Source organism: Desulfatitalea tepidiphila, assembly GCF_001293685.1.
Lineage (GTDB): Bacteria > Desulfobacterota > Desulfobacteria > Desulfobacterales > Desulfosarcinaceae > Desulfatitalea > Desulfatitalea tepidiphila.
In genome coordinates this window covers 115,344-173,014 of the sequence record NZ_BCAG01000001.1, presented here as the reverse complement: position 1 = coordinate 173,014, position 57,671 = coordinate 115,344, and the positions used below count along the sequence as shown (strand labels likewise).

Genomic DNA, 57,671 nt, shown 5'->3' with positions numbered 1-57,671 from the left:
GTCAGGGCGCCCGGCCGCCAGATGGAGAGCACATCGAGCACCGGTTCGGGTATGTCGATCCAACGCTCGGTGCTGACCTCCTGCTCGATGAGATTCATGGGGAACACCGGTGCCAGGGCGTCGGGCTGAATGGGTTTGCCATCCGGTCCCAGAGGTGGATTCATCTTGATGTCGGCGAGGATATTGTACCATTGGCGGGGAATCTCGTTTGCGGGCAGGATGACGCTTTTCGCTTTCATTAAACAGCCTCCTTGGTCGTCGGTAAGGGCGTTATTTCGGGCCGATGATGTTCATGGCGATTTTTTTCGCGCAACCCTAAAAACAATGAAAAGCAGCCGGGTGTCAAGGTAAATTTGGATCGTCCGAAGCCGTTTCCAGAGGGGTCTCTCGTCTCATGGATCCTCCTTCAACTTTGCAAGATCCATGTTCTCCACGTGCATCATAAAACGCAGCATATCGTGGCAATCGTGCTTGGCCATCTTGTAAATGCAATCCTCCATGGCCTTGAGCGGATCCGCACCGACGTTCTGAAGCTTGACCAGGACGCTGTATAAAGCCTCCGGTTCACCTGGTCGCAAATCGAATCGCGCCTCCACATAGCGCAGGAAGTCCGCATAGGATTCGAAGGCTTCGAGCTTTTCCAAGGGTTGCATCTTCTCTTTAGAACTCATGATTCGTATCCTTTTATGGTTTACCGGAGCCCGACGCCAAAGCGCCGGCCCCCCTTGCGATCACTTTTTAGACACCTATAATATAAAATTAAATTAAATCAAACTACCAGGGCTCCATGACCGGAGGGTACGTGTGAACCAACACGCGTCGCATATTCCAAATGACCTGATACGGCATGGGCGAAAGGAGTGTGCCATGAGCTATACATGCAAACGTTGCGGCGCCGTCGCCAAGGTGCCCGGACATTTGTGCAACCCCTGCAACGACAGGCAGCGGTGCCGTTTTTGCGGCGCACCGGATACTGATCCGATCCATGTGTGCAAATCCAAATTATCCGCTATGAAATATGTGTGCGACGGTTGCGGAAGAATCGCCACCGATGCAGAGTTGCTCTGCAGACCGGCGGCCATCGGCTAGCCAGAAAAGGCAGGTCAATTCGAATGCATCCCGACAGACAAGCGCAGGTCGCCCAAGCATCCGATCTGGTGTGGAATGGTTATGGGAAGTACACACGTGCATTTTCGTATATCTCCCAACGCGCCGCGGTCCGTTTCGAGCGGCGCGACTGGCTCGGCATGCGCCAGGATACGGCTCGGCGACTCGATTTGTACACCAAGGTGGTGGTAGACACGTCTCGAAAACTCATCGATTTGTCAGGCCCGCAGGTCCAGAATCCTGCCGTATGGCGGAAGATAAAGCAATACTTCCAGGAACGGGCGCATCATCGTCATGACGCCGAACTGGCCTGCACCTTCTACAACTCGGTCAACCGCCGGATCCTGCAAACGGTCGGCATCGATCCGGATCTTGAATTCATTGCCCCTCAACCCTCGCCCGACACCCCGCCCGATCATGCCCCCCTGATGTTCTCTCTGGAGGTTTCCAAGGTGACCGATGAGACCATCAAGGGCCTGATCGACCGTTTCAGACTGTGCACGCCTTTTGCGGATGTTGCGACCGATGCCCGCCTGTGCGCCGAACGCATCAATCTTCGCCTCAAGTCCATTGGCGGAGGTCATTGGCGAACGACCCTGCGCATCGACATGGTTGCCTCCCCGTTTTACCGGGAGATGGGGGCCTACCTGATCGGCCGCATGCGTATGGCGAATGTTCAGATGCCGCTGGTTTTCGCGTTAGGCAACGGTCCCGACGGGCTTTACGTGGATGCCCTGTTGCTCAGAACCGAAGAAGTTCGGGTCCTGTTCAGCTTCAGTCACACCTATTTTCATGTTCAAACCGCATGTCCCGGCGAGTTGGTGCGCTTTTTAAAAGAACTGATGCCCACCAAGCGCATCGCCGAACTCTATATCGGACTGGGATACAACAAGCACGGCAAGACCGAACTGTACCGGGACCTGATCGCCCACCGGGAGGTCTGCGGCCTGGATCGCTTCCAATTTTCCCCCGGACAGCGGGGCATGGTCATGATCGCCTTCAACATGCCCCAGGACAACCTGATCTACAAACTGATCCGAGACCGCTTCGCCTCTCCCAAGCACGCCACCCCGCAGCAGGTGATGGAAAAGTACGACTATGTTTTCAGGCACGACCGGGCCGGACGCCTGATCGATGTGCAGACCTTCGAAAACCTGGAAATCGAGGATTGCTGCTTTACCCCGGATTTGTTGAATGAAATTGAAACCGGTGCCCGGCGCACCGCCACCGTCGACGGCAACCGGGTCGTCCTGCACCATGTCTACGTGGAAAGACGTCTCATTCCCCTGGACGTCTATCTCAAACAAGCCGATGCCGCCGATGCCAAGGCGGCCGTCATCGATTATGGCCGGGCGATCAAGGACCTGGCGCACATCAATGTGTTTCCAGGGGATATGCTGCTTAAAAATTTCGGGGTCACCCAGTTGGGACGGGTCATTTTTTACGACTACGACGAATTGTGCCCGCTGACCGACTGCCATTTCCGTTGGCTGCCCCAGGCCCGGGCGTACGAAGACGAAATGGCTGCCGAACCGTGGTACATGGTGGCGGAAAACGACGTGTTTCCCGAGGAATTCGCCCGTTTCCTGGCCATGCCCGCGGATCTGCGGGACATCTTCATGAAACACCACGCCGATCTATTGACCCCCGAATTCTGGATCGAGAGCCAGGAGCAGATCCGCTCCGGTGCGCTGACCCCGATCCTGCCCTACAATCAAGCGCAACGGTTGCGGCCCGGCCACCTGTCCCAACCGGACCGGATCCCATAAGGAGCATTCAGTTAGGATCCCCGGGTGAAAAACAGCCTGGTTGACATCCAGAAGCCATCGCTTATTATAGTTCCATCGCCGGGTTGGTAACTATCTGAATGCCACTGCAATCCGTGGGGCTTTTCCGCCCACCGCATGCCCACCGCATGCCAATCGACTGACCTTCACGGCGATCGTTAGCCATCGTTCCGCCTTTGAATGCACCATCTGGACTCAGGCCGCCACCCGGCGGCCTTAACCCGACAGGACCTTCCGGAGGCCTACCATGACCGTACCCAGCTCATTTGACGGCATCGAAATAGCGGGGCCCATGCAGCCCCAATTCGACGACATATTGACCCAAGATGCCTTGCGCTTCGTCGCCGACCTGCACCGCCGTTTCAACGGCCGGCGCATCGAGCTGCTGGCCGAACGCCAGGAGCGCCAACGCAGGATCGACGTCGGACAACTGCCCGACTTTCTGCACGAGACCAGGAAAATTCGGGAGAGCGACTGGAAAATCGGTTCAGTACCCGCCGATCTCCAGGACCGCAGGGTGGAAATCACCGGGCCGGTCGACCGCAAAATGATCATCAACGCCCTCAATTCAGGCGCATCGGCCTACATGGCCGACTTCGAAGATTCCCATGCGCCTACCTGGCAGGGCACCATAGAGGGGCAGATCAATCTGCGCGATGCGGTGGAAGGCACCATTTCACTGACCAGCCCCGAAGGAAAGCACTACGCGCTGAATCCCAAAACCGCCGTATTGCTGGTGCGGCCCAGGGGATGGCACCTGGAAGAAAAACATGTGCGCGTGGACGGCCAGGCCATTTCCGGTTCGATATTCGACTTCGGACTCTACTTCTACCACAACGCAAAAAAACTCCTGGCTCGCGGCACAGGCCCCTATTTCTACCTGCCCAAACTCGAAAGCCACCTGGAAGCCCGCCTGTGGAACGATATTTTTGTACAGGCCCAGCAGGTGCTGGGGATCGCACCGGGCACCATCAAAGTCACGGTGCTCATCGAGACCATCCTGGCCGCCTTCGAGACCGAAGAAATTCTCTACGAACTGCGCGACCACATCGTGGCGCTCAATTGCGGCCGCTGGGACTATATCTTCAGCTTCATCAAACGGTTTCGCAATGTCCCGGGTTACATCTTCCCGGACCGGTCGCTCATCACCATGACCCGTCACTGTATGCGCTCGTACGCCCTGCGGGTGATCCAGACCTGCCACCGCCGCGGCGCCCACGCCATGGGCGGCATGGCGGCCCAGATCCCCATCAAGGACGATCCCGAGGCCAACGCGATCGCATTGGCCAAGGTGCGCGAAGACAAGGTGCGCGAAGCCAGCGATGGCCATGACGGCACCTGGGTGGCCCATCCCGGCCTGGTGGCCATCGCCAGAGAAGAGTTCGACAAAGCCATGCCCACGGCCAATCAGGTCGATCGGCTACGCGATGATGTCACCGTTACTGCTCAGGATCTGCTCAAGGTGCCCAAAGGCCAGATCACGGAAAACGGTTTACGAAACAACATCTCGGTGGGGATTCAGTATATGGCCCACTGGCTCCACGGCAATGGCTGCGTGCCGCTGTACAACCTCATGGAAGATGCCGCCACCGCCGAGATCGCACGCGCCCAGGTATGGCAATGGATTCATCACCCCGAGGGTATTCTGGACGATGGCCGCAAGGTGACCCTGGCCCTGGTGCGCCAACTCATGCAAGAAGAACTCGCCAACATCCGCAAAGAGGTCGGCGAACGCCAATTCAAGGAGATCCCCTATGAACAGGCAAGGGGCCTGTTTGAAGAGATTATCGCAAACCCGTCCTTTGAAGAGTTTTTAACCTTGAAAGCCTATGAACGTCTCGAATAGAGGAAAGGAGTTCGTTTATGCAAACCATCGCTGAAAAAGCCCAGGCCCTTTGCGATCGGCTCTCTTGCCATGAAATATTTCCCGACGAGATTTCCGCACTGGAATATGTATGGGAAAACGATCCCCGTTGGACGGGCATCGTCCGGCCCTATAGCGCCGAAGACGTATTGAAATTGCGCGGCACCCTGAAGATCGAAAACACCCTGGCCGACGCCGGTGCTCAGCGACTCTGGCAACTGCTGCACACGGAAAAGTATATCCCGGCCCTGGGCGCCCTGACCGGGAACCAGGCGGTTCAGCAGGTCGAGGCCGGTTTGAAGGCCATCTACCTGAGCGGTTGGCAGGTGGCGGCCGACAACAATCTGGCCGGCCAGATGTATCCCGACCAAAGCCTCTACCCGGCCAACAGCGTGCCGTCCGTGGTGCGCAAAATCAACAACGCCCTTCGGCGCGCCGATCAGATCCAGGTGCTCGACGGCCGCAAAAACGGTCCCTATTGGTACGCCCCCATCGTGGCCGATGCGGAGGCCGGCTTCGGCGGGCCGCTCAATGCGTTCGAACTGATGCGTGACATGATCGAGGCCGGCGCCGCCGGAGTTCACTTCGAAGATCAACTGGCTTCGGCCAAAAAATGCGGTCACATGGGCGGCAAGGTACTTGTGCCGGCCCAGGAGTTCATCACCAAGCTGATCGCCGCTCGTCTGGCAGCGGACATCTGCGGCGTGCCCACCGTGCTCATCGCCCGCACCGACGCCGAGGCCGCCCGTCTGCTGACCAGCGACATCGACGAACGGGACAAGCCGTTTCTGCTCGATCAACCGCGATCCTCCGAGGGGTTTTACTATATCAACGCCGGCATCGACCTGGCCATTGCCCGCGGTCTGGCCTACGCCCCCTATGCCGACATCATCTGGTGCGAGACCCAGAAACCCGACATCATTGAGGCCCGGCGCTTCGCCGAAGGCATTCATGCCAAATTTCCCGGCAAGCTCCTGGCCTACAACTGCTCGCCCTCTTTCAACTGGAAGGCGCACCTGGACGACAAGGTTATCGCCAATTTTCAAAATGAATTGGCCGAAATGGGCTACAAATTCCAGTTCGTGACCCTGGCCGGCTTCCATACCCTGAACCTGGGCATGTTCGACCTGGCCCACAGCTACAAAACCGAAGGCATGGCCGCATACGCCCGTTTTCAGCAGGCGGAGTTCGCCCATGGCAAAGAGGACGGCTACATGGCCACCACCCACCAGAAATTCGTGGGCACCGGCTATTTCGACCGTGTGCTCAACAGCATCACCGAAGGCCTATCTTCGGTTTCGGCCCTGAAAGGATCCACCGAAGAGGCCCAGTTCTAGCTTCTCGGCGCGCCCACCATGGGCGTAAAGATCCTCGGTGTTGTTCTGTGCACCGCCTTTCTCGCCTGCGCCGTGCGGTTCTCCGCCGGCCAGGCGAACATCGATATCGCAATGAAAAAGGCCAAAACCCGCATCATCCGGTTCCTCGAAACCGAAATCTGGCGTCTGGACAAGAGCGATCTCCCCACGGTCAGGGCCCTCTTGCTCAAACCCATGCGGGTCCTGCTGTTGACCGTTCAAGGCTACGTACGCGACGACTGCGCCTTGCGGGCGTCGGCCCTGACGTTCTACAGCCTGCTGGCCGTCGTTCCGGTGGCCGCCATGGCCTTTGGCATCGCCAAGGGGTTTGGCCTGGAACAACGCCTGGAAAAGATGTTTTATCAGCATTTGGCCGGCCAGGAAGTGGTCGTGGACAAAATTATCACGTTTGCCCGCTCGCTGTTGGCCAATACACAGGGCGGATTGATCGCCGGTATCGGGGTGGTGGTGCTGTTCTGGTCGGCCGTCAAGGTCCTCAACCACATCGAGGACACGCTCAACGACATCTGGAAGGTCCAATCCCGCTCGTTCGTCCGCAAATTTACCGACTATCTGGCCATCCTGGTCATCGGCCCGCTGCTGGTCATCCTTTCGAGCAGCATCAACCTCTTCATCATGGCCCAGGTCGAGGCCATCACCGGCCGGTTGGCCCTGCTCAAAATGGCCAGCCCGGTGATCTTTCTGATGCTCAGATGGCTGCCCTTCGCATTGACCTGGCTCCTGTTCATTCTCATTTATATCGTTCTGCCCAACACGCGCGTTCGGTTTTCCTCGGCCCTGCTGGCCGGTATCTTCGCCGGTACGCTGTTTCAAATCACCCAATGGGCCTATATCCACCTCCAGGTGTTTCTGTCCAACTATAACGCCATTTACGGCAGCTTCGCCGCGCTGCCCTTTTTCCTCATCTGGATGTATTTCAGTTGGATGATCGTGCTCATGGGTGCGCAATTCGCCTATGCCCATCAGCATGTGGATGCGTATGCCATGCAGGTCGATTTCCAGGAAATGAATTTACGCACGCGAAAATCGCATACCCTGACGGTACTGCGGTTGATCGTTTCCAATTTTGAAAACGGCGGCCCGCCTCTTCCCATCCGGGAAATTGCGGAGCGTCTCGCGTGGCCCTCCGGACTGGTCGCGCTATTGATCGATCAATTGGTCCAAAGCAACATCGTTTCCGCGGTCGAAATGGAAACGGCGGAAGAGATCGGCTATCAACCGGCCCGGGATATTCATGGCATAACGGTGGCCGATGTCCTGTTGCCCATGGGCGACGCAGCCCCGGAGGAGCGGAGGGCGCCAGTCGGGCATGGGGTTGAACGCATGATGGACGTGTTGGACAAACTGGAACATGACATCCGGAAGGCACCGGCCAATCGCCTGGTCAAGGATCTCTGAGGGGTTTGCGGGCTAAAAGATGTATTTGATCCCGACAAAACCGAGGACCAGCAACACCACGAAGGTGACCGCCATGAGGTCGAAATAGCGATCGATCACCCTCTGGATGCCGGGACCGAATTTGTAAATCAAGCCGGCGACCAGAAAAAAACGCGCCGAACGGGAAACCAGCGAGGCCAGCACAAAAACGGCGAAGTCGATCCGGAACATCCCGGCCGCGATGGTAAACACTTTGTAGGGAATCGGTGTGAACCCGGCAATGCCCACGGCCCACGCGTTGTAACGCCGGTATAGATCACCGATATAGTCGACCTTGTCGGCAAAGCCGTAAAGCTCCACGATGCGCTGGCCGATGCCGGTCATGAAGCCATAGCCGATGGCGTATCCGATACAGCCGCCAATGAGCGATCCCAACGCGCACACCCATGCATAGCGGAATGCCTTGGCGGGCTTGGCCACGGCCAGAGCGATAAGAAGCACATCCGGGGGGATTGGGAAAAACGAGGCCTCGGCCAGGGAGAGAAAAAAAAGGGCCCATGTGCTGTAAGGTGTCTCGGCCCAATGAAGCACCCAGTCGTACAGCCGTCGCAACATCTATGGCTCTCTCCAGCCGTGCTCCCCAATCAACTTGACAAAACGGCAGCCGCCGAGATTGACTTGGTGGATTCCTCTCTCATCGCGAACCAGCCGGACCAGATCCTGGCTGTACTGGTTGCCCACGGGAATCACCATTCGGCCGCCAACCGCCAACTGGTTGACCAGGACGGCGGGGATTTCAGGCGCCCCGGCCGTCACGATGATCGCATCGAAAGGACTCTCGTCCCGCCATCCCGATGTACCGTCGGAATAACGGGTGACAATGTTATGGTATCCGAGTTGGTCGAAAAGCTTGCGCGCCTTGACATAGAGGCTGTGAATGCGTTCGATGGTGTAGACCCGAAAGGCGATCTGGGCCAGAATCGCCGCCTGGTATCCCGATCCGGTGCCGATCTCAAGAACGCGATCGTCCTTGGTCAGCTGGAGGGCCTGGGTCATTTCGGCCACGATGTAGGGCTGGGAGATGGTCTGCTGCTCGCCGATGGGCAGGGGAAAATCGCTATAGGCCTGATCCATCAGGGCTTCACTGACGAAGAGATGTCGCGGCACTTTGCGCATGGCCGCCAACACGTTGGGGTCCGTGATACCCCGGGCCTCGATCTGCTTCTCGACCATGTCGTTGCGTAAACGATCAAACTTCATCGGCGTTTCCACTCCCGGCCACCGTCTATCAGAGCATCGGCACACGGTCAAGCGCATATTGAGGCCCCAGGACCCCGCAACTGTTCAATCTCCTTGGTTTTTACCCGAATAGATCCTCCCGGTTAGATCTTGTAAATTACCCGATCTTCGGTAATGACGATATCCACATGCTTATCGTGGCTTTCCAGAGGAACCGACGAGACAATCTGCAGTTCATAGACCAACCCCACCTTGCGGGTGGTAATGGGCAGGTCCGGAATCAACCGGTCGTAATAGCCATTGCCCTGTCCGACGCGACCTCCCTTTTCGTCCATGGCCACGCCGGGAATGATGGCGATATCCAGGCAATCGATGGGCACCGACTTGCATCTTTTGGGGTTGGGCTCCAGATTGCCCCGTGTGCCTTGAGCCAGGTCCCGGTTCAAATCGTCGACCTTGAACAGGCGCATGCTGCGCGAATTGGGATCGAATGCGGGCAACACGATGATCTTGCCGTACAGGTAGCTTCTTCGAATGATTTCCAGCGTATCTACTTCGTTCGGGGCAGGGGTGTACAACAGAACGATACGGGACTCTAAAAAATTAGCGAATTCAAACAACCGGTTCTCTATTGCGCGGGTGCGCTGGGTCACCTCATCGGCAGACAAAGCGGAGATCTTGCGTGCCACTTCGTTGCGGATGTCCTGCTTCTTCTCTCGAATTTCCTCCATTGCGTTCTCCGGTAAACTGGGTGTGAAAAAAAGACCGTTTGCGGCAACCTCGGACAAGGTCAACTCATAATGATCATTGACTAAATCATATGCCTACAGTATATTCTGAGCCATTGTTCACGTTTGGCCTCGTCTTCCTCGTTGGCTGGCAAGACCGAGGCCATCTTTTTCCGCATAAGATCCGGTTATCAGCAAAAAAATTTCGCCTAATATAGGGGCTCCCATGTTAGAAATCAAGTTCGTGCGACAAAATTTGCCAACTGTTCAAAAAGCGGTCGAAAATCGAGGCGGTACCGCTGATTGGGAGGCATTCAACCGCGCCGATGCGCAACGATCCGCCGTGTTGAACGAGATCGAGCAGTTGCGTCACCAGCGAAATGTGGCCTCCGAGCAGATCGCCCGATTGAAAAAAAACGGCCAGGCGGCCGATGCGCAGATGGCTGACATGCGATCGGTGGGAGACCGCATCAAACAGCTGGAAACAGAACTCACCGCCCAAGAGCAGATCCTTGGCGACATTCTACTCGGCATCCCCAATATCCCCGACCCATCGGTCCCGGTGGGTCGTGACGAAAAGGACAATCCGGTCATCAAAACCGTGGGTAGACCGCCCGAGTTCGACTTCCAGGCCAAGGGGCACTGGGACATCGGCGAACAGATGGGGATCCTGGATTTCGCCCGTGCCGCCAGAATCGCCGGGGCGCGATTCCCCCTCTATCTGGGTGCCGGGGCTCACCTGGAACGCGCCCTGATCAACTTCATGCTGGATATCCACACCAATGAACACGGTTATACCGAAGTGCTGCCGCCGTTCATCGTCAACCGCCAGTCCATGACCCACACCGGCCAATTGCCCAAGTTCGAACAAGACCTGTTCAAACTGGAAAACTGGGACTACTTCCTCATTCCCACCGCCGAAGTGCCGGTGACCAATATTCACCAGGGTGAGATCCTGACCGAGGAACAGCTGCCCGTCTATTACACGGCCTACACCCCCTGCTTCCGTTCCGAAGCGGGTTCGTATGGCAAGGATACACGCGGACTGATCCGGCAGCACCAATTCAACAAGGTGGAGCTCGTCAAATTCGTCGAACCGGAGCACTCCTATGAGGAGCTGGAGCGCCTGCTGCAGAACGCCGAAACGATCCTGCAACGCCTGGGCCTGCCCTACCGGGTGGTGACGCTGTGCACTGGGGACCTGGGCTTCTCTGCGGCCAAAACCTATGATATAGAGGTGTGGATGCCGGCTCAGAACATGTACCGCGAGATCTCTTCTTGCAGCAATTTCGAGGCGTTTCAGGCACGGCGGGCCAATATCCGTTTCAAACGTAAAGGCCAGAAAGGGACCCAGCTGGTTCACACCCTCAACGGGTCCGGCCTGGCCGTGGGACGCACGGTGGCCGCCGTTCTCGAAAACTATCAGCAGGCTGATGGATCGGTGGTGATTCCCGAAGCCCTGCGGCCCTACATGGGGGGAAAGGAGAAGATCGCGCCATGATGCCGGAACAGTTTCCCGAGCAGATCCGCGACCTCCTGATTCCCAAGCCGTCGGGACGTTTGATTTATCGCTGTCTGGGGTGCAATAGCGAATTCGGAATCGACCAGCTGCTCTATACCTGCCCCGAATGCGGGCGCGTCCTGCTGCTCTACGACGACCAGTTCCATCGTCTCAAGACCATACCACCGGAGCGATGGCGTCAGCTGTTCGACTACCGCGCCATGCTCACCCTGCCGGCCCTCAAAGGAATTTACCGCTACCACGAATTCATCGGACCGGTGATCCCTTTGGACGCGGTCGTCTACCTCGGTGAAGGGCATACGCCCGTGGTAGAGGCCAACGCTCACCTCCAGGCGTGCGTGGGGATGCGCTTCTTCTATAAAAACGACGGCCAGAACCCCAGCGGCTCCTTCAAGGATCGCGGCATGGCCAGCGCCCTGAGCTACATCAACTTTCTGATTCAAAGCGGCCAGGCAACGGATATCCTGGCGGTATGCGCCTCTACCGGCGACACCTCGGCGGCGGCGGCACTGTATGCCGCCTATTTGCGCCCCCATATCAAATCTGCGGTGTTGCTGCCGCACAAAAAGGTGACCCCCCAGCAGCTCTCCCAGCCCCTGGGCAGCGGCGCACGGGTCTACGAAATTCCGGGGGTGTTCGACGACTGCATGAAGGTGGTCGAAGCCCTGTCCGAACAGTACGAAGTGGCCCTGCTCAACTCGAAAAATGCCTGGCGGATACTCGGCCAGGAATCTTACTCTTACGAAATCGCCCAGGCCTTCGAATACGACATGGCCGACAAGGTCGTCGTGGTACCCATCGGCAACGCCGGCAACATCACCGCCGTGATGAGCGGTTTCATCAAATTCTATCAGATCGGCCTGATTTCCGACCTGCCCCTGATCGTCGGTGTGCAGTCGGCCCACGCCGACCCGGTCTATCAATACTACCGGGAACCCGACGTCGATAAGCGGTGTTTCAAGGCCCAGACCGTTCGGCCATCGGTCGCCCAGGCGGCCATGATCGGCAACCCGGTCTCCATGCCGCGCGTCATCCGACTGGTCGACAGCTACAACGAGATGGCCGGTCGCCAACGCATTCATTTCATCCAGGTCAGTGAGCAGGAGATCATGGATTGGCACCTGCGGGCCAACAAAAACGGCCACATCGCCTGTACCCACGGTGGTGAAAGTCTGGCCGGGCTCAAACAGGCCGTGGATCGCGGTCTGGTGGACCGTTCCACGGTGGCCGTGGTCGATTCCACGGCACATGCCCTGAAATTCAGCGGCTTTCAGGATATGTACTTCGAAAATGCCATGCCCCCGGAATTCGAGGTGACCCCCGATCCCAGGCTGATCAATGCACCGGTCTACCTTCACCCCGACCACCTGGATCAATTCCCTGCCCCGGGCAAACCGCTCGCCGGGCCGGCATTCGACCTTTTCGTCAAAGCAGTGACAGAGGCCATCGCCGATGATTTAAACCTGAGCCCCAAACATGCGCGCAAAGGATGATGACGCTTAAAACCAAATCCACTACGGATATCGCTCTCGGAGATCACCGGCTGGTTCGGCGGCTGTTGCCGCTGGTTTTGTTGTTGCCACTGGCCTTGTTGTTGCCGCTGAGCGGGGCAGGCCGCCCGGCCGACGCCAGCAGCATGATCTACAAAAACTACATCGTGCGCTACGACCGCGGATGGGATATCCTCTGTGAACCGTACGTGGTCCAGAAAAACGACTGGATTCTCAAAATCTTCCGTCAAAAAGGAGAGATCGCCCACGCAGATTTTCGGGATTTTTTAGGCATTTTTCAGCGTCTCAACCCCCATGTCACCGACATCAATCTTCTCCGGCCGGGCCAGGCCGTCGATATCCCGTTGCGCAAACTCGAGCACGGCACCTTGTCCGGCCAGGCCAGCGGCGTGGTCACCATCCCTTTCGTCACCCTGGCCAAGGTGACCGAGGCCGTGCTGCAAAACGCCATGCCTTACACCGTGCAGCGTGGTGACACGGTTTCCCAGTTGATTGCCAAATACTACGGCCGCTTTGGCAGCCGCGCCTACCAGGAGGGCGTCAAGCTGTTCCAGGCCGCCAATCCACAAATCGAAAACCTCGATAGGATTTATGCGGGGCAGAATGTCTACATGCCCGACCCGGCCATCCGCGAAAAAGAGTGGTACGCCGCCATGTACGACGCGGAAGGCAACCTGCGCGAGACCATCGACATGGGCACTGCCGGGGCCGCAGGAGCAGCGGGCCGGCCATTGCCCACCAGCGGGTTGCCGACGTCCGATCCCGAAGCGCCACCCGGCGCCCTGGCCCAAGCGGCCGCCACGGTCGGCGGTCAACTCAACGAGAAGGGCACTTATTTCATCCCACGGCCTACTGGCGACGACTTTGAAGTCGACCTTTCCCAACACCCCATGCTGACGCTTCCCGAGCAAAAGATGCTCTTCACGCGAGACGGCCGCATTATGGGCATCGACCCGGAAACCCTCAAACCCAACTGGCCGGAAGGCAAAGTGGTCACCTACGATGAGCAGGCGTCGGTGGAAGAGATTGTCGCCGCCATCTTCGACGCCATTGGCGGGGCAGAGGATCAGACCCGGAGCGAGGTTGGCTTCACCGCCGCGGGGGTGCAGGTGACGGTTCACGCCAAGTGGGTCAAAACGCTGGCCGATCAGCGATGGCTCTGCATCACGCCCATCGCCGGACCGGAAGAGCAGACCCCGGAATCCATTCGCCGCTACCTCGCCCAGAACGGCATCGAACTCAAAGAGGTGTTCCCCGGTGGCCAGGCTGTCACGGCCGACCCGGCTGCCGTTGGTCAACGGCACCTCGTGAAAAACATTCTCGCCATCGCCCCGACCGGCCAGAAGGATTTTGCCCAGCGTCTCTGCCGGGCGCTCGGATTTACCTACGCGCCCGATGTGGCCGTCACCTTCCCCTATGCCGGCATCCAGATCCAGGCCTATGCCAATCTGGTTACGGCACCCGGCGGAAAAGAGATCCTGGTGGATTTCGGCGATCTTTACGGGGACGCGGTCAAAGCCATCGGCGCATCGGGCATGCAGGTGGTTCAAATCAGCGCCGACGACACCTTCACGGCCATGGTCCGCAAGATATTGGATGGTCTGGGGTTTTCCTACACTGAAAACCCGACCCTGCCGGCCGCTCGGCGCTCGTCCGAGTACAACACCTTGGTCACGGTTCAGGGTATTCTATATACGGACGCCCAGGCCAACCGCGCCCTGCTCTCGGCCGCGGACCTGCATTCAGCCGTGACCGACCTGATCAGCGCCGAGGGCATCGCAGTGATCACATGGTAGCCCAAGCCGTTTCGCAATCTTCGACACGCCATACGGAGTCATCATGATAAACATCGACAGAATACCTTCACTTTCATACGTTCATACGTTCATACGTTCCACTTCTCGCAAAACTCGGCAGCCCTTTAAACCCAGCAGGCCGACAATGAAGCAATTTAGCCTGATCCTATCGACCTTGTTGCTCACCGGCCTGTTATGGTCCTGTGGCGGACAGCAAACCCAACACGATGAAGCCCTGGCCTCCGCCACACGAGAGATCGGCGAAGCCTATATGCGACAGGGCGATTACACATCGGCTCTGCGCGAACTCACCAAGGCCGAATCGCTGAACCCCGAAGACCCTTTCGTGCACAACAGCATGGGATTGTGCTACATGGCCAAAAAGCGCATGCCAGATGCCATCAGCCACTTTCAGAAGGCCGTGGCCCTGAAGCCGAGTTACACCCCGGCCCGTAACAACCTGGGGGTTGCTTACCTGACTGTTGAGGAGTGGGACCGGGCCATCGAAACCTTCAAGGAAATCACCAAAGACGCCCTCTACGCCACGCCCCAGTTTCCGCTCTCCAATTTGGGACTGGCCTACTACCGGAAAGGCGACTACCCGACATCGTTACAGTACTACAAGGAAGCGCTCAAGCTGCAACCCGACCTGGTCAACGCCCTATTTGGCACCGGCCGTACCTACCTGGCCATGAACCAGGGGCGCCTGGCCCTGCGTTACCTGGAACAGGCCGTCCAGCTGGCACCCAATGTCCCAGAGATTCATTTTCATCTGGGGGAAGCTTATCTTCTGACCGGTCAGATCGAGCAGGCTCGTGCCTCGTATGAGACGGTGATTTCTTTATCATCGCCAGAAAGTGAATTGACTCTGAAGGCAAAACAACGGTTGGGAATCGGGCGATAATTGTCCCTAACAGGGTTTAGGGCACAATCAAAAATGAAATAAGCTCTGTATAGAATCCAAGGCAGGGACAAAAAACGTTCCCATGCTGATAGCGTGGAAACGTTTTTTGTCCCTGCAATTTTCTGAGGAATACACCAACAATTATAAATGGTGGCGTATCTCCCTCTTCATTTCGGGCCTTGTAGGCCTATTCTTTTCAGCACTCTCTCAGCCTATCGATTCAGAGTGCTTATACTTTAACAGCCTTCCTTACGGATTCAACGCCGTCGCTTGCTCCAACGTTACGATCCTCGGGGTCATGAAAATTAACAGTTCGTTACTTTGTGTACTCCGGGTTGTATTCTTGAAAAGCCATCCCAGCAAGGGGATTCTACCCAAGCCTGGGAAACTGTTTTGCCCCTTGTTTTCCGAAGACTTTATGATTCCACCGATCACAATGGTATCACCGTCATTGACCAGTAGCTCGGTCTCGGCTTCGTTGGTGGAAACCGAGGGGACACCCGCGGTGATGCCAGCCACATCGTTTTTGGTGATATAGATGCTCATCGAAATGCGATTGTCAGGAGTGACATGCGGCGTCACTTCGAGCAGCAAGTCGATATTCTTGAATTTTACAGAGGACCCACCGGAAGAGTCGCGTTCCAGGTAGGGATACTCGACGCCCTGTTTGATCTTGGCCTTCTTGTTATCCAGAGTCAGGATTTTAGGTGACGAGAGAATTCGTCCTTCTCCCATGGTTTCAAGGGCATTGAGACGCGCATTGATGACAAACGGCACGCCGGTCAGGCGAGAGAAACTGATGCCGATATCATTATTACCCTCGGATGGGAAATTCATGCTTGCATCGGTACCGAATTCCCAACTCCCAAGGCTGTCCGGACCAAATGCGAGATCCCAGGTAATGCCCAGCTCCCTCGAAAAGGTATCGCTCACTTCGACCACACGCGCTTCGATCACCACCTGGGCGGTCACCTTGTCGATGCGGCGCACAATCTCCTGGGCCTGCCGCACGATTTCCGCCGTATCGGTGATGATGATCTGGTTGTTTTTCGCGTCCACGCTGACGCTGCCGCGATCCTTAGTCAAAATATTCTTGATATGCGGTTGAATCTCGCCGGCGGCATTCGAATAGCTAACCGGGATGTACTTGGTGATCAGCGGCTCCAGCGCCTTGACCTCCTCGCGCGCCTTACGGTAGGCTTCTAACTTGGCTTTTCGCAGGTCTTCCTCGGCCTTGAGCGTTTCCAGGGTAGCAATACGAACGATGTCTCCCTCCTTGGCCATGCCCAACTGGTTCATGCGGAGCACCAGGTCGAGCACCTGATCCCAGGGCACCGGTTTGTCCAGGGTCATGGTCACCTTACCCGTGACATCCTTGTCGATGGCAAAGTTCTTGCCGCTCACCTCCCGCAGGATGCGGAAGACATTTTTGATATCGGTTTCGTAAAAGTCCAGGGCGATTTTTTCCCCGGTGAACACCTTGCGTTGATAGCCGAGCATGGATTGAAGCTCGGCGTCATCGGCTTGCGCCTTGTCTGCCACGCTCATCATTTCAGGTGTTGCATCTGGCATGGCGGCACGGTTTGGGGCGCCGGCGGTGACTGGCGCCGGTATGGGGGCCAGTGCGCCCTCGCTGCTGGGCAACGGCTGGGTTTCAGCATCGCTGAGCACACGCTTCCAATCCGGCAGATTGGCCTGTTCGAGCGGCTTGGGCGGCACGCTGGACGATTCGAAATGGACCATCAACAGGTTGTCGGCCTGCTCTGCCACGTAGGGTACCGCTTCGCGCAGCTCGATGGAGACGATGGATTCGTTTTTCGCTTGGGACGATTGTGTGGGCATAATCCGGTCCACGGCGCTGGTAAAACGGGTGGTGATCAGGGGCCGCTGCCGATAGGAGGGAATGCGCGTGTTGAGCAGCCGGATCTGGAGCTGCCGCGGGCCGACCTTTTCGAGGCGGTAGTCCACGGCATGAGTGGTGCCGACCACCAGGGTGGACTTTCCCTCGGCCTCGCTGAGAAAATCGATCTTGTTGACCCAGGCCCCGGAAGCAGGCGCTTTACTGCTGCTCTTGACGATCGGTTGGGCGGACGATGTGCGGGCTGCCGTCTCTTGGGAGAGGGGCTCTGCCGAAGCAGCGGCGGTCGCCACAGCCGGTGCAGCATCGGCCTTGGCTCCGGCGGCTTCGGCCGACCGGGCAAAGCGCACCTGAACCGTATTGCCTTCCTGGACCGCTGTGTAACTGGCGTCTCCGGCCAGCTGGATTTCGACCCGCGCCGTACGCTGACCATTGCCCTGGCGCGCCGAAATCAATGGGATCATATCGATCGAATTGGGCCGGTTGATCTGGGCCTGCCCGGCGGTGGTCTCGGGAAAATAGAGCACCACGGCCAAGGGATCGGGTTGCTTCAGGGAAGAAAAGGTCAGGGGCCGGTCGGCCGTAATGGTCACCTGGACGCCCTCATCTGTCTCAACGGCTGCAATCGATGATATGGCCGTCAAAGGCGCCGATGCCTCGGGTGCCGCAGCCGCCTCGGGGCCAGGCTGGGACGCGCATCCGAAGAACATGACCGCCATGCCGAGGGTGAATACAATCAGGGCCGCGATTCTTGCAATTTTCGTTGTCATATTAAAACTCTCCAGCAGGTTTCTGAAGTTTCAACTCCGAATTTTCGATCCTTAGCTCTCCCATCACGTTCTCGACCTCTTCCTCGATCACGATGCGGTCCTTGTCGATATCGACCACCTGCCCCGCATTCAATCCGACATAGGTGCCCTTTTTGACCACATAGCCCTTGCCGGTGGCGTCTTCCACCAGGGCACGGTTTCCGCTGGGTGATCGGATGATGGCCGTCACCTTGAGCTGGCTGAGTGCCACGCGCTCCAGAGGCGTTTGGGGTGTACGCTTTTCTCGCTTGCCCGTCGCCTTGGGTGTTTCCTGAAGATCGGGCTGTTCCTTGAAAAGCGGTTCGAAAGGATCGAAACGCCCATCGGGATTGTAACTGCCTGCGATTTGCATAGCCGCCTGGATCAACTCGGAAGTTTCGGCAGAGGGGGCCGCAACCGGCGCGACATCGGGAGCCGAAGGTTGCGCCTGGGGAGACACGTCGGTCTGCGGACCGGATGAGACCGGGGCCGGAACCGGTGTCGGCTTCACCGAAATCTTCTTGCTCGTGGCTTTGGGCTGGGGGGCTGGAGGCGCCTTCTCGCCGCATCCGAGCAGGCTGATCAGCATCAAGATCGCTCCCCACCTGAACAGCAGTACCATCAGTTGCCTCTTCATATTCGCCGTCACCTATCTCTTTTTCTTCTTGGTTCCGCCCTTTTTGGGTTGCACAGGGGCTTGTTCGACAAATTTGTATGTCACGGCCTGGCAGACCGTGGTCAAGGTGTTGCCCCCGTCTTTTTTAGATTGGGGTGCCATCTTGATATTCCGGACATTGACAATGCGCGGCAGGTTGGCGACCTTATCCATGAATACCACCATTTGGTGATAGGTACCGGTCACGCTGATATCCACGGGAATCTCGGCATAAAAATCCTTGCGGCTCTCCGGTTTGGGTTGAAAGAGCAGAAATTCCAATCCGGCATCCTTACCTGCCTGGGAAATACCGGTGATAAGCGAGGGAATCTCCTCGTTTTCCGGCAGGGCCCGCATCACCTGTTTGTACTGGGCCTCTTTATGCTTCATCTTGTTGCGCCAGTCGTTGAGCTCGGCCGCATTCTTTTTGGCCTTGGCCAGCTCCTGTTGAACCGAAGCGAGCTGTTTTTCCAAGGTGCCGATTTTGTCGTACTTGGGATAGAGAAGCAGCCAGATCGACAACCCGATGATCACCACCAGGACACCCGCATAAATGCCGATGCGCTGGGGTTTGCTCAACCCTTCAATCTTTTCAAACAGGGACGTCAGTGCGCTGCTTGACGTGTTGCCTTTTTTCATTTCTGTTTAACCTCACCGGTCGCTTGTTCGGGTGGCTTTACCTGAAAGTTGACATCGAACTGCTTGAGGCTCAGCTCTTTTCCGGCCTTGATCGTCTGATGCTTGATCGCCGCCAGACGCACCGCCTGAAATCGCTCCGACTTTTCGACGCGCGTCATGTAGTCGGCCACGGTCTGGTTGTCCACGGCGATGCCGCTCACCTTGAAGCCACCGCCTTGCTCCTCGACCTGGGTGTACCACATGCGTTTCTCCACCACGACCTGATAGAGCGCATCCAGGTTTTCAACGGGCGCCTTGCGGTCCCTTTCCAGCGATTCGATCACCTGGATCTTCTTGTCCAGGACGGCCAGATTCTTCTTGATCTCTTCGATCTCTTTGTTGATCTGCTGATATTTGGCCACCTGTTCGCGGGTGCTGGCGATCTCGCTATTGAGGTCATCCACCTTTCCGTTGAGATAGGAGTTGGCCCAAAAGATCAGCAGGCCCACAAAAACCACCGACATAAGGAACACATTCACCTGGTAGCGAATGTTCTCTTTTTTCCGGGCTGCACGATATGGAAGTAAATTGATGCGTATCATTTGTCATCCATTTTGCGGGTGGCCAGCCCCATGCAAATGGATGCCTGGGGGGCGATTTTTTCAAGATACTCGGTATCGAATTTTTCACTGTCGACATAAAAATGCTGGAACGGGTTGATGGTACTCACCTCGGCCGACGTCTCCACCGCCAGCAGTTGACGCAGTTCCTGGATATTGCCGCCGCCGCCGCTGAGAACGATTTTCTTGATATGATCGTCGGGGTAGGTGGAGTAGAAAAAGTCCAGGGCCCGTCTGATCTCCGTGCACCAATCTGTGACCACCGACGAGATGATATCCGAAAGGTCCTCGGCCGAAATTTTGTCGCTGCCTTCACCGAATTTGATCGCCTCGGACTCTTCGCTGGAGCAATCGATCAAGTTGGCGATTTTCTGATTGATCTGCCCGCAACCAAGGGACACATCGCGCATGAAGACCGAAATGCCCCCCTTGAGAATGTTCAGAGAAGTTTTGCTGGCCCCGATGTCGATCAAGGCGATATTCTCATCGGACTGGGGCTCGTAGTTGATTTCAAAGACATTCTGCAAGGCGAAAGCGTCCACATCGATGACGCGCGGCTCCAGTCCGGCCAGTTCGGCCAGATGGACATAGTCGTTGACCATCTCTTTCTTGGCGGCCACCAGAAGCACATTCATCTGGTTGGGATTGTTTTCGCTTTCGCCCAGAATTTGGAAGTCGAGATTGACGTCGTTGATATCGAAGGGAATATATTGCTCGGCCTCGAAGTGGATGGTGTCCTGAAGCTGCTCCTCGCTGGCGGTTTGCACGCTGATCTTCTTAACGATCACCGAATAGCCGCCAATGGAGATGGCCACGCTATGGTTTTTGATGCCATAGGATTTGAAAAGGTTACGCAACACTTCCGCCACCGCCTCCGGGTCCTTGATGGCGCCGTCTTCGATCAAACCCGGTGCGATGTCGATCATCCCGAATTTGGACAGGGTGTAGCCTTTTTTGCCTTCGATTATCTCGGCAGCCTTAATGGCCTTGGAGCCGATATCGAGTCCCACCAATCGATTCTTGGTACCAAACATAGTCTACTCTCACTCGCCAAAGATTTTTTTCGCGTCCGACAAACCGTATCCAAGGGCCAGTAATATCTTACGCTTGGTTTCCATCCGACAAGGTTTTCCCTGCTCGATTCGCGTAATGGTGATCGGTGACACATTTGCTTCTCTGGCTAATTCGGATTTGCTCATCAAAAGAGATTCGCGAATTTTTTTTAATGAATTCTTAGCCATGTTCAATTTTTTGCCTATCCGTATTTTAGAATTTGCGTATTGGCCATCGACCAAAACCATCTCCTTTAACGATACTCTGATGTTAGCTTTATCCTCATTGAAGCAAATTTGGGTGTCAAGTGAAATTATGCATAATTTATATATAATTTTGTTTATTTAGGCCATATTGTGTGACACTTTTTGACACAACAATATATTGTGCCATTGGATATGATGCGCTAAGATTTGTTTTTATGGCCATTGGCTTTTCCGGTGCTGGGGTCACGCGCGCTTCGTTTCGGTTCGATTCATTTCGCGGCAGCGCATATCCAAGTCATCGACCACGAATTTGCAAACTTTAGGCCATTTTGAAGAAAAGCATGAATAACGTGAACAAATCGCATGTGATGCCCCAAAGATCCCTAAGTTATATATAAATAGATGTCACAGGCGTATAGAATCGTATAACAATACCGTGTCGCCATGAAGGTCAACAATTGGACGGTCACGTGGGCCGAGCGTCAACAAAGGGGACGCGTCGTCCATCGCTATCGCGACCGGCACCGTCCTGCTCGCAAGACCGTGTGCCAGCCATAGAGGTATATGCGACCCTTTTTAAATGAACTGAAGCTGCCGGCGGCATCACCGCCCCCCTCGTCCGAACGCGCCAAGCCTTTTCGACTGGTGAAATATTTTTCGCTTTCGAGCCTGGTCCTGATTTTCTTCGGCACAATCATTCTTTCCATCCTCAACACGCATTGGATTCGCACCATGCAATTCTCCAAGAGCGAAGCCTATGCCCTTTTACTCATTGAAAATCTCAACCACCAGGTCTTCATGCAATTCATTCTGCCGGTGGGCATCAAGTTCGGGAAGATCGAATTGCGACACAAGGACCAGTACGAGCGCATGGACAGCGTGGTGCGCAGCACCCTGCACAGTTTCAAGGTGGATATGGTCAACATCTACGGCGTCCGCGATGTCATCGCTTACAGCTTTTCCAAGGAGTTGATCGGACTCGAAAATCTCGGCGGCACGAGCCACCAGAACGCCCTGGAAGGGCGGCCGACCTCCAGGCTGATTCAAAAAGGCAGCTTCTGGGAGCTGTTTTTCGGGCTGCCCGAAGAGATTAAAATCATCACTTTCGCCGCCTTGCGCATGGAAAAACCCCTCAGCCCGGTGGCGGGCGAGGTGCTGGGGGTGGTGGAGATCGTCCAGGATCTTTCCAACGATTATAAAGAGATATTTCGCTACCAGATCATGACCATGATCACCATCAGCGTTGTGATGATCATCCTCTTTCTGGTCATGATCTTCGTGGTCAAACGCGGCGAGGGGATCATCCAGAAAAGAGCCCAGGAGCAACTCAAGCTCAAAGAACAGCTCAGCCGCGCCAAGCATCTCTCGTCGCTGGGTGAAATGGTGGCCGGGGTGTCCCACGAGATCCGCAATCCGCTCGGAATCATCAGTAGTTCTGCGGAATTGCTGCGAAAAAAAATACCCGCCACCGATCCGATGATCCAGATCCCCAACATCATCATCGAAGAATCGACGCGCCTGAACCATATCATCACCGACTTTTTGAACTTTGCCAAACCCAAAAACCCCAATCGCTTTGCCTGCCGCATCGAAGATGTGATTGATAAAAATATTCGCCTTCTGGAAACCCAGGCACAAGCCGACGGCTTCCATATCCATGCCAATTTCGAAGGTGAACTGCCGATCATCATGGCCGATGCGGACATGCTCCATCAGGCCTTTTTAAATGTTTTCATCAATGCCATGCAGTCCATGCCCGACGGCGGCGACATCACGGTGAAAGCCAAATCGGCGAACAACAGCCTCTGGATCGCCGTCGAAGACCAGGGCGCAGGGATCTCGGATACGGACATGGAAAAAATCTGGGACCCCTTTTTCACCACCAAGGATAAGGGAACCGGACTGGGATTGGGCATCGTCAAAAACATCATCGAGGCCCACCAGGGGGCGGTGCGCATCGAAAACCGTCCGGAGGGCGGCGCGCGTGTGACGATCCGGCTGCCTATAGAAGAGGGATAGCGATATGGACACGATTCTCATCGTCGATGATGAAAAAAACTATCCGCTGGTACTCAGCGCGGTATTGCAGGAGGAGGGTTTTGAAACGCTGACGGCCAATAGCGGCCACGAGGCCCTGGCGGTTCTGGAACACTCCGATGTGGACCTCGTCCTTACCGACATGAAAATGCCCAAGATGGACGGCATCGAGCTGCTCCAGAAGATTAAAACCATCGATGCGGAGCTGCCGGTCATCATGATGACCGCTTACGGAACCGTCGAAAAAGCGGTGGAAGCCATGCAGAAAGGGGCCTACAGCTACATCCTCAAGCCTTTTGACAACGAACAGCTGATTCTCTATGTCAACAAAGCCATTGCCATGTATCGGGTGGTCAAGGAAAATCGGCAGTTGCGCAGCGCCGTGGAGAACCTTTACAGCTTCGGCAACCTGATCGGCAAGAGCAAGGCCATGCAGGATATCTTCGAAACCATTCGCAAGGTGGCGCCGGCCACGGCCACGGTACTCATCGAAGGGCCAAGCGGCACCGGCAAGGAGTTGGTGGCCAAATCGATCCACTTCAACAGCCCGCGCCGCAATCAGCCCTTTGTGGCGGTCAACTGCTCGGCGCTGGCCGAGAGTCTGCTGGAAAGCGAGCTCTTCGGCCATGAAAAGGGGGCCTTCACCGGCGCGGTCTCCATGAAAAAGGGACGTTTCGAGCTGGCCGACCAGGGCACCCTGTTCTTGGATGAAATCGGGGAACTTTCTTCTTCGCTGCAGGTCAAGTTACTGCGCGTGCTACAGGAGAAGGTCTTTGAGAGGGTGGGCGGCATTCGTCCCATTTCGGTCAATATCCGGCTCATTGCCGCGACCAACAAATCCCTGAGAGACGAAATCGCCAAGGGACGTTTCCGGGAGGACCTTTTTTACCGCCTCAATGTCGTCCATATCGTCCTGCCGCCCCTGCGCGACCGGCTGGAGGACATCCGCCCGCTGACGGCCCATTTTATAGCCAAATATGCGGAAGAACGACCAGATGAAAAACCGGTCACACGGCTGGAAAAGGAGGTCGAACGCCTCTTTTACCAATATGGCTGGCCGGGCAATGTGCGGGAACTCGAAAATGTCATCGAGCGCGCCATGGTCATGTGCGCCGGGGAGACGATCACCGTCGATGACTTGCCCCTGGACTTCAGGAATAATGTAACCCAGAACAACAAACTCAATCTTGAGGGCCTCTCCCCCAAAGCCACCCTTTACGAAACGCTGGCCCATGTGGAAAAGCAGATGATCCTGCAGGCGCTTCAACAGGCCGGATATGTCCAGTCCCATGCGGCGTCTCTTCTGGGCATCGGCAAAAGCGGTCTGAATCAGAAGCTGAAGAAATACGGGATCGATGTGGCGGAGTTCATCCAGCCCGAAGAGTGATGGCCATGCAAAAAGTCATCGCCGGACGACGCCGTAAAAAACGGCTTATCCCGCAATTTTTTCAGTTGCTGCGGCGGTTTCACGGGCGATATCGACATAAATGGAATTCGGAAAATCGGCCGCCAGCCGTTCGAAGGTTTGCCTGCTTTTCGCCCCGTCCCCGCTGGTCCGATACAACTGTCCCAACTGGAAGAGGGCGTTGTCTTTGAGTACGGTGCTGCCGCTGGCCAGGACCTTTTCAAAGGCCTCGATCGCAGCGGACGCGTCTCCCTTTTGCAGGTAAGCCATGGCCAACCCGTTAAGGATCGTGTTGCCCAGACTCGAATGTCCCTCGAGCCGATCGAGAGCCTCGCTGTAAAGCGCGATGGCTTGATCCGGCATGTTTGCAGACAAACTGATGTGGGCCAAAAAAACACCTGCCAGGCGACCGGCGTCATAACGGCCGTAACCATCCACCAGCCGCTGCAATTCAGGCTCGGCCGCGGCAAGGGCCTCGGCCGGTGAATTGCCCGCCTTGACGGCCTCCGCATAGGCGGTCATGCCCCGGCTCAGCAGGGCCGCAGCGGCTCGCTCTCGGTTTTCGGAATACAATCGATATCCGGCCACGAGGATGAGAAAAACGAAAAAGGCGCCGATGCCGTAAGCCAGGGGCTTGGCATTGGCCCTGGCCCACTGCACGACCTTGCCGGTCAGCGTCAAAAATTCATCGGGTTTTTTGACAAGTTCCTTGCGCGTGATCTTTTTCCCGGCCATTAGCCCTCCATCTGTTTTCGGATCGCCGTCCAGCGCGTTTCCGGAATATTTGCCCCTACGACCTGGCACACCTCATAGCCACAAAGCGATGCCAACCGTCCACAGCGATCGAGCGGCATCCGGTTCACCAGACCGTACAGAAAACCGGATGCCCACAAATCACCGGCACCCGTCGTATCCTGGGCTTCGCCGTTTCCCAAAGCGCTGACAGCCAGAACATCGCCGTTCGTGCCGATCAGGCTCCCCCGGGCGCCGAGTTTCAATACGGCCAGCGGTACTTGGGACGCCAGGATGGATATCGCCTTCGATTCGTCCCGGGTTCCGGTGTAGGCATGGGACTCATCCTCATTGGCCAGTAAGATGTCCACATACTCCGCGATCAACTCAGGCAGAATATCCCTGGCCTCTTCGACCACGTTGAAGCTGGCCAGATCGAGAGAAATCAGCGCTCCGGCATCGCGGGCCGCTTTCAACGCGGCCCGGATCAAGTCCCGATTGAAGAGCAGATAGCCTTCGATATGCACGATGGCCGCCTCCTCGAAACAGGCCGGGGTCATCTCCTCGGGCCGCGCTTCGGCGGAAGCCCCCAGATAGGTAAACATGGACCTTTGAGCATCCGGTGAGACGATGGAAAGCACCCGGCCGGTGGGGGAATCGGAATTCAACAAAAAAGAGTGGACGCCTTGTCTGGTCAAATCGTCACGGAACAACCGGCCCATGGGGCCGTTGCCGCACTTTCCCACGAATTGAGCGTGCCCGCCCAGGCGGCCGATACCCACCACCGTATTGCACGCCGATCCCCCGGGAACGATTTGCGGCGGATTGCTCGCCTGCTGGACGGTCCGATCGATAAACTCCCTGTCCACATAGGTCATGCCGCCCTTGATGGCGCCCACCCGCTGTAGAAAGGCATCATCTTCGCGGGCCAAAATGTCCACCAGGGCCGAACCCACACCGGTCACCTTCCGTCTTTCCGGATTCAAGCGGTCGTAAATCCGGGTCATGTTCACCATACCAGCGTCTCCAGTACCCATCCTTTGTCTCCATCCGCGTGTTGGATTTCCAACCAGCGGTCCTTCTTTTGCAACACTTTGAAGGGGATTCCGCGATCCACGATGAAGGCGATGCCATGGTTCGTCCCCGGACCCGAACGCACATTGCAGCGGGATACGCGAACGATCACCGTGGGTGTCTGATCGAGCAAGGCGGCATGGATCCACCCCTGATCCCCTTCGAAGTCCTTGAATCGGTACCATTCGCCTTTTTTTTCAACAATCAATACCGGATGATATTTTTCGATTTGCCATAAAGTGTCATGGTTGGTCCCCGGACCGGATCGGATGTTGACGATGTCTTCCTTGGCGGCCATGCGCTCGGCCGCTGCAGCCTGCCCTACCGCCAGGGCGACCCACATGCCGATCAACACGACTTTTGTGATGTGCGCTAATCTCATTGTAAATCCAATCGTTATCTCCCATCACGTATTGCTCAGGGCTGGACCTTTAAGCTGCCCGGCCTCTCTTCACGGGTCAAGGCTGACACCATGATTTTGCTCGCCAACCCCTGCCCGAGGACCAGTCGATTGAAGTCTGAGGCAATCACGACTTGTCCTCGGTTGATGTTGGTGATCACCTCGATCTCGTCTCCGATACGCAACCCCATGGTCAACAAGCGCATTTTCAAACGGCCGCCGCCCCTGAAGGCCACCACCTTCAATCGCTCACCGGGGCGGGCGGCGTCGAGGGACAGAAGATCCTCACGGCGCGCCAGGCATTCCCGGCAGATCCCGTAAAGCTCCATTTTGTGCTGCAACATATGGAAGCCATAGGTCGAGGCGATCTGCTCCTGCAGATTTTCGATGGCATCGTTCTCGAACTCGATGATTTTTCGGCATTTGGTGCAAACCAGGTGATCGTGGTGCTGCCCGAGATGACGGTGCTCGTATCGCACCTGCCCGTTGTCGAACCGGCTGGCCTGGGCAAAGCCGTAGTGGCACATCATCTCGATGGTTTCCTGAACGAACGTCTCCTCCAGGTGATGGCCCGCCGTGTGCACGGCCTGCGTCAACTCCTGGGCCGTCACATGCTTTTCGATGTTCAAAAAAACTTCCAAAACAGCCAAACGATCCTCGAAGCGATCGATACGATCGCCCTTGAACAGCTTGATGAATTGTTCCTTCTCCCGTTTATGGATGGCCACTGACGTCATTACCGGACGACCTCTTCAGGGTAGCATGTGAGATCCGCATCGCTCAAAGCTGAACTATTTGCTGTGTCCAGGCAAATTCCAAGTGGTGCACGATCCGCTGGAGCAGGTACGCGAAATGGCGGACGGGCCTGACTTGGCGCCGTTTCCCCCTGCACCCACGCTGAAATTGGTCGCGCTGATGACACGCTCCAGTTCCTCCGAGCCACACTTCTTACAACGCATGGGCACCTTTTCCTCACCCGTCCCCATGACCAGCACTTCCATGAAGGTTTCACACTTCAGACACTTGAATTCATATATCGGCATTTCTGCTCCTTTTACCATCGTGATAATTAGAACTTTTCTTTCTATTATCAATAACCGGGGCTTGTCAAGCCGTGGTCAAAGGCATGAAGGATTCTAACTGAATGCCATTCACCAACTCCGGCCCGGGTGGGACAGGTGGCCGATGCCACACGCCAAGCGGTCAAGTGCCGGTAAAATGCACGGCGGGCGACCCGGAAACTCGCTGCGCTCAAACAGTCTGGGCCGCTTGTCCGCCGTTTGCATTTAACTGGCTCTAAGAGCGCAGGCTCACGTGGCCCTGGCAACCTGCCCCACCCGGGCCTGCCTCAACCGTTGACGTGCGAATTTTTTATCAAACGCCTTCTGTAATGCATGCCCTTCAAGGTGAATCACATTCAGTTAGAATTGCTGCAAAGGCATTTCCAAACGCGTAATGCCTCACCCCCGTATTCCGTCATTTACCCAACGGGCAAGCGAACCGTAACTACGGTGCCGCGCGGGTCGGCAGCCGCCAATGCGATGGTGCCCCCATGGCGTTGAAGGATCTGGTGACAAATGTACAGCCCCAACCCGGTTCCCCGACCAACGGGTTTGGTGGTAAAAAACGGCTTAAAAACATCTGGGCGGATAGCGGCCGCGATGCCCGATCCATTGTCCCGGCACTGGAAGACCACATGCCCACCGGCCGCATCGTGCCAGGTGCGCAAGCAGACTTGACCGCCACGATCCGCCAACGCCTGAATCGCATTTTGAATGATGTTCAGGGCCACTTGCCCCAGATGGGCAAAATTGCCCTGCAGCCTGGGCAGTTCCGGATCGAGATCGGTTTCAATGTGCATCTGCCGGTGCTTGTATTGATTGTGCAATACCCGCAGGGCATCCTGGACCACCGACGTCATGTCCACCGATTCCTCGTAGGTCTGCGTCTGGCGTGAGAGGCCCAGGAGGCTGGCGATGATGGATTTGGCGCGGGCCAGTTCCTTGTCGGCGAAATGCAGGTCGTCCAGCAGATCGGGATCGAGCGGTCGGTTCCGATCCCACTCGGACAGCTCCTCGGCAATCGATTGGAGCAGGCTGGTCACGCTGGCGAGCGGATTGTTCAGTTCATGGGCCACACCGGCCACGAGCTGCCCCAGCGCGGCCAGGCTTTCGGAGCGGATCAGTTGTTCCTGGGAACGCTCTTTTTCCGCAAGGGCGGTTTCCAGAGCTTCGGTGCGCGCGGCCACCTGCGCTTCCAATGTCTGATTCAGCTCGCGAAGCGCCTGGTAGGCCTGGGCATTTTGAATGGCAAGAGCGCTTTGATGGCACAAGGGCAACAGCAGGTCCAGGTCCTCGGCGGAAATTATCCGGCCGCTGCGCTTTTCGCCCAGCACCAGAAAACCTTTCAAACGCTCCCTGAAACACATAGGGAAAACGGCCTCTCCACGTAGCCAACGCATCTGCGACAGCACCCCGACGGTTTTGCCTGCACGGGCCGCTCCCAGCAGTTTTTGCTTTAAAATGGGAAGGGACCGGCCTTGCAGGGCCGACACGAGACAGGATTCTTCGGCCAGAAACGCATCCTGCCACTGGTCTGTGCCGTCTCCTGCCGCGGCAATCGCACGATAGCCATTGACGGCTGGATCGGCGAGAAAGAGCGTGCAATGCGTCACCTGCATGGCGTCGATGATGGTTCCCTGCAACAGTTGGGTGATCTTTTGCCGGTCGAGAATAGATGCAATGGTCTGGCTGATGTGGTTCAAGGTCATGCGATGATCGAACGAACCCTTGAGCCGCATGCGATCCATGCCTTGTTGGAGCCATCCGGCCAGAGGTCCGGAGGCCATGGCCGCGGGAATCAAAAACAGAAGGGCCATAAGATGGGCCGCGCTGAATCGAATTTCCATGGCAGGCAAAGGCAAGACATAAGCCATCAGAAGATAAACGGCCGCCAACACCATCGTCATGGTCAGGTATACGAAACCTTTGCGCAGGAACACACCGGAATCGAGCAGATCGTAGCGGAAAAAGCCAGCCGCAAATATGATCAATGGAATAAACCCAAAAGCGCCGGGTGGGTAGACCGGCACACCGAAGAGGGTCAGGCAGTTCAGCGTGGTCAGTATCCCCAGCAGGCCGAAGCCGATGAATAGATAGTGAAGTTTGTTTTTGTAGATACTGCGCGATTCGCGACGAATGGCCCGATATATTATGACGACGTTGTAACCGGTGGCAAGAACGGCGCCGATTCCCATCAGGATGAACAAGGGCCCGCCCTGGCCGAAGTAACCGAAAGCGAAAAAACGGGTATCCGCGATGATCCATCCTCCCCACGGCGCGCAGGCCGCCACCAGGGCGGCGTAGCCGTAGGCGAATGGGACCACATGACGCCGGCGATCCATCCCAAGATACAGGTGGAAGAAGTGGATGAACAATGGAAGTAAAAAAGGGTGAAACAGGTGGCCGATGCGGCTGGCCATCAACGCCACCCGTGCAGACGGTGCATTGAAATTGATCAACATGTCGATGTAGAGCAAGCTTCCAAAAAAACAGAGCGCGGCAAACAGGCGGTGGGACTTTCCTTTGTGCCGGCCAAGAACGATGTGTGCTGCCATTGCGCCCAGCAGCACCGCGGTGAAGAGCGGCGGCAGGCTGTACAACAATCGGTCGAAAAACATGGCAACCCCTTTGGTGAAAAGATTGCAGATGAGACCGGCGGCTCATCACGATGACAAGGCGCAAGTCGTTCATCCGGATCGACAACGGCGGCCCTGCGCGACCGCCAGGGCAGATCCGGGATTTACAATTTCGGTTCGTTCACAATAGACGGCGAATGCCGTGTTCGGAAGGGCATGGTTTATCGGCCCGTGGAGAGCATCTCACGGGCGTGGGCCAGGGTGGTGGCCGTGATCTTTTCGCCGCCCAGCATGCGGGCCAGTTCTTCGACCCGCGCTTCGGGCGCCAGCGGCATGATGGTTGTCCGGGTTCGGCCCCGGGAAACGCTTTTCACGATATTAAAATGATGATCGCCATACCTTGCGATTTGCGGCAGATGGGTGATGCACAGAATCTGATGGTGACGGGCCAGATGGGCCAGCTTTTTTCCCACCACATCGGCGACGCCGCCGCCGATGCCGGCATCGACTTCGTCGAACACCACGGTTTCCAAGGCATCGCTATGGGCCAGAATGGCTTTCAGGGCCAGCATCACCCGGGACAACTCCCCGCCCGAAGCGATGCTGGCCAACGGTTTGATCGCCTCTCCGACATTGGGAGCCATCGTGAAGACCACCCGGTCCGAACCGCTTTCTGTCAGCGCAAGGCCCTTGTTGGCCAGGAACGGACCGGTCTCCCTGAGCTGGTCCACCGGCTGTATGTCCACTACGAACCGGGTGCCGGCCATCTTCAGATCGGCCAGCTCCCGCTCCACCTTTTGAGACAACAGCTCAGCCGCCTTGCGGCGTTTGTCGGACAATGTTTCAGCCAGACCGCAAAGCGCCTGGTGGTTGCGCTGCAGTTCGGCTCTGATTTCGGATAGCCGCTCGTCCAGGGTGTCGATCTCTTTTAATTGGCAGGCGATATCTTCGGCGTGGGCGTGAACCGCTTCCAGGGACCCGCCGTATTTGCGTTTGAGCTTGTTCACCGTATCCAGGCGCGCCTCGACAGTCTCCAGCCGGCCGGGATCCAGGTCGATGTGCCGCAGATAGTCCCGCAGGCGACCGGCCAGATCTTCCACCCGGTAGGTCACCTCTTCCAGTTCGCCGGAACGGTCCTGCAATTGGTCGTCGATGCGCCCCACTCGCGAAAGTGCCTTGGCCAGCTGGCCGAGGATTTCAAACACGGCACCGTCGCCGCTGTAAAGCGCTTCGATGCACTGCTGCACGGTTTGAAACAGCTCCTCTCCGTTCTTGAGGCGCAGGCGCTCTTTTTCAAGGGTTGCATCCTCATCGACTTGCAGGTCCGCCGCTTCGATCTCCTGCAGCTGAAACCGCAGCAGTTCGGATTGCTCGTCCTGGCGACGCTGGCGCTCGAGCAGCGCCTGCTCTTCGCGGATCAGGGGCAATATACGGGCGTGGCTCTCCGCGTAACGGCCGCGCAGCGGCAACAAATCGCCGAACTGGTCGAGAATGGAAAGATGCTCCTCCTCCCTGAGCAAGCCCTGGTGGGCGTGCTGCCCCGCAATGCTGGCCAGTCGGGCGGTCAGGTCGCCGAGCAGCTGCATGGTGGCCAGTCGGCCGTTGATATAGATGCGATGACGATCCTGATTGGAGATGATCCGTCGCACCAGCAGCCCATCGCCGGCGTCATACCCTGCATCGACCATCCGTCGGGCGATCTCGCTGCCGGCAGGAATGTCGAACAGCGCCTCGAGTTCGGCGCTTTCTGCGCCGGTGCGGATCAGGGCGGCCGATGCCCGGCTGCCCAGCAATAAATTCACGGCATTGATGATGATCGACTTTCCCGCTCCGGTTTCACCGCTGAGGATCGTCAACCCCGGGGAAAAACGAATGCTGAGATCCTCGATAATGGCGAAATTGCGAATGGTGAGTTCCTGGAGCATATGTCGACGCCCTGCCTCCTGCCTAGTGCACTATATTACGCTGACATAATGGGCCACTTGCTTGCAGTCGTATTCGTACTCGCACTCGAAAGATCCCCCTGCTTGTGTCAACGATTCCAGGATGGATCGAGTACGAGTACCGCTGCGCTGAAGTACGCGTACGAGTACGCTAAGTATCCATTCCATTGGCTGTATGGGGCGACATATAGGTCAGCTTATTTATGCCTGCGTGTACCTAGTGCGGCGATGCACCTGCGTTGCGCCGCAGGGATACCTTGCGCCAGCCGCCGTCCTTGACCCAACAGTGCCATCCCCACTTCAACCAACCCAAAAGAGCCCATGCCAACCATAAGGACCAGACCAGCATCAGCAGGTTGAACAGCCACACCGGCAGGCTGATCAGCCAGGGTTGCGGCATGTTCCCCGCGATGTGGTCCTGGGTCCACTTGAGCACCATGTGGCTCGATTGGTTGCCGGCGATCTGCATCTCCGGCTGGCCCAGCAGGCCGGCCTTGACCGCTGCAAAGAGGGCCGCCAGGGCGGCCAATGTCCATGCGACCAGCCCGATTTGAATGGCGTTGAACGGCAGCCAGTGCTGCGGCAGAGGAGACTTCGCCCGCAGGCCCAGGGCCAGCAGCCACCCCACGATGATCAATGCCATGGCCGGTGGGACCTGGGTCAATCCCAACCCCAGCAGCAGCCATTGCCAGCTCCTCAGCGGCGTCAGGGGCAAACGCGCCAGAACCAGGGCCGCAAGGACGATGGCGATCAGATAACTCCAGAAGAGCACCGCCGGCCCCCAACGGGGACCGCCGACCATCAGGATCCAGCGTTGGGCCGGCACGTTCACCGTTACCCGGGCATTGACCGCCGGTTGGCCCAATTTCACCTCGGGAACTTTGAAAAAAGTGCCGAAGGATGACAGCTGCTGCCACCGGACCGCCACCGCCTGGGCCCCCGGTTGCAGGGGCACGGTCACATAGGGTCCGTCCTGGCGCACGGGAAGCGTTCTACCGCCGACCGTCACCTGCTGCAAATTGGCATTGGACGGCAGCTCCATCGTATGCTGCCCCCCGCGGCTGGTCCGTATCCGCATGCGCAGCTCGCCCTGGCCGAAACGCTGCCCCGGCGTCAACACCAGGTCGGCGCCATCGATGGTCTTGATCTGCCCGGGTACGGCCTCCGGACGATTTACCCGGATCGTGATTTTTTCACCGGGCCAGGGCTGCCAGCGCGGGCGCCACTGACCGGCGGCGTCCTGATGGTGGACGGCCGCAATGCCCTCCGTTTCGCAATGCCAGATAGCACCCGCATCCAGGATCCATGTTTCGGTCCACGGAACGGCCTTTGGCGCTGTCAATTCGATTATGGGCGCGATGGTTAAGACAGAGTCGAAGGTCACCATCCTTTCGGACGGTGCCATGTTGATCAGGGCCTGCCCCTGGTCGACCTGGACGCCGGAAGTGGTGATCGATTCATCGGCCATCAAGGGCAGCGTCACCACGATGGGCGCACCGGTGGGGGTCAACCGCGTCACCGTGGTCGTTACCTGCCAGGTCAGTCCCAACCGCAGCAGCCGCTCGACCTGTAAAAACGGCGGGAGGCTGCCGGCGGGACGATCTGCCGATGGCGACCGGTCGTTCTTCAAACGGGTCAATTGGATACTGGATCCGGTATGGCCATTGGGATCGATGCCGTCCAGGCGCCACCCTGACGCCGCATAGGAGGCGTTGTGCGGTCGGAGCGGCAGCGGCATCTGAATCACCGATACCGCTGCCACATCGGCGGTCAGATTCAGGGTGTGGACGCCCGAAGGCACCAGGGCCCACATCTGGCCTTGGTCGTCGACGCGCAACCCGCTGATCGGTGCGTTATCCAGCAGGATCTGATCGGGCAGCCACGACCTTCGGTTGACCGGTAACGGGACAGCCATGCGATCAGCACAGTGAATTTTCAACATCACCTGCAGGTCGTCTCCGGATGCGACCACCTCCATGCGTGCAATCTCGGCACAGTGGGGCAGGCAATCGGGCTTCTCCAGGAGACGCTGGCGGAGCTCCTCCAGAAGAGCCGGCGGTGGAAAGATCGATGCATCGGCCGCATACGCCTCCGGCCGAAGCATGCCGAGGCACAAAACAACCCATACCACCGCCGCGGTTGCATTGAACCTGTCGCGGACCCGCTGCCACCATGGCCGCCACCACGATCGCCAATCGAACAGGATCCACATCAACAAGATCAGAAAAGCGACCCTGAGCATGGCCAGGATAAAATTCACGATCGGTGAGAGCAGATAGAACCGAATGTCTTGCGCCTTGGATACCGGGCCGCTCCAGCGCAGTTGAACCGATCGCCACTGCCAGTCCGGCAGGCCGGGTCCGGTGGGAATCAGTGCATCGGGATCATGGTCGATCAGATCAGCCTCCTTCACGGGAACGGAAACCGCGGCGGACGGGGTCTGCGCCCGTCCTGCCTTGGCCATCATCCTGGAACTCATGTCCGATTCGTCCATGCGCTCGACCATGGGAGCGGGGGGCGCCAGGTTCGACAGCTGCGTTCGGGCCGGAATGGGCCGATCGGCATGAGGGGCCAGTTGGGGGTACAGGCCCCAGCGGATCTCCTGCACCACGAAAGGGATGGCCGTGATCAACAAAACCGCCACGGCGCCGATGCCCCACATCGTCACCAGACGCCTGAACCAACCAGCCGGCAGCAGGGGCCACAAGGCCAGCACGGCCAACAAATGGAGCCAGACCCAACGCGGGGCGCCGGTTTCGTGCCATATGAGCGTCATGGTCACCAGGGCCGCTATCCCCCAGTACCAGGCCCGCAGTTTGGCTACCGCCAGGGCGATGATCAACAGAAGGAACAGATCGAGCAGCGACCAGCGTTTCAGCCAGGTATCAGAGAGCCAGTCGACGCCCGACGCCGAAAAAATACGCCATCCCGGCGGCAGGTGAAGAACGCCCGTGACGGTCTGGAAATCGTGGTCCCATCCCACGGCGGACATCGCCGCCGGGCGATCTGGCAGGCGGCTGTCCGCTTCCATGGACAGATGGCCCCGGCGCAACTCGACGCCCATCTTCTTTTCGGGGCCCTGTTCCGTGATCACCCGCTCCTCTCCGTCCACGGCCACCCGTCCCAGGACCATGGGCGCGTTGACGGCCAGCGACCACTGGCGGCTGAGGGTGCCGCTGATCGCGTCACGAAGGGTAAATCCGGCGCCATCGAAATCGAGCCACCAGGTCCGATGCAGGACGAGTTGATCCGGCGCCGGATCCGGATCGCCCCTGCGGATCTCCTTGAGGGTCATGGCGCCGCCCGATTTCAACAAATAGGCCGGATAACCGCGCCAGGCATCCGGCATGTCGGTCTGACCGGGCTCCACCGGCGCCACATCGAGAACCTCCACCATGCGCAACGCGTGCCGGGGTTGAAAGGACCAGACCTCATCCCCATAGGGGCAGGGACCGGCGTTGATTTTGAATTGCGGGCCGGACATGCGAGCAACGATGGAAATCTCCCATCGTCCGGCCCTGGCCTGCACCGTCAACCGCCCATTGGCATCCAGCCGCGCCGGCAGTAGGCTCTTGATGTCCATGGGGATGCTGTTTTCCAACAATACCCCGGGAAGTTCGATTTCACGCGAATTGCCCGATATGTCGAGGCGCAGGTGCGTGGTGACCTGCATGGGAATGGTATCGTCCAGCAGACGGAACAGCCGCAAGGCGATGCGCTCTTCACGGCCTCCGGCGGACGCTCCCTCCTGTAGCCAGAGCCGTCCCTGGGCATCGATGGTCGTGGTACGGATCCGGCGCCCGTCGATGTTGAGTTCCAGCAACCCCAGTTCGGGAGGCACCTGGATCATCTCCGGACGCTGTTGCCAGATGAATCGTCCCATGATCCGATGATCGCCGGGCGACAACCGGATCATGGGTGCGTCGTTTCGATGAATCACGGCCACGGATTGCCCGTCCACCGTGACGCTGTCGGGCCACAAATCGGCATTGCCCGGCAAAACGACCCACCCTTCGGCAAACATGAGCCACCGCTGTTCGAAGGTCCCTTGATCAGACGAAAATTCGAGGTGCAATCGCGATGGCCACTGGCAACGCGCCACCGTACCGTCATCGTAATCGGTGGGGCATAGCGCTTCGGATTGGCCATGCAGCACCCACGGCGCCCAAGCCTCAAGACCCGGAGGGATGTCGCCGGGCGCCATGGCCGCATCCGCCACGGAGGTGAACACCAGCAACAGGCCCACCAGGAGCCAGGCAAATCCCGATTTGCGATTCATCGTCCAAAACCTTTGTCATGGGTTTTAAAAGGATGTGATATACAACGAATCATTGATGATATCCAGCGCCACCCCGTCACCGCACCACGCGATTGGTAATGGCCCCTATTTTCTCGATCCAGCAGGAGACTTCATCGCCCTCGTCCAGAACGATGGGCGGATCGCGGAAAATCCCCACGCCGGCCGGCGTGCCGGTGGAAATCACGTCCCCTGGCACGAGAGTGATGTCTTCGCTGATGTTGGCGATCAGGGCGGGAAGGTCGAAAATCAGGTCGCGGGTGTGGCCGTCCTGCATGATCCGGCCGTTCACCGTGGCGGTCAGACGCAGATCGTGGGGATCGCCGATCTCGTCGAGAGTCACCAGGGCCGGGCCCATGGGGGCGAAGGTGTCGAACGCCTTTCCCCGAAACCATTGGGAGTCGGCGAATTGCGCCTCGCGCCCGGACACATCGTTCATCACCGTCACACCGGCCACGTGGGACAAGGCTTGCGCGCGCACGATACGCTTGCCCGCTTTTCCGATGACGAGGGCCAACTCCACCTCCCAGTCGACCTTTCCGGAGCTGCGCGGCAGCAGGATCGGGTCGAACGGACCATTGAGCGTGTTGGGCGTCTTTGAAAAAATCAACGGGCTGGCCGGCGTCTCGAAACCGCCTTCACGGGCATGCTCGGCATAATTCTTCCCCAGGCAGATGATCTTGGAGGGTCGTGCGATGGGCGGCCCCCAGCGTTCCTTGGATTCACGGGCATGGGCCGACAGGTCGAGTCCGGCCAGACGTTCCAGCCACCCCTGCCTGAAAAACTGCTCGTCGATATCCGGGATTTCCGGAAAAAGCACGCGCAGGTCCACCACCTTGCCGTCGATCGACAATCCGGGGCGCTCACGGCCGGGCGCTCCCATTCGGATGAGTCTCATCGCCACCTCTTTACATCGAATCTGCATCGAACATTCATGGCCCCGGAAGGCCGCCACAACACCGTTTGGACAAAAATACAGGCAGTTGGATAAGAACCGCCCATAGCCTTTGTGCCATGAATCCAAACGGCTGTAAAGGGGACGCCGGTCCCCTCAATATGCCAGGGCCGCACCTGGCGGCAATGGATACAAAACGGGGAGTCACCCCCACACCTCCCATAACTCTTTGTTTTGATACAAGGTTTGAAATAAAATTTTGCTTGTTTTTTATATCGCGATATGAAATTTAAACTAGATTTCGCGTCCATTGTCTGGAGGGTCAACCCGTATGCATCCCAAATCCCCCAAATCGCCGCCCGCAACGGCCGATGCTCCCGCCGATGCTCCCAATGATCCTCAAGTCTCCCAAAAATTGAAAAAGCTGGGCGAGTTGTTCAGCCTGATGGGCCCTGACCCCGAGCAGAATATTCACATCATCGTTCAGCAAGCCTACCAATTGCTCGGCAGCGCCTGTTCGCTCTACAACCGCATCGACGATCACGAAGCTTCGCTGGCCTGCTGGTCCGGATACAATCTGCCCCCGGGGTTTCCGGCCAAGGACAAAGCCGCCGGACATATCTGTTTCGAAGCGACCATCCAGAGCGGCAACCGGCCCGTGATCCTCGAGGACCTCACCCGCACCCCCTTTTACGAAAGCGATCCCTATGTCCGCCAATATGGTCTGAAGAGCTACCTGGGATATCCGGTGTATTGCCGGGAGAGCGTCATCGGCGCCCTGTGCATCGTGGACACGCAGGTTCGGCAGTTCAATGAGATCGACATCTACATCATCAGTACCCTGGCGAAATTCCTCTCCCTCGAAGAGGATCGCAAACAGGCCCAGGCGGCATTGCGCCAGAGCGAAGCCAAGCATCGCCGGCTCCACAAAATGTTGCGCCTGATGGCCGACAACGTCCCGGACCTGATCTGGGCCAAGGACCTGGACGACCGTTACATGTTCGCCAACCAGGCCCTGTGCGACAAACTGCTCCAATGCCGCCATCCCGATGAGGCCATCGGCAACACCGAAGCGTATTTTGCCGAGAAGGAGCGGAAACTCGGCCACCAGCACACCTTTGGCGACGGCGCCATCAACTCGGACGAAATCACCAAGCTGCGCAAATCGGCCGGCCGTTTTCTCGAAGAGGGCCTGATCCGCAATCATTACCTGATGCTCGATGTCCATAAGGCGCCCTTCTGGGACGATAATGGTCAGTTGATCGGGACGGTGGGCTGCGCCAGGGATGTGACCCGCGAGAAGCAGACGGCCAGGGCGCTCCAGGAGAGCGAACAGCGCTACAAGGATCTTTATCAAAACGCTTCGGTCATGCTCTACTCCCTCGACAGCGAGGACCGCATCACCAGCGTGAGCAACATGTGGCTGGAAACCATGGGATACCAGCGGGAAGAGGTCATCGGCCGATCCGCCTTTGATTTTTTCACCTCCCAGAGCCGCCGCGACGCCATAGAGAACTCTTTCCCCGCATTTTACAAGTCCGGTTCTATCAAAAATCGCCCCTATCAATTTGTTACCCGGCAGGGGGAGATCAAAGACATCCTGCTCAGCGCCATCGCCCAACGCGACACGCGCGGCAACTATTCTGGCGCATTGGCCTTCATCGTGGACGTCACCCTGAATCGGGAGGCCGAAAAGGATCAACGCCGGCTGGCGGCGCGCCTGCAACAAGCCCAGAAAATGGAGTCCATTGCGACATTGGCTGGCGGGATCGCCCACCAGTTCAACAATGCCCTGGCCGTCATCCTCGGCAATCTGGAACTGATCCAGATGGACGGTCTGGCCGACGCCAAAATCATGCGGTTCGTGGAACCCATCCAGCAGGCGGGCCATAAAATGGTCCAATTGACGAGTCAATTGCTGGCCTATGCCCGCGGCGGCAAATTCCAGACCCAGACCGTGGCCTCCCACCATTTCGTTCGCGAAACCCTGAGCCTGGTCAACCACAGCCTGTCGCCCTACGTGGAGCTCGAGACGGAATTGGAAGAGTCCACCGATCCCATCGAAGTGGACAGCACCCAGATGCAGATGCTGCTGGCCGCCATTTTGTCCAATGCCTCCGAGGCCATCGAAGAGAAAGGCACGGTGCGCGTCACACTGCGCAACGTCGACGTGCTGCCGGACGACTGCATCAAATATCAAGGCCTCAAGCCGGGAAGGCATGTCCTGCTCAGCATTACCGATACCGGTAAAGGCATGGATCAAAAGACCCTCGAACGCGTCTTCGAGCCGTTTTATACGACCAAATTCCAGGGGCGGGGCCTCGGCATGGCGGCCGTGTATGGCATCGTCAAAAAGCACGGCGGTTTTGTCTACGTGGCATCCGAGCTGGGCAAGGGCACCACGGTGTCCATCTACCTGCCGTGCGCCAGCGCTGCCGACGCGGCACCCGGCGACACGGTCAAACCGCTGCACACCGGCCATGGCACCGGAGTGGCGCTGATCATCGAAGACGAAGAGCTGGTCATGGAGGTCAACCGGGCCATTGTCGAAAAATTGGGATACGGGGTCCTGGAGGCCAAATCGGGCAAGGAGGCCTTGCAGCTTGCACAAGAGTATCCGGATGCCATCGCATTTGCCCTCCTGGATGTCGTGCTTCCGGACATGAGCGGCAACCAGATCTATCCCAAGCTCAAGGAGTTGCGGCCCGACCTGAAGGTAATCGTCTGCAGCGGCTTCACCCTCGACGGCCCGGCCCGGGAGATCATCAATGCCGGCGCAGAGAGCTTTCTTCCCAAACCGTTCTCCGTGGCGGCCTTGTCCGCGGCGCTGGAAGAGGTGCTGAACAACGGACATTAGATATCGGCGTGGCTGGTCGCGAGGGGCTCGCCCTCAGGTTTCGTGAAGGTGAGCCATATCAGTTTCACGAATACCGGATCTGCGCACCGCGCCACTGCTTTACCAGGTTGTTCAGGTAATCTTTCAAGGCTACGGCATTGTTGTATTGGGACTCCTTTGATGAATACAACAAGCAAACTCTGCCCTTCTTCAAATGACCGATAATCTCGTTGACAGAATCCTCGTTTGAATCCAATTCGGCGAAATATCGCTGTTTGAATTCCGGCCACTTCTCGGAATCATGCTGGTACCATTTCCGGAGATCATTTGAAGGCGCCAGGGACTTCAGCCACAAATCTATCTTCGCAGTCGTTTTTGACAGCCCTCTTGGCCACAGCCGATCGACCAGAATTCGAAATCCGTCTTCCGAAGCCGCTCGGTCGTATACTCGCTTAACGTAAATATCCATGTCTTGAATCGAAGCTTATGAAGGATGAATCAGCGACACGGCCCTTTGAATCCGTTGAACTTCTTGTTGAGCCCTCTGCGACGGACATTTTTCTATTGTGAACATGGCAACAGATCGTAAATCAACCCAGCCTGTCGATCAATGCCCATCCAGATATCGCTCGAGGTAGCGGGCGGTGTGCGATCTCTTCGTCTTGCCCAGCATCTCCCGGGGTGAGCCCACGGCCACCAGCTTTCCACCGGCTGCTCCGCCCTCGGGCCCCAGGTCGATGAGATAATCGGCCGCATTGATGATCTCCATATTGTGTTCGATGGTCACCACCGTATGTCCCTGTGCCACCAGCCCCTGAAGCACGTCGATCAACAGGTGCACATCGGCGGGATGCAGACCGGTGCTGGGCTCGTCCAGAAGATAAAGGGTCGGACCGTTGGCGCGTTGGGCCATCTCCCGGGCCAGCTTGATGCGTTGGGCCTCCCCGCCCGACAGGGTGGGGCTGGGCTGGCCCAGCTGCAGGTAACCCAGCCCGATGTCGCAGACGAACTGCACCGCCTGGCGAATCTTCGGTATGGCCGAGAAGAACTGCAAGGCCTCGGCAAAGGTCATCTGCAACACCTCGGCCATGTGCCTGCCTTTGTATCGAATCGCCAGCGTCTCCGCATTGTAGCGCGCTCCGCCGCACACCTCGCAAGGCACATACACATCGGGCAGAAAGGCCATCTCCACCTTGGGACGTCCCTGTCCCTTGCAGGCCGGACAACGGCCCTCTTCCACATTGAATGAGAAACGGGCCGCTCCGTATCCCCTGGCCCGCGCCTCCGGTACCTGGGCGAAGAGATTACGGATGTCGGTGAGAAAGCCCACGTAGGAGGCCGGCACCGATCGGGGCGTCCGGCCGATGGGGGTGTGGTCCACTTCCAGGACGCGAGTCAGCGCCTGCCAGCCTTCCATGCCCTTGCACGTGTCACTGGACAGCGACTGGCCTCGCAGCCGCTGATGAAGTCCCTGGTAGAGGGTCTTCTTGACCAGGCTGGACTTTCCCGAACCGCTCACGCCGGTCACGCAGATCAGTCGGTTGAGGGGCAGGCGCACGTCGATGCCTTTGAGATTGTTGGCCGAGGCGCCGACGATCTTCAATGCCGGACCCCGCCGGCAGGGGCGCATCCGGCTGGTGATCCGGGTTCGGCCGCGCTCGAGCACCGCTCCGGTGACCGAAGCGGGCTCGCGCCGCAGGTCGTCCAGGCCGCCCGCGGCCACCACGCGCCCGCCGTTGGCACCGGCCCCGGGCCCCAGGTCGATGATCGTGTCTGCGGCCCGGATGGTCTCTTCGTCGTGCTCGACCACGATGACGGTGTTGCCCCGGTCGCGCAGGTCGCCCAGGGCCTCCACCAGGATATGGTTGTCCCGCGCGTGCAGGCCGATGGTGGGCTCATCCAGGATATAGGTGACGCCGGTGAGGTTGGAACCGAGCTGGGCCGCCAGCCGCACCCGTTGCGCCTCACCGCCCGAAAGGGTGTCGCCCGAGCGCGAGAGGGCCAAATAGCCCAGGCCCAGCCGGTTCATCAAGGCCAGGCGGGTCTTGAGCTCGCTCAAAATGGGGTCTGCCAGGGGACCCTGTTGTTCGGGGAACGACAGGCGATCCAGGATGGGGAGCAGTTCACCGGCCGGTTGCCGCACCAAGTCCCAGATGGTGCGCCCCTGAACCTGCACCGACAAGGCTTCCGGCCGCAATCGGCTGCCCTGGCAGTCGGGGCAGATCTTGGCATCTTTTCCCTCCCGGAACTCGTCCACGCCCACAACCCCCAATCCATCGCAACGCGGGCAGGCGCCCTGGGGGGAATTGAAGGAAAAAAGCCGTGGATCGCCCTGAACCGCGCCCAGGCCGCAGGAGGGGCAGCGGCCGTGTACGCTGGACAGCTCCTCCCGGCCGCTTTCCGGATCGAGCACGATCAGGGTCCCGTCCCCTTCTTTCAGCGCCGTGTTCACCAGATCCGTCAGGCGCGCTTCTGCGCCCCGTCCGTTGGGAATTTCACCCACCACCAGATCGATGGAATGGTCATGGTAGCGGCTCAAGGCCATGCCCGGCGTCAGCGCCACCATCTGGCCGTCTACGCGGGCACGGTCGTATCCGAGTTTCAGGGCTCGGGCGAGCACCTCTTTGTGATAGCCCTTGCGCCCGGCGATCTTGGGCGCCAAGAGCAATACCCCTCTTCGACCGTAGCGGCCGGCGATCCGTTCTTTGACCTCCGCTTCGCTCTGACGCGACAGGGGCCGCAAGCATCCCGGGCAATGGGCATTGCCCAGCTTGGAGTAGAGCAGGCGCAGAAAATGATAAATCTCGGTCAAGGTCGCCACGGTCGACCGCCGGCTGGTGTGGCTGATGCGTTGTTCGATGGCCACGGTGGGCGACAGACCGGTGACCAGATCCACTTCGGGCCGCTCGAGGATCTTCATATATTGGCGCACGTAAGGCGCCAGGCTCTCCAGGTAGCGGCGTTGCCCTTCGGCGAACAGGATGTCGAACGCCAATGTGGACTTGCCCGAGCCGCTCACCCCGGTCAACACCACCAACTGGTTGTGGGGAACGGCCAGGTCCACATTTTTCAGGTTGTGCTCCCGTGCGCCGCGCACTTGGATCGCACCGCCATTGTCCGAAGCGGCCGGCGGCGCAACCCGCGCCGCGGCTTCGATACGGCCCTCCAGGCAGGGCTTCAAAAATCGGCCGGTGTGCGACGCGGGCGCAGCGGCAATGGTTTCGGGCGGGCCGACGGCCACCACCCGTCCGCCGCCGTCGCCGCCCTCGGGCCCCAGGTCGATGACCCAGTCGGCAGATTTGATCACATCCAGGTGGTGCTCGATGATCAGGATGCTGTTGCCCTCGTCCACCAGGCGCTGCATCACCTGCAGCAAGGTGGCGATATCGGCCAGGTGCAGACCGGTGGTGGGCTCGTCAAAAATCAGCAGCCGCGCCTGGCGGCCGACCCCCAGGTAGCGTGAAAGCTTGAGGCGCTGGGCCTCGCCGCCCGAAAAGGTCGAAATCGGCTGCCCCAGCCTCAGATAGCCCAGCCCCACATCGGCAAGCGGCTGCAGGGCGGCGACGATTCTGGATTGATCGCCGAAGAACACCAAGGCCTCATCCACGGTCAGCTGCAGGATCTGGTGGATATTATGCTCCCGGTAGACGACCTCCAGCACCTCGGGCTTGAAACGTTTGCCCTGGCAGTCGGGGCACGAAATAAAGACATCGGAGAGAAATTGCATCTCCACGGTCTCGTAACCTTCGCCCTTGCAGGTCTCGCAGCGGCCGCCGGCCACGTTGAACGAGAAGTGACCGGGACCAAATCCCCGGGCAACGGCCGTCTCCGTGGCGGCCAACAACCGGCGGATCGGGTCCATCGCCTTGGTGTAGGTCAGCACATTGGCCCGCGGCGTGCGGCCGATGGGCCGCTGATCGACCAGTTCGACCTGCCGTATCTTTTCACCGCCGTCGATCCGGCGGAACCTGCCCGGCCGGCCTTCGCCCTCGCCGAGCCGGCGCTTGACCCCTTTATAGAGAATCTCCTCGGCCAGGGTGGACTTGCCCGAACCGCTCACGCCGGTCAGGCACACCAGCATCCCCAAGGGAAGCCTCACGTCTATGGATTTCAGGTTGTGCTCGGCCGCCCCGCGCACGGTGAGCCATTGGCCGCGTCTGGGCGTCCGGCGTCGAACCGGCATGGGAATGGTTTTTTCTCCCGAAAGATATTGGCCGGTCAAGGAGGTCCCGGCCTCTGCCACGGGACCGAAGTACATGACACGCCCGCCCTGCTCGCCGGCCCGGGGGCCCATATCGAGCAGGTAGTCGGCCGCCCGGATGATGGCCGGATCGTGCTCCACCACCACGATGGTGTTGGGCAGGTCGCGGAGCCGCTGCAGAATGCGGGCCAGTCGCTCGTTGTCCCTGGGGTGCAGGCCGATGCTCGGCTCGTCGAGTACATAGAGGGTGTTGACCAGGGATGCACCAAGGGCCGATGCGAGGGCCACCCGCTGCACCTCGCCGCCCGACAGGGTGCGAGACTGGCGATCCAGGGTCAGGTAGCCCAGCCCCACATCCCGCAGATACCGCAGGCGCCCCGTGATCTCCCCGAGCACAAGGACGTCGGCTTCGTCCCGGACGCAACGTTCCAGGTCGTCGAAAAAGGCCAGGGCCTGATCCACGTTGAGGGCATAGACTTCGGCGATGGTGCGGCCCTCGATGCGGTACAGCAGAGTCTCGGGCTTGAAGCGGGTGCCGTGGCAGGCCGGACAGAGATCGTAGCTGCGATAACGCGACAGGAAGACGCGCACATGCATCTTGTAACTGCGGCTCTCCAGCCATTGAAAATAGCCGCGGATGCCGTAATAACCGTCGTCACCGTCGATGATCGCTTGTCGCTGATCAGCCGGCAACCGGCGGAAGGGGGCATCCATGGCAATGCCCCGTTCGCGGCAGAATCCGCTCAAATCCCGGTACTCGAAGCGCCCCTCGGCCGCTCCGCCGAAAGGTTTGATGGCCCCCTGTTCCAGCGAGCGCGCCGGATCGGGAATGATCAGGTCCAGATCCATGTCGATCACCCGCCCGAATCCCCGACAGGTGTCGCAGGCGCCCAGGGGGCTGTTGAACGAAAAGAGATTGGGCAACGGAGCGACATAATCGATGTCGCAGTGGGCGCAGTGTATGCGGTTGGAATAAGCCTGTCGGCCGCCGCCCGCGATCCACACATCTGCCCGGCCGCCGCCGAAGCGGAAAGCGGTTTCCAGAGAATCGACCAGCCGCTGCCGTCGACCGGCATCCGCCGTCGTACGGTCGGCCACCACATCCAGGGCCGTCTCCAAGGCGTTGTCCGGCAAATCCATCAGGCTTTGGACCTCTTCCTTGACCCATACACGGTCGTATCCCAGGCGCATCAAGGTCTTGCGACCTGCTTTGGGCCCATCCGGGCAGTGGTAGGGAAAGGTGATGGTCAGGCGCCGCCCGTCGGTTTCGTCGATCAGACGCCCGACGATCTGTTCAGGCGCATCGGGCCGCACCGGCCGGCGGCATCGACGGCAGTGCAACACCCCCCGGCGGGCGAAGATCAACTTCACGTAATCGGTCAGTTCGGTCATGGTCCCCACGGACGAACGCGAGGTGCGCACCGGGTCCTTGCGGTCGATGGCGATGGCCGGCGGCACGCCCAGGATCCGATCGACCTGGGGGCGGTCCATGCGGTCCATGAATTGCCGCGCGTAGGGCGAAAAGGTTTCGACGTAGCGCCGCTGGCCTTCGGCGTAAAGGGTATCGAAGGCCAGGGAGGATTTGCCCGAACCGCTCACGCCGGTCACCACGGTGATGCGGTTCAGAGGGATATCGATGTCGACGTCTTTAAGATTGTTCTGCCGGACGCCGCGAAGTTGAATGGAGGCGGTCATCTTGTGTTCCTGCATGACGGTTCAGGGTAAACGGTATTGCCGCGGTTCGAGCCGAACAAACAAAATAAGGCAGAAACGGCCGATGGCACCGGGTTGATTTTTAAGAATTCAGCAATTCCAACTGAATGCGATTCCTCTTGACGGGCGCGTCTTTTAAAAGTTTTTTGATACAAAAATTCGCATCGCAAGGGATATGGCAGGCGTGGATGGGGCAGGTGGCCAGGGCCACGTGAGCCAGCGGTCTTAGAGCCAGTTGAATGCAAACGGCGGACAAGCGGTCCAGACTGTTTGAGCGCAGCGAGTTTCTGGCTCGCCCGCCGTGCATTTTACTGGCTCTTGACCGCTTGGCGTGTGGCATCGGCCACCTGTTCCAACCACGACGGGTTTAATGAATCGCGTTCAGTTAGAGTCGCTGTTAAGAATTCATTTCAATTGACTTACGTCTGGAATTGCCTTAAACATCAATTGGTTCAATCGAAACTCTCGATCACCAACCCAACATTATTGTGCAGGACCGTCATGTGGGGGTTCATCACAGACTCACCAGGAGGGTTCTTCCGAACCAACCGGGTTCGAATGCTGTTGGCTCCGGCCCTGGCGATTCTCGTTGCAGCGGCCGGCCACTCCCCTGTCCACGCGGAAGACATCAACTGGCTGGCCGCCGGCGTGCGCACGGGTGTCGGCGACACGCGGAACAGCGAGCAATTCACAAAATCAGAACTCTTTTTGGCCTGTGGGCTGCCCTATACCTGGGAATCGGACGCGCATTGGTTGGTCGGCCCTTTTTTGGGGATCAACGCAGGCTTCCTGCTTTCCGATGAAAACACCTTCGTGGGTTCGGCGGGACCGGGTCTTTACCTGCTCAGCCCCGGCAAACGGCTCGCCCTCTTTGCCGGTGTGCACGTGACCTATCTTTCCCGATCTAAATTGGACTCGGAAGACTTCGGCGGATCGCTCCAGTTCACCTCGACCGTGGGCATCGACTACATACTTTCCATGTCGTTCATCATCGGCTACAGCTTTCAGCACATGTCCAATGCCGGTCTATTCATGGAAAACCCGGGGCTCAACACCCACATGCTCGAACTGATCTACCGCTTCTAACCGTGGTGATCGATCCATGATATATGTTTTTTGATAATAGAATCGAATGGCAGCGGAGATGGCAGGCGTGGGGGGAGCAGGTGGCCAGGGCCACGTACGCCTGCGGTCTTAGTGCCTTTCGAATGCAAACGGCGGACAAGCGGCCCAGACTGTTTGAGCGTAGCGAGTTTCTGGGCCGCCCGCCGTGCATTTTACCGGCACTCGACCGCTTGGCGTGTGGCATCGGCCACCTGTACCACACACGCCGGGTTTAATGAAACGCATTCACTTAGAAACGCTGGCTTGGCACTACGTCGTCAGCGCGCCCCCATCGACGTAGATGGTATGGCCGGTCATATAGCTGGCAGCCTCCGAGGCCAGAAAGAGCACGGCCGGAACGATCTCTTCCGGCTCGCCGATGCGTCCCATGGGCAGCATCGCGGTGACGTGCTTTTCGATGTCCGGATTGGACCAGATCGGCTTGCTGAAGTCGGTGCGGGTCAGGCCCGGCCCCACCGCATTGACCTGGATACCGAGCGCGGCCCACTCGCGGGCCATGCAGCGGGTGAGCATCTTCAGGGCCGCTTTGCTGCACCCGTAGGCGGCCATGCCCAGTTCCGCCTTTTCCGCGCCCACGGTGGTGATGTTGATGATCCGGCCGCTTTTCTGGGCCATCATCTGACGCGCCACCGCGCGGCTCAGCAACCACACCGCCTTGACATTGGTGTCGAACACCTTGTCCCAGCCGTCCTCGCGCAGGTCCATCAGGCTGCGCATGAAGCTGCGGGCCGCATTGTTCACCAGGATATCGATACGACCGAATTGCTGAACGGTTTCGGCGGCCAGTCGTTCGAGTTGGGCGCCGTCGGTCAAATCGGTCACCAGTGGCAGCGCCTGGGCGCCATTGGCCCGGATCTCCTCGGCCACGGCGTTGATCTGATCGGCCGTGCGGCTGGCGACGACCACCGCGGCGCCGGCCTTGGCCAGCCCCAGGGCGATCGCCCGTCCAATGCCTCTGCCGCCGCCGGTGACGATGGCCACTTTTCCTGATAGATCGAAGCGAACAGTCATGGATTTCTCCTTTCTCATTCCGTTAGAAACCAAATACGTAGAGACACGCCAGGATCGCGCAGACCACGCCGGCCAGATCGGCGGTCAATGCCGCGGCCAGGGTGTGACGGATGCGCCGGATCTGGACAGCGCCGTAATAGACCGCCAGCACATAGAAGGTCGTCTCGGTGGAACCTTGCAAGGTGCTGACCAGATAGCCGGTATAACTGTCCGGCCCGATGGCCGGATCATTGATAATGGCCGCCATGATGCCGTAGGCGCCGGATCCGGACAGGGGCCGCATCAAGGCCATGGGCAGCGCCTCGGCCGGCAGTCCCAGCGGTTCGGTGACCGCCCCCAGGAGCCCCACCAGGGCGTCCATGGCGCCGGAGGCGCGCAGCATGCCCACCGCCACCAGAATGGCCACCAGGTAGGGAATGATGCGCAGGGCCACCTGAAACCCCTCCTTGGCCCCCTCCACCAGCACTTCGTAGACCCGCACCCGCCTCAGGGCGCCGAATGCCAGGAAAAAAATCATCAATCCGGGCACGATCCAGGGAGAAATGAAGCGCCCGTAAAGGACGGCCAGCGGCACCAGGGCCACCAGAAACCCCAGGGCGGTCACGCTGACCCACAGGGGATAAGCCGCCGCCTCCGTATCGTCCTGGTCCGAAACATCCGGGGACGCATCGACGGCCTGTTCTTCATCCTCTCCGCCGACGGTCCCCACAGGGGAGAATCGTCGATACACCTTGGCGGCCACGATCGCCGCGGCGGTCGATCCGATGGTGGCGAACAGGGTGGTCGGCAATATGCCGGCCGGATCGGTCGAACCGGCGGCGGCCCGCAAAGCGATGACGCCGGTTGGCAAGAGGGTGATGGATGAGGTGTTGATGGCCAGAAACAGGGCCATGGCATCGGTGGCGCTCCCTTTCCGGGAATTGAGCTGATCCAGGGCCTGCATGGCGCGGATGCCGAACGGCGTGGCGGCGTTGCCCAATCCCAGGGCATTGGCCGACAGGTTTAGGATCATGGCGCCCATGGCCGGATGGTCGGCCGGCACGTCCGGGAAGAGGCGCACCATGAGCGGTCGGATCAGACGGGCCAGAATCCTGAGCATGCCGCCCGCCTCTGCCACCTTCATCAGCCCGAGAAAAAGGGTCATGACGCCCACCAGTCCGATGGCCAGATCCACGGCGCCGGCTGCGGACTCGATCATGGCGGTGGAGAGTGCCGCCATGGGCGCGACGGCGCCTTCCACCGGGACCCACAACACCTGGTGCCAGGCCGCGAACAGGAAGGCGACCGCCACCATGACGAGAAAGACCACATTCATTAACGTGCCTGTATCCCGAAATTTCTATTGTCGGAAATCTTGAGCGGGTTTGTCGATCTTTCGAATCGACGCCAGAAGGGACATTCATAACCCATTCGAGACAAAAAGTGAATCAATTGACTTGGATCAATTGCTTTCGACGGAGATGGCCCTATGGTAGGGACCGGAATAACGCACGAGCGCAAACCGAAAGGAGGGAGGCATGGCTGACGAGCAGGCGGTTCGCCGGAAACTAAAAGAGATCGAAGCGGAAATCGAAGAGGCCAGACGCCGGCTTCCGGCCCATTCGGTCAAACCGGCGCTCATGGCGGCGCTGTTCGACCTCGAAGACCAACGCGACGCGATTGTGGAACAACTTCTGGAAAATCGTACCACGGCAGACGAGGACAACCGATGAGCAGCGGTATCGCAGAAGCGTATCGTTCGGCCCAGGAACGCCTCTCCCGCCTGGATTGGGAATCGGCCGCCAACCGGCTGGGGGCCCGATGGGAGGGACGATCGGTCCATGTACCGTTTTTCGGGGAGTCGCATTGCATTGCCGCCGAAGGCTGCCAGGATGGCCATGGCCAACCGGTGACCATGGCCGTGGGATTGGTGCTCTACCGGTATCTGTTCGACTTCCCGGGCGTGCTGCCGCCCGCAGACCGGCTGGTGACGTTCAGGGAAATCGAAAACAGCGGCCCCCTGGTGGCCCGCTTCGCCGACAACACGCACAAGATTATCGCCAGCCACTTTGCTCATGACCCGGCCAAGCTGCAAGAGGCCGCCCGCAATCTTTCGGCCGGCATCGATACAAACCGCGACGGCTACGATCTGCTGCTCAGCTTCACGGCCCTGCCCGGCCTGAATCTCTACTTGCAGTTCAATGGGGCCGAAGAGGGCTTTCCGGCCTCCGCCGGCCTGATGTTCCACCGCTCGTCCGAGACCTTCATGGGCCTCCAGTGCCTCTTTATCCTGGGCACCTATCTGACCGGCCGTCTGATCGGTTCGGACGGGTCACCCTAAAGTGCCCATTCAACGCCTGCCGCCTCTCTCTATCCGCACTTGGTAAATCCGCAGAAGTGGCAGATCTGACACCCTTCCTCGAAGCTGATCGTCTGCCCGCATTCCGGGCACTTGCCGCCCAACAGGCTGTTGCCGGGGCGCGCCATTTTATCCGTGTTTCCAGCGAGGTAACGCCGTTCGAGGATTCTCGAAATCGCATCGGGGATGGAAAGCACCAGGCCCCCTTCCTGGAAGATGGGATGTTCGCCGCCGATGCCCTTGAGTTGATCCACGATCTGCCGGACGTCCACCCCCGAACGCAGGGCCAGGGAGACCAGCCGGCCGATGGCCTCGGTCTTGGCCGTCGTGGAACGCCCCGATTTTCCGATGGTGGCAAAAACCTCGAAGGGCCGCCCGTCGAATTCCGTCACGGTGACATACAGATGGCCATAACCGGTGCGGATCTTGGTGGTAAACCCCTCCAGGGTTTCGGGGCGCTCGCGTACGGCCGCCGGGCTGCCATCCTTTTCTGTCTTGGAGGACCCTGTGGAGAGGACCTGGTTCTCCTTGCTGCCGTCGCGATAGATGGTGACCCCCTTGCATCCCAACTGATAGGCGAGATCGTAAATCTTGCGCACGTCGGCGGCCGTGGCGTCGCGGGGCAGATTGACGGTCTTGGAAACCGCGTTGTCGGTGAATTTCTGAAAGGCGGCCTGCATGCGGATATGCCATTCCGGCGATATATCGTGGGCCGTGACAAACACTGCCTTCACATCCTCCGGAATCCCATCCACATCCTTGATCGACCCGCTGGCGGCCACGGTCTCCATCAGCTTCTGGCTGTAAAAACCGCGCGCCCGGGCCACGGCCTCGAAGACCGGGTTGACTTCGGCCAGCCGGTCCTGGTCCATCACCGTGCGGACGAAACTCAGGGCGAACAACGGTTCGATACCGCTCGAGCAATTGGCGATGATACTCAGGGTGCCGGTGGGCGCAATCGTGGTCAAAGTGGCGTTGCGCAGGGGCGGATGCCCCATCTCTTTGTAAATGCTGCGCTCGAAGTTGGGAAAAGCCCCCCGGTGCCGGGCCAGATCCTCGGATGCGGCATGGGACTCGGCCTGTATGAACCCCATCACCTCTTCGGCCAGGGTCAGCGCCCGTTCCGAGTTGTAGGGAATCTTGAGCTGGAACAGCAGATCGGCGAACCCCATGACCCCCAGGCCCACCTTGCGGTTGCCCTTGACCATATTGTCGATGGCCGCCAGGGGATACTGGGACATGTCGATGGTATTGTCCAGGAAGTGGACCGCCGCCCACACCACCCGCCGCAGCTCCTCGTAATCGATGGCCGCCTCCTCCTGATCCGCCACCACGCAACGCGCCAGATTGATCGATCCGAGGTTGCACGCCTCCTTGGGCAGCAGCGGCTGCTCGCCGCATGGATTGGTGCTCTCGATGGCGCCGAGGTCCGGGGTGGGATTGTCGCGGTTCATGCGATCGAGAAAGACGATCCCCGGGTCCCCGTTCTTCCACGCCTGCTGCACCAGGGCCGCGTAGACCTCCCTGGCGTCGAGAGAACCGGTCTTTCGTTTGCGAGCCGGATCGATCAGGTCGAACGAGGCGCCTTCGGCAACGGCCTTCATGAAATCGTCGGTGACCGCCACGGAGATATTGAAGTTGTTCAATTCCTTGTCGTTCTGCTTGCAGAAAATGAACTCCATGATGTCCGGGTGGTCGACCTTCAGGATGGCCATGTTGGCGCCGCGACGGGTGCCGCCCTGCTTGACCTGCTCGGTGGCCGTATTGAAGATCTTCATGAAGGATACGGGTCCGGAGGCCACCCCGCCGGTCGTGCCCACCATGGAATTTTTGGGCCGCAGGCGGGAAAAGGAGAAGCCGGTGCCCCCGCCCGACTTGTGAATGATGGCGGCATTCTTGAGCGTTTCGAAGATCGCTTCCATGCTGTCTTCCACCGGAAGTACAAAACAGGCCGCCAGCTGGCCGAGGCGCCGTCCGGCATTCATCAGCGTGGGCGAGTTGGGCAAAAATTTCTGCTCGGCCATCAAGGCGAAAAAGGCCTCCTCGACGGCCGGCACATCGGCCTCCGGGTCGTAGTTGAGATCGGCTTGGGCGATATGCCGCGCCACGCGCCGGAACATCTGGGAAGGATTTTCCTGCAGGCGGCCGTATTCGTCCTTTTTCAGGTAGCGGCGCTCCAATACCGTCACCGCGTTGGGGGTCAGATGCAGACCGTTGCGCACGAAGAGGGATTTGTCCAGGGGCACATGCACCAGCTTGGAGACCCCGTGCTCTTCCAGCGTGGCCTTGACCACCGCATCCACGATGGGCGGGGTGATGCGTTGAATCTTGAGTTCATCGATGGCCTCTCGAACGAAACGGCTGATGGATTGGGCCTGCTCGTCGTCCATGGGGTGCTGCTGGATCAACACGCGCGAGAAACGCTCGTCGTCCCAGCTATAGGTGGCCAGGTCGATGATGCCTTCGGTGGTTTCAATGATTTTGGCTTTTTGACGCACGGGCTGTGCTCCTGTCTGTCTGCTTGGAAATTTGTATGGATGATGCCGGATGGCGCCGCCTTTCGAATTCAGGCTACTGAAACAGCGATTCAGGGGGCTGTGAAGACGCTTCACGCCCGATGCTGGATCGAAAAGGAGCGACGATGTGCGACAACGTGGATTGTGATCGTGTTGGCACACAATATGTTGTATGTCAACCGAAAATATTCTCTACATATTAGGGTCGATGGGTATTATCGACTGCATCTGAATGGATCGGGCCTTCCACAAGATGTAGAAATTTTCGATTGACAGACAACAAGATGTTGATGTAACTACCCCACTATTCTGCATTGCAACGTTTCATCCTGAATACCTGTTATCTATATCCCGATGCGTTCGGCACCCGGGTGCCCGAAAGCGTGGTGTCATTCAGCAAACCTTCAGCCCTGCGAGGAGAGCCTGGTGTTTGAACAAATTAAAAAACGCGACGGACGAATTGTTGAGTTCGATTCCACCAAGATTACTGCCGCCATCGCCAAGGCCGGCAACGCCACCGGTGAATTCGGCGAACGCGAGGCGCGCAAACTGACGTTACGCGTGTTGACCCTGGCGCATGAAATGCGCCTGGGCGATCAGCCCGAGGTGGAAGAGATCCAGGACATCGTGGAGCATGTTCTGCTCGACTCTCCGTTTCACGCCACTGCCAAGGCCTACGTCCTCTATCGCGAGCAGCATGCCCAGATCCGCAGCATCGCCACCAAGGCCAACGTGGACCTGGTCGAGCACTACATCCAGCGGCTGGATTGGAAAATCAAAGAGAACAGCAACATGTGCTATTCCCTGCAGGGGCTCAACAACTACATCTCCTCGGATGTCACGTCCGAGTACTGGCTCAACCGGATCTATCCCCCGGATATCCGTAACGCCCACAAGGATGGCGACCTGCACATCCACGACCTGAGCCTGCTGTCGGTCTACTGCGTGGGATGGGACCTGAAGGACCTGTTGAAAAACGGATTCAAGGGGGTCGAGGGCAAGGTGGAGAGCGCGCCGCCCAAGCACCTGCGCTCCGCCCTCGGTCAAATCGTCAATTTTTTCTACACGCTCCAGGGAGAGGCCGCCGGGGCCCAGGCCCTTTCCAATTTCGACACGCTACTGGCCCCGTTCGTGCGCTACGATGAATTGACCTACGACAAGGTCAAGCAGGCGCTCCAGGAGTTTATCTTCAATATCAATATTCCCACCCGGGTGGGCTTCCAGACCCCGTTCACCAACATTACCATGGATCTTTCCGTACCTTCGATTCTCAAAGACCACCCGGTGATCGTGGGCGGCCGGGAATTGGAGGCCACCTACGCCGAGTTCCAGCCTGAAATGGACCTGATCAACCGCGCCTTTGCCGAGGTGATGATGGCCGGCGACGCCAAGGGCCGGGTGTTCACCTTTCCCATTCCCACGTATAACATCACGCCCGATTTCGACTGGAACAATCCCAATCTCGATCTGGTCTGGCAGATGACCGCCAAGTACGGCATCCCCTACTTTTCGAACTTCGTCAACTCGGATATGTCGCCGGAGGACGCCCGCTCCATGTGCTGCCGGCTGCGCCTGGACAACCGAGAACTGCTCAAACGCGGCGGCGGCCTGTTCGGCGCCAATCCGCTGACCGGATCCATCGGGGTGGTGACCATCAATCTGCCCCGTATCGGACACTTGGCCGATGGGGAAAAGGATTTCTTCCAGCGCCTGGAAACCCGGGTGCGCCAGGCCGTGGAAAGTTTGACCATCAAACGAAAGGTGCTCGAAAAGTTCACCGAAAAAAATCTCTACCCCTATTCGCGCTTCTACCTTCGGGAGATCAAACAAGGCAGCGGCACCTATTGGAAGAATCACTTCTCCACCGTCGGCATCATCGGCATGAACGAAGCCTGCCTCAACTTTATCCGCAAGGATATCGGCACCATGGAAGGACAGGCCTTCGCACTCAAGGTGATGGACTTTCTGCGCGACCTGCTGGCCGGGGTTCAAGAAGAAACCGGAGATATCTTCAACCTGGAAGCCACCCCGGCCGAAGGCACCTCTTTCCGCCTGGCCATGCTGGACAAGAAAAAATTCCCCCGCATCGTGTGCTCCAACGAGGTGGAATATGAAAAGGGAGCCGCGCCCTACTACACCAACTCGACCCAGTTGCCGGTCAACTACACCGACGACCTGTATGAAACTCTCCAGCTTCAAGACCAGCTGCAGACCAAATATACCGGTGGCACGGTTCTGCACGTATTTCTCGGCGAACGGATCGGCGATATCGATGCGGTCAAGTCCCTGGTGCGCAAAATAGCCGGCAACTACCGGCTGCCTTACTTTACCCTGACCCCCACCTTCAGCATCTGTCCTTCCCACGGGTATCTGGCCGGTGAACAGCCGCGTTGCACCCACTGCAACCAGGAGACCGAGATCTACTCTCGCGTGGTCGGTTACCTGCGGCCGGTCAAACAGTGGAATGACGGCAAGCAGGCCGAATTCGCCCTGCGAAAAACGTATCGCGCGACATCCATCGATGGGGACCTCACCGCCACGGTGATCGGCCGAAGTCCAGCGGGCCGCGCGATAGAGAAGGTCGCCACGGTCCATCTGGAGGCTCATGTGGCTGCGAAGACCGATCAAACCGGTGCAGCCTGCCGATAAAAAGGCCACCCTTGGATCCGTCTCCATCATGAACCTGGCCGGACTTCAAAAGACGTCGCTGATCGACTATCCGGGGCGGGTCAGCTGTGTGGTCTTTGTGACTGGCTGCAACTTCACCTGCCCCTTTTGCCATAATGGGGAACTTGCCAGGGGAGAATGGCCCTCGCGTCTTCCCCTCGACCGTTTTATCGAATTTCTCACTCCCCGCAGGAAGCTGCTCGACGGCGTGGTGATCAGCGGCGGCGAGCCGACCCTTCATCCCCATTTGGCCGATCTCTGCCGGGCTGTCCGCCGGCTGCATCTGCGCATCAAACTCGACACCAACGGCAGCCGTCCAGATGTTCTCGCCCGGCTGTTCGACGAGCGGCTGGTCGACTACGTGGCCATGGACATCAAAACGCCGATCGCATCCTATCATCCGGCCCTGGTCCACGAGGACATCACCGCCCACCTCCGGCGCAGCATCCAACTGATCATGCAGACATCCCCGGATTATGAATTCCGCACCACTTGTGTCCGCCCCTTTGTCGACGCGCAGCGGATCCTCGACATGGCCCGCGCCATCCAGGGAGCCCGTCGCTATGTCCTGCAATCCTTTCGACCCCAAAAAATGCTCCAGCCAGACTTCTTCGAAACGATCGAGCCCGTCATTTCACCAGCAGAGATTCATCATTTCAGGGAGTTGTCGTCGCCCCTGGTGGAAAACTGTGTGATCCGCACGGAACATGATTAAGGCACATTTTTTCGTTTTATATTCATCGACTGTATCCCATTCATTATTTATCTTGACATCACCACTGTGCTTTTTTATGGTCAACTTAACTTGATGACTATGTAAAAAGTCGCTGTCGGACGGCGCCGTAAAAAGTTCAAGATCGAGGCGTGCGAAATTCCGTGCCCTGCTGCCTACTTAGTGCCCGTCCACAAATAGGCAAATTGGGTCGAGATCAAGGCGCGCGAAAAATTTAACCGCAGGCATATGGTCGATATTCCGAGGATTAAATTTTTCGCGCAACACCGATATCGGGCCAATTGGACATTTGTGGATGGGCACTACTTAGCGTACGCCGCAAGGACGACGGGATGAGCACAACGCAGAGATTGGGCTTTTTGCGGTGGCGTCAAGCTTGGGCATATTCGTCTTCGACTGCACCAGCCTCACCCCTGATGACAAACTGACAAATACCATGCATCGGTTCAAGAAACCCAAGATGACAGGTTCAGGTCTGCGAACAACGGTCGACAACCGATATCAATCCACAGAATAGAGGAGGCCCACATGACCAACGCGTACGATCTGGCTTTTGAACGCTCCATCAACGACCCGGAAGGGTACTGGGGCGAAGCGGCGGAGGACATTGTATGGATCAAACGGTGGGACAAGGTGCTCGACGGCAGCAATCTGCCCTTTTACCGATGGTTCGTGGGCGGTGTGCTCAACACCTGCTACAACGCGGTGGATCATCACGTCGCCACGGGCCGGGGAGATCAGCCGGCGATCATTTATGACAGCCCCGTCACCAACACGATCAAAACTTACACTTACAGCCAATTGCAGCAGGAGACGTCGAGCTTTGCCGGCGTTCTCAAGGCCCAGGGTGTGGAAAAGGGCGACCGGGTCATCATTTACATGCCCATGATACCCGAGGCAGCCATCGCCATGTTGGCCTGTGCGCGTATCGGCGCCGTGCATTCGGTCGTTTTCGGCGGTTTTGCCGCCAACGAGTTGGCCACGCGCATCAACGACGCCAAACCCAAGGTGATCGTCTCGGCTTCCTGCGGTATCGAGGTCCAAAGGGTGATCCCCTATAAACCGTTGCTCGATGGCGCCATCGACATGGCCAAATCCAAAC

Annotated in this window: 43 protein-coding genes (2 of these 43 cut by a window edge); 18 read left to right on the top strand and 25 right to left on the bottom strand. The window is 58.4% G+C overall.

Going from position 1 to position 57,671, the window contains the following annotated elements:
* Together DFT_RS00745 and DFT_RS00740 are read right to left on the bottom strand one after the other, a co-directional pair.
* Window positions 1-239, bottom strand: partial view of a TrpB-like pyridoxal phosphate-dependent enzyme gene (locus DFT_RS00745; RefSeq protein WP_054029339.1) — the start only. Its footprint begins 1,138 nt before the window's first position; 239 of the gene's 1,377 nt are visible here — the first part of the coding sequence; it begins with the start codon at window positions 237-239; its stop codon lies off the left edge, out of view.
* Between the two features lie 153 nt (window positions 240-392).
* A complete protein-coding gene (locus tag DFT_RS00740; RefSeq protein ID WP_054029338.1) occupies window positions 393-671 on the bottom strand; it encodes a hypothetical protein in 279 nt (92 codons plus the stop codon).
* A gap of 196 nt (window positions 672-867) precedes the next feature.
* Here DFT_RS00740 and DFT_RS00735 point away from each other — a divergent pair, with 196 nt between their 5' ends.
* The 5 genes from DFT_RS00735 (at window position 868) to DFT_RS00715 (ending at window position 7,532) form a co-directional block, all read left to right on the top strand.
* Window positions 868-1,089, top strand: a complete 222-nt coding sequence (locus DFT_RS00735; RefSeq protein ID WP_054029337.1) for a hypothetical protein — start codon at window positions 868-870, stop codon at window positions 1,087-1,089.
* A gap of 23 nt (window positions 1,090-1,112) precedes the next feature.
* Window positions 1,113-2,876, top strand: coding sequence for a bifunctional isocitrate dehydrogenase kinase/phosphatase (gene aceK / locus DFT_RS00730; protein WP_054029336.1), 1,764 nt, complete (start codon window positions 1,113-1,115; stop codon window positions 2,874-2,876).
* Window positions 2,877-3,141: 265 nt separating this feature from the next.
* Complete coding sequence (aceB, locus tag DFT_RS00725; protein ID WP_054029335.1) at window positions 3,142-4,740, top strand: malate synthase A; 1,599 nt, start codon at window positions 3,142-3,144, stop codon at window positions 4,738-4,740.
* 17 nt (window positions 4,741-4,757) lie between these two features.
* Window positions 4,758-6,095, top strand: a complete 1,338-nt coding sequence (gene aceA / locus DFT_RS00720; protein ID WP_054029334.1) for an isocitrate lyase — start codon at window positions 4,758-4,760, stop codon at window positions 6,093-6,095.
* 18 nt (window positions 6,096-6,113) lie between these two features.
* A complete protein-coding gene (locus tag DFT_RS00715; RefSeq protein ID WP_054029333.1) occupies window positions 6,114-7,532 on the top strand; it encodes a YihY/virulence factor BrkB family protein in 1,419 nt (472 codons plus the stop codon).
* Between the two features lie 12 nt (window positions 7,533-7,544).
* Here DFT_RS00715 and DFT_RS00710 read toward each other — a convergent pair whose 3' ends face one another.
* The 3 genes from DFT_RS00710 to DFT_RS00700 all read right to left on the bottom strand — a co-directional run bounded on the left by DFT_RS00710 (window position 7,545) and on the right by DFT_RS00700 (window position 9,481).
* A complete protein-coding gene (locus tag DFT_RS00710; RefSeq protein WP_054029332.1) occupies window positions 7,545-8,126 on the bottom strand; it encodes a YqaA family protein in 582 nt (193 codons plus the stop codon).
* Window positions 8,127-8,771 carry a protein-L-isoaspartate(D-aspartate) O-methyltransferase gene (locus tag DFT_RS00705; protein WP_054029331.1) on the bottom strand — a complete coding sequence of 215 codons (645 nt, stop codon included), beginning with the start codon at window positions 8,769-8,771 and terminating at the stop codon, window positions 8,127-8,129.
* 122 nt (window positions 8,772-8,893) lie between these two features.
* Complete coding sequence (locus DFT_RS00700) at window positions 8,894-9,481, bottom strand: 5-formyltetrahydrofolate cyclo-ligase (protein ID WP_054029330.1); 588 nt, start codon at window positions 9,479-9,481, stop codon at window positions 8,894-8,896.
* Window positions 9,482-9,704: 223 nt separating this feature from the next.
* Between DFT_RS00700 and serS the strand changes: the two genes are divergently transcribed.
* The 4 genes from serS (at window position 9,705) to DFT_RS00680 (ending at window position 15,211) form a co-directional block, all read left to right on the top strand.
* Entirely contained in the window at window positions 9,705-10,979 is a 1,275-nt protein-coding gene (gene serS / locus DFT_RS00695) for a serine--tRNA ligase (RefSeq protein ID WP_054029329.1), read from the top strand.
* A complete protein-coding gene (thrC, locus tag DFT_RS00690; RefSeq protein ID WP_054029328.1) occupies window positions 10,976-12,493 on the top strand; it encodes a threonine synthase in 1,518 nt (505 codons plus the stop codon). Before serS ends, thrC begins: the two co-directional genes overlap by 4 nt.
* Complete coding sequence (locus DFT_RS00685) at window positions 12,490-14,307, top strand: LysM peptidoglycan-binding domain-containing protein (RefSeq protein WP_083453241.1); 1,818 nt, start codon at window positions 12,490-12,492, stop codon at window positions 14,305-14,307. The genes thrC and DFT_RS00685 overlap by 4 nt, the downstream gene beginning before the upstream one ends.
* A gap of 145 nt (window positions 14,308-14,452) precedes the next feature.
* The gene (locus tag DFT_RS00680; RefSeq protein WP_054029326.1) at window positions 14,453-15,211 is read left to right on the top strand and encodes a tetratricopeptide repeat protein; all 759 of its coding nucleotides are present in this window, start codon (window positions 14,453-14,455) and stop codon (window positions 15,209-15,211) included.
* Between the two features lie 249 nt (window positions 15,212-15,460).
* On the opposite strand, the gene DFT_RS00675 is transcribed toward DFT_RS00680, so the two are convergent.
* The 6 genes from DFT_RS00675 to DFT_RS00650 are packed head-to-tail and all read right to left on the bottom strand — an operon-like array spanning window position 15,461 to window position 21,045.
* Complete coding sequence (locus DFT_RS00675) at window positions 15,461-17,839, bottom strand: type IV pilus secretin PilQ (protein WP_054029325.1); 2,379 nt, start codon at window positions 17,837-17,839, stop codon at window positions 15,461-15,463.
* Between the two features lies 1 nt (window position 17,840).
* Window positions 17,841-18,494 (bottom strand): pilus assembly protein PilP, encoded by a 654-nt coding sequence (locus tag DFT_RS00670; RefSeq protein ID WP_054029324.1) that lies wholly within the window; start codon window positions 18,492-18,494, stop codon window positions 17,841-17,843.
* A 12-nt stretch (window positions 18,495-18,506) separates the two neighbouring features.
* Window positions 18,507-19,151, bottom strand: coding sequence for a type IV pilus inner membrane component PilO (locus DFT_RS00665; protein WP_054029323.1), 645 nt, complete (start codon window positions 19,149-19,151; stop codon window positions 18,507-18,509).
* Window positions 19,148-19,732 carry a PilN domain-containing protein gene (locus DFT_RS00660; protein ID WP_054029322.1) on the bottom strand — a complete coding sequence of 195 codons (585 nt, stop codon included), beginning with the start codon at window positions 19,730-19,732 and terminating at the stop codon, window positions 19,148-19,150. The genes DFT_RS00665 and DFT_RS00660 overlap by 4 nt, the downstream gene beginning before the upstream one ends.
* The gene (gene pilM, locus DFT_RS00655; RefSeq protein ID WP_054029321.1) at window positions 19,729-20,784 is read right to left on the bottom strand and encodes a type IV pilus assembly protein PilM; all 1,056 of its coding nucleotides are present in this window, start codon (window positions 20,782-20,784) and stop codon (window positions 19,729-19,731) included. Before pilM ends, DFT_RS00660 begins: the two co-directional genes overlap by 4 nt.
* Before the next feature lie 9 nt (window positions 20,785-20,793).
* Window positions 20,794-21,045: a helix-turn-helix transcriptional regulator gene (locus DFT_RS00650; RefSeq protein ID WP_235506147.1), complete on the bottom strand. Its 252-nt coding sequence runs from the start codon at window positions 21,043-21,045 to the stop codon at window positions 20,794-20,796.
* Between the two features lie 528 nt (window positions 21,046-21,573).
* Here DFT_RS00650 and DFT_RS00645 point away from each other — a divergent pair.
* Window positions 21,574-23,028, top strand: a complete 1,455-nt coding sequence (locus DFT_RS00645) for a sensor histidine kinase (RefSeq protein ID WP_054029320.1) — start codon at window positions 21,574-21,576, stop codon at window positions 23,026-23,028.
* A gap of 4 nt (window positions 23,029-23,032) precedes the next feature.
* Window positions 23,033-24,433 carry a sigma-54-dependent transcriptional regulator gene (locus DFT_RS00640; RefSeq protein ID WP_054029319.1) on the top strand — a complete coding sequence of 467 codons (1,401 nt, stop codon included), beginning with the start codon at window positions 23,033-23,035 and terminating at the stop codon, window positions 24,431-24,433.
* 45 nt (window positions 24,434-24,478) lie between these two features.
* Here the strand turns inward: DFT_RS00640 and DFT_RS00635 are convergent, their stop codons facing one another.
* The 9 genes from DFT_RS00635 to DFT_RS00595 form a co-directional block, all read right to left on the bottom strand.
* Window positions 24,479-25,186, bottom strand: a complete 708-nt coding sequence (locus tag DFT_RS00635) for a tetratricopeptide repeat protein (protein WP_054029318.1) — start codon at window positions 25,184-25,186, stop codon at window positions 24,479-24,481.
* Window positions 25,186-26,199 carry an adenosine kinase gene (locus DFT_RS00630; protein ID WP_235506146.1) on the bottom strand — a complete coding sequence of 338 codons (1,014 nt, stop codon included), beginning with the start codon at window positions 26,197-26,199 and terminating at the stop codon, window positions 25,186-25,188. Before DFT_RS00630 ends, DFT_RS00635 begins: the two co-directional genes overlap by 1 nt.
* Window positions 26,193-26,639, bottom strand: coding sequence for an SH3 domain-containing protein (locus tag DFT_RS00625; protein WP_054029317.1), 447 nt, complete (start codon window positions 26,637-26,639; stop codon window positions 26,193-26,195). The genes DFT_RS00630 and DFT_RS00625 overlap by 7 nt, the downstream gene beginning before the upstream one ends.
* 35 nt (window positions 26,640-26,674) lie before the next feature.
* Window positions 26,675-27,394, bottom strand: coding sequence for a transcriptional repressor (locus DFT_RS00620; protein ID WP_054029316.1), 720 nt, complete (start codon window positions 27,392-27,394; stop codon window positions 26,675-26,677).
* A gap of 54 nt (window positions 27,395-27,448) precedes the next feature.
* Window positions 27,449-27,700 (bottom strand): FmdB family zinc ribbon protein, encoded by a 252-nt coding sequence (locus DFT_RS00615; RefSeq protein ID WP_054029315.1) that lies wholly within the window; start codon window positions 27,698-27,700, stop codon window positions 27,449-27,451.
* 437 nt (window positions 27,701-28,137) lie between these two features.
* Window positions 28,138-30,336 (bottom strand): ATP-binding protein, encoded by a 2,199-nt coding sequence (locus tag DFT_RS00610; protein WP_054029314.1) that lies wholly within the window; start codon window positions 30,334-30,336, stop codon window positions 28,138-28,140.
* Window positions 30,337-30,515: 179 nt separating this feature from the next.
* A complete protein-coding gene (gene recN, locus DFT_RS00605) occupies window positions 30,516-32,219 on the bottom strand; it encodes a DNA repair protein RecN (RefSeq protein ID WP_054029313.1) in 1,704 nt (567 codons plus the stop codon).
* A gap of 235 nt (window positions 32,220-32,454) precedes the next feature.
* On the bottom strand, window positions 32,455-36,516 hold the full coding sequence (locus DFT_RS00600; protein ID WP_054029312.1) for a hypothetical protein: 4,062 nt from the start codon (window positions 36,514-36,516) through the stop codon (window positions 32,455-32,457).
* Window positions 36,517-36,592: 76 nt separating this feature from the next.
* Window positions 36,593-37,432, bottom strand: a complete 840-nt coding sequence (locus DFT_RS00595) for a fumarylacetoacetate hydrolase family protein (RefSeq protein WP_054029311.1) — start codon at window positions 37,430-37,432, stop codon at window positions 36,593-36,595.
* A 328-nt stretch (window positions 37,433-37,760) separates the two neighbouring features.
* Between DFT_RS00595 and DFT_RS00590 the strand changes: the two genes are divergently transcribed.
* Entirely contained in the window at window positions 37,761-40,286 is a 2,526-nt protein-coding gene (locus DFT_RS00590) for a PAS domain S-box protein (protein WP_054029310.1), read from the top strand.
* A gap of 64 nt (window positions 40,287-40,350) precedes the next feature.
* Here the strand turns inward: DFT_RS00590 and DFT_RS00585 are convergent, their stop codons facing one another.
* On the bottom strand, window positions 40,351-40,734 hold the full coding sequence (locus DFT_RS00585; protein WP_054029309.1) for a DUF488 domain-containing protein: 384 nt from the start codon (window positions 40,732-40,734) through the stop codon (window positions 40,351-40,353).
* 138 nt (window positions 40,735-40,872) lie between these two features.
* Window positions 40,873-46,161 carry an excinuclease ABC subunit UvrA gene (gene uvrA / locus DFT_RS00580; protein ID WP_054029308.1) on the bottom strand — a complete coding sequence of 1,763 codons (5,289 nt, stop codon included), beginning with the start codon at window positions 46,159-46,161 and terminating at the stop codon, window positions 40,873-40,875.
* Window positions 46,162-46,680: 519 nt separating this feature from the next.
* On the opposite strand from uvrA, the gene DFT_RS00570 reads away from it, so the two are divergent.
* Complete coding sequence (locus DFT_RS00570) at window positions 46,681-47,265, top strand: acyloxyacyl hydrolase (protein ID WP_083453238.1); 585 nt, start codon at window positions 46,681-46,683, stop codon at window positions 47,263-47,265.
* 288 nt (window positions 47,266-47,553) lie between these two features.
* Here DFT_RS00570 and DFT_RS00565 read toward each other — a convergent pair whose 3' ends face one another.
* On the bottom strand, window positions 47,554-48,315 hold the full coding sequence (locus DFT_RS00565) for an SDR family NAD(P)-dependent oxidoreductase (RefSeq protein WP_054029305.1): 762 nt from the start codon (window positions 48,313-48,315) through the stop codon (window positions 47,554-47,556).
* Between the two features lie 22 nt (window positions 48,316-48,337).
* On the bottom strand, window positions 48,338-49,630 hold the full coding sequence (locus DFT_RS00560) for a nucleoside recognition domain-containing protein (protein ID WP_054029304.1): 1,293 nt from the start codon (window positions 49,628-49,630) through the stop codon (window positions 48,338-48,340).
* 202 nt (window positions 49,631-49,832) lie between these two features.
* Here DFT_RS00560 and DFT_RS00555 point away from each other — a divergent pair, with 202 nt between their 5' ends.
* Both DFT_RS00555 and DFT_RS00550 read left to right on the top strand, forming a co-directional pair.
* Entirely contained in the window at window positions 49,833-50,027 is a 195-nt protein-coding gene (locus DFT_RS00555) for a hypothetical protein (RefSeq protein WP_054029303.1), read from the top strand.
* Window positions 50,024-50,635: a DUF3786 domain-containing protein gene (locus tag DFT_RS00550; protein ID WP_054029302.1), complete on the top strand. Its 612-nt coding sequence runs from the start codon at window positions 50,024-50,026 to the stop codon at window positions 50,633-50,635. Before DFT_RS00555 ends, DFT_RS00550 begins: the two co-directional genes overlap by 4 nt.
* 29 nt (window positions 50,636-50,664) lie before the next feature.
* On the opposite strand, the gene DFT_RS00545 is transcribed toward DFT_RS00550, so the two are convergent.
* Complete coding sequence (locus DFT_RS00545; protein ID WP_200906993.1) at window positions 50,665-53,151, bottom strand: vitamin B12-dependent ribonucleotide reductase; 2,487 nt, start codon at window positions 53,149-53,151, stop codon at window positions 50,665-50,667.
* 444 nt (window positions 53,152-53,595) lie between these two features.
* On the opposite strand from DFT_RS00545, the gene DFT_RS00540 reads away from it, so the two are divergent.
* The 3 genes from DFT_RS00540 to DFT_RS00530 all read left to right on the top strand — a co-directional run.
* A complete protein-coding gene (locus tag DFT_RS00540; RefSeq protein WP_083453236.1) occupies window positions 53,596-55,818 on the top strand; it encodes a ribonucleoside triphosphate reductase in 2,223 nt (740 codons plus the stop codon).
* Entirely contained in the window at window positions 55,775-56,551 is a 777-nt protein-coding gene (locus DFT_RS00535) for an anaerobic ribonucleoside-triphosphate reductase activating protein (RefSeq protein WP_054029301.1), read from the top strand. The genes DFT_RS00540 and DFT_RS00535 overlap by 44 nt, the downstream gene beginning before the upstream one ends.
* 546 nt (window positions 56,552-57,097) lie before the next feature.
* Window positions 57,098-57,671 carry the 5' portion of a propionyl-CoA synthetase gene (locus tag DFT_RS00530; protein WP_054029300.1) on the top strand. It continues 1,337 nt past the right edge of the window, so the window shows 574 of its 1,911 coding nt (coding positions 1-574); it begins with the start codon at window positions 57,098-57,100; the stop codon falls past the right edge of the window.

Coding starts and splice junctions, on each gene's coding strand:
- DFT_RS00550 (WP_054029302.1), top strand. CDS start 50,024: ATGAGCAGCGGTATCGCAGAAGCGTATCGTTCGGCCCAGGAACGCCTC.
- DFT_RS00625 (WP_054029317.1), bottom strand. CDS start 26,639: ATGAGATTAGCGCACATCACAAAAGTCGTGTTGATCGGCATGTGGGTC.
- DFT_RS00685 (WP_083453241.1), top strand. CDS start 12,490: ATGATGACGCTTAAAACCAAATCCACTACGGATATCGCTCTCGGAGAT.
- DFT_RS00600 (WP_054029312.1), bottom strand. CDS start 36,516: ATGAATCGCAAATCGGGATTTGCCTGGCTCCTGGTGGGCCTGTTGCTG.
- DFT_RS00570 (WP_083453238.1), top strand. CDS start 46,681: ATGTGGGGGTTCATCACAGACTCACCAGGAGGGTTCTTCCGAACCAAC.
- DFT_RS00660 (WP_054029322.1), bottom strand. CDS start 19,732: ATGATACGCATCAATTTACTTCCATATCGTGCAGCCCGGAAAAAAGAG.
- DFT_RS00595 (WP_054029311.1), bottom strand. CDS start 37,432: ATGAGACTCATCCGAATGGGAGCGCCCGGCCGTGAGCGCCCCGGATTG.
- pilM (WP_054029321.1), bottom strand. CDS start 20,784: ATGTTTGGTACCAAGAATCGATTGGTGGGACTCGATATCGGCTCCAAG.
- aceA (WP_054029334.1), top strand. CDS start 4,758: ATGCAAACCATCGCTGAAAAAGCCCAGGCCCTTTGCGATCGGCTCTCT.
- DFT_RS00700 (WP_054029330.1), bottom strand. CDS start 9,481: ATGGAGGAAATTCGAGAGAAGAAGCAGGACATCCGCAACGAAGTGGCA.
- DFT_RS00565 (WP_054029305.1), bottom strand. CDS start 48,315: ATGACTGTTCGCTTCGATCTATCAGGAAAAGTGGCCATCGTCACCGGC.
- DFT_RS00680 (WP_054029326.1), top strand. CDS start 14,453: ATGAAGCAATTTAGCCTGATCCTATCGACCTTGTTGCTCACCGGCCTG.
- DFT_RS00715 (WP_054029333.1), top strand. CDS start 6,114: ATGGGCGTAAAGATCCTCGGTGTTGTTCTGTGCACCGCCTTTCTCGCC.
- DFT_RS00610 (WP_054029314.1), bottom strand. CDS start 30,336: ATGTTTTTCGACCGATTGTTGTACAGCCTGCCGCCGCTCTTCACCGCG.
- uvrA (WP_054029308.1), bottom strand. CDS start 46,161: ATGACCGCCTCCATTCAACTTCGCGGCGTCCGGCAGAACAATCTTAAA.
- DFT_RS00735 (WP_054029337.1), top strand. CDS start 868: ATGAGCTATACATGCAAACGTTGCGGCGCCGTCGCCAAGGTGCCCGGA.
- DFT_RS00585 (WP_054029309.1), bottom strand. CDS start 40,734: ATGGATATTTACGTTAAGCGAGTATACGACCGAGCGGCTTCGGAAGAC.
- serS (WP_054029329.1), top strand. CDS start 9,705: ATGTTAGAAATCAAGTTCGTGCGACAAAATTTGCCAACTGTTCAAAAA.
- DFT_RS00675 (WP_054029325.1), bottom strand. CDS start 17,839: ATGACAACGAAAATTGCAAGAATCGCGGCCCTGATTGTATTCACCCTC.
- DFT_RS00740 (WP_054029338.1), bottom strand. CDS start 671: ATGAGTTCTAAAGAGAAGATGCAACCCTTGGAAAAGCTCGAAGCCTTC.
- DFT_RS00535 (WP_054029301.1), top strand. CDS start 55,775: ATGTGGCTGCGAAGACCGATCAAACCGGTGCAGCCTGCCGATAAAAAG.
- DFT_RS00640 (WP_054029319.1), top strand. CDS start 23,033: ATGGACACGATTCTCATCGTCGATGATGAAAAAAACTATCCGCTGGTA.
- thrC (WP_054029328.1), top strand. CDS start 10,976: ATGATGCCGGAACAGTTTCCCGAGCAGATCCGCGACCTCCTGATTCCC.
- aceK (WP_054029336.1), top strand. CDS start 1,113: ATGCATCCCGACAGACAAGCGCAGGTCGCCCAAGCATCCGATCTGGTG.
- DFT_RS00620 (WP_054029316.1), bottom strand. CDS start 27,394: ATGACGTCAGTGGCCATCCATAAACGGGAGAAGGAACAATTCATCAAG.
- DFT_RS00645 (WP_054029320.1), top strand. CDS start 21,574: ATGCGACCCTTTTTAAATGAACTGAAGCTGCCGGCGGCATCACCGCCC.
- aceB (WP_054029335.1), top strand. CDS start 3,142: ATGACCGTACCCAGCTCATTTGACGGCATCGAAATAGCGGGGCCCATG.
- DFT_RS00630 (WP_235506146.1), bottom strand. CDS start 26,199: ATGGTGAACATGACCCGGATTTACGACCGCTTGAATCCGGAAAGACGG.
- DFT_RS00590 (WP_054029310.1), top strand. CDS start 37,761: ATGCATCCCAAATCCCCCAAATCGCCGCCCGCAACGGCCGATGCTCCC.
- DFT_RS00710 (WP_054029332.1), bottom strand. CDS start 8,126: ATGTTGCGACGGCTGTACGACTGGGTGCTTCATTGGGCCGAGACACCT.
- DFT_RS00560 (WP_054029304.1), bottom strand. CDS start 49,630: ATGAATGTGGTCTTTCTCGTCATGGTGGCGGTCGCCTTCCTGTTCGCG.
- DFT_RS00635 (WP_054029318.1), bottom strand. CDS start 25,186: ATGGCCGGGAAAAAGATCACGCGCAAGGAACTTGTCAAAAAACCCGAT.
- recN (WP_054029313.1), bottom strand. CDS start 32,219: ATGCTCCAGGAACTCACCATTCGCAATTTCGCCATTATCGAGGATCTC.
- DFT_RS00670 (WP_054029324.1), bottom strand. CDS start 18,494: ATGAAGAGGCAACTGATGGTACTGCTGTTCAGGTGGGGAGCGATCTTG.
- DFT_RS00615 (WP_054029315.1), bottom strand. CDS start 27,700: ATGCCGATATATGAATTCAAGTGTCTGAAGTGTGAAACCTTCATGGAA.
- DFT_RS00665 (WP_054029323.1), bottom strand. CDS start 19,151: ATGAAAAAAGGCAACACGTCAAGCAGCGCACTGACGTCCCTGTTTGAA.
- DFT_RS00705 (WP_054029331.1), bottom strand. CDS start 8,771: ATGAAGTTTGATCGTTTACGCAACGACATGGTCGAGAAGCAGATCGAG.
- DFT_RS00555 (WP_054029303.1), top strand. CDS start 49,833: ATGGCTGACGAGCAGGCGGTTCGCCGGAAACTAAAAGAGATCGAAGCG.